Origin of the sequence: Campylobacter sp. B0100352/1 (genome assembly GCF_020135855.1) — a bacterium.
Taxonomy (GTDB): Bacteria; Campylobacterota; Campylobacteria; order Campylobacterales; family Campylobacteraceae; genus Campylobacter_D; species Campylobacter_D taeniopygiae.
The window spans coordinates 1-40943 of the sequence record NZ_JACHTP010000016.1; the positions used below are offsets into that span (position 1 = coordinate 1).

Annotated in this window: 53 protein-coding genes and 1 tRNA gene; 18 read left to right on the forward strand and 36 right to left on the reverse strand. The window is 29.5% G+C overall.

The features are described 5' to 3' along the window. Positions 1 to 24 precede the first annotated feature (24 nt). The 7 genes from fabD (at position 25) to H2279_RS05670 (ending at position 5516) form a co-directional block, all read left to right on the forward strand. Complete coding sequence (gene fabD, locus H2279_RS05640; RefSeq protein ID WP_337195904.1) at positions 25 to 948, forward strand: ACP S-malonyltransferase; 924 nt, start codon at positions 25 to 27, stop codon at positions 946 to 948. Further along, entirely contained in the window at positions 945 to 1631 is a 687-nt protein-coding gene (locus H2279_RS05645) for a 5'-methylthioadenosine/adenosylhomocysteine nucleosidase (RefSeq protein WP_137624049.1), read from the forward strand. The genes fabD and H2279_RS05645 overlap by 4 nt, the downstream gene beginning before the upstream one ends. Then, positions 1628 to 2383 carry an ATP-binding protein gene (locus tag H2279_RS05650; RefSeq protein ID WP_137624050.1) on the forward strand — a complete coding sequence of 252 codons (756 nt, stop codon included), beginning with the start codon at positions 1628 to 1630 and terminating at the stop codon, positions 2381 to 2383. Before H2279_RS05645 ends, H2279_RS05650 begins: the two co-directional genes overlap by 4 nt. Positions 2384 to 2390: 7 nt before the next feature. Beyond that, positions 2391 to 2912: an isochorismatase family cysteine hydrolase gene (locus H2279_RS05655; protein WP_337195870.1), complete on the forward strand. Its 522-nt coding sequence runs from the start codon at positions 2391 to 2393 to the stop codon at positions 2910 to 2912. Between the two features lie 24 nt (positions 2913 to 2936). Next, on the forward strand, positions 2937 to 3551 hold the full coding sequence (gene recO, locus H2279_RS05660) for a recombination protein RecO (protein WP_337195871.1): 615 nt from the start codon (positions 2937 to 2939) through the stop codon (positions 3549 to 3551). Further along, positions 3548 to 3952: an rRNA maturation RNase YbeY gene (gene ybeY / locus H2279_RS05665; protein ID WP_137624053.1), complete on the forward strand. Its 405-nt coding sequence runs from the start codon at positions 3548 to 3550 to the stop codon at positions 3950 to 3952. The genes recO and ybeY overlap by 4 nt, the downstream gene beginning before the upstream one ends. A 106-nt stretch (positions 3953 to 4058) precedes the next feature. Then, positions 4059 to 5516, forward strand: a complete 1458-nt coding sequence (locus H2279_RS05670) for a DASS family sodium-coupled anion symporter (protein WP_337195872.1) — start codon at positions 4059 to 4061, stop codon at positions 5514 to 5516. A gap of 152 nt (positions 5517 to 5668) precedes the next feature. Here H2279_RS05670 and H2279_RS05675 read toward each other — a convergent pair whose 3' ends face one another. The 23 genes from H2279_RS05675 to mqnP form a co-directional block, all read right to left on the reverse strand. Then, positions 5669 to 5851 carry a hypothetical protein gene (locus H2279_RS05675; RefSeq protein WP_337195873.1) on the reverse strand — a complete coding sequence of 61 codons (183 nt, stop codon included), beginning with the start codon at positions 5849 to 5851 and terminating at the stop codon, positions 5669 to 5671. 17 nt (positions 5852 to 5868) lie between these two features. After that, positions 5869 to 6291 (reverse strand): hypothetical protein, encoded by a 423-nt coding sequence (locus H2279_RS05680; RefSeq protein WP_337195874.1) that lies wholly within the window; start codon positions 6289 to 6291, stop codon positions 5869 to 5871. Positions 6292 to 6500: 209 nt separating this feature from the next. Beyond that, positions 6501 to 6824 carry an outer membrane protein assembly factor BamE domain-containing protein gene (bamE, locus tag H2279_RS05685; protein WP_337195875.1) on the reverse strand — a complete coding sequence of 108 codons (324 nt, stop codon included), beginning with the start codon at positions 6822 to 6824 and terminating at the stop codon, positions 6501 to 6503. Continuing rightward, the gene (locus H2279_RS05690; protein ID WP_337195876.1) at positions 6821 to 7027 is read right to left on the reverse strand and encodes a YqaE/Pmp3 family membrane protein; all 207 of its coding nucleotides are present in this window, start codon (positions 7025 to 7027) and stop codon (positions 6821 to 6823) included. Before H2279_RS05690 ends, bamE begins: the two co-directional genes overlap by 4 nt. Positions 7028 to 7349: 322 nt before the next feature. After that, positions 7350 to 8288 (reverse strand): thioredoxin-disulfide reductase, encoded by a 939-nt coding sequence (gene trxB, locus H2279_RS05695; protein ID WP_337195877.1) that lies wholly within the window; start codon positions 8286 to 8288, stop codon positions 7350 to 7352. Positions 8289 to 8418: 130 nt separating this feature from the next. After that, positions 8419 to 8733 carry a thioredoxin gene (trxA, locus tag H2279_RS05700; RefSeq protein WP_137624056.1) on the reverse strand — a complete coding sequence of 105 codons (315 nt, stop codon included), beginning with the start codon at positions 8731 to 8733 and terminating at the stop codon, positions 8419 to 8421. A 53-nt stretch (positions 8734 to 8786) separates the two neighbouring features. Continuing rightward, the gene (locus H2279_RS05705) at positions 8787 to 9125 is read right to left on the reverse strand and encodes a YraN family protein (protein WP_337195878.1); all 339 of its coding nucleotides are present in this window, start codon (positions 9123 to 9125) and stop codon (positions 8787 to 8789) included. After that, the gene (locus H2279_RS05710) at positions 9126 to 10373 is read right to left on the reverse strand and encodes a homoserine dehydrogenase (RefSeq protein ID WP_337195879.1); all 1248 of its coding nucleotides are present in this window, start codon (positions 10371 to 10373) and stop codon (positions 9126 to 9128) included. Positions 10374 to 10376: 3 nt separating this feature from the next. Further along, the gene (locus tag H2279_RS05715) at positions 10377 to 11579 is read right to left on the reverse strand and encodes an LL-diaminopimelate aminotransferase (RefSeq protein ID WP_337195880.1); all 1203 of its coding nucleotides are present in this window, start codon (positions 11577 to 11579) and stop codon (positions 10377 to 10379) included. Positions 11580 to 11588: 9 nt separating this feature from the next. Continuing rightward, entirely contained in the window at positions 11589 to 12395 is an 807-nt protein-coding gene (locus tag H2279_RS05720; protein ID WP_137624060.1) for a hypothetical protein, read from the reverse strand. Next, a complete protein-coding gene (locus H2279_RS05725; RefSeq protein ID WP_337195881.1) occupies positions 12389 to 13327 on the reverse strand; it encodes a hypothetical protein in 939 nt (312 codons plus the stop codon). The genes H2279_RS05720 and H2279_RS05725 overlap by 7 nt, the downstream gene beginning before the upstream one ends. Then, entirely contained in the window at positions 13320 to 14003 is a 684-nt protein-coding gene (gene rlmB, locus H2279_RS05730) for a 23S rRNA (guanosine(2251)-2'-O)-methyltransferase RlmB (protein WP_137624062.1), read from the reverse strand. Before rlmB ends, H2279_RS05725 begins: the two co-directional genes overlap by 8 nt. 14 nt (positions 14004 to 14017) lie before the next feature. Then, positions 14018 to 14842: a 16S rRNA (cytidine(1402)-2'-O)-methyltransferase gene (gene rsmI, locus H2279_RS05735; protein WP_337195882.1), complete on the reverse strand. Its 825-nt coding sequence runs from the start codon at positions 14840 to 14842 to the stop codon at positions 14018 to 14020. Positions 14843 to 14844: 2 nt separating this feature from the next. Further along, on the reverse strand, positions 14845 to 15045 hold the full coding sequence (rpmE, locus tag H2279_RS05740; RefSeq protein ID WP_137624064.1) for a 50S ribosomal protein L31: 201 nt from the start codon (positions 15043 to 15045) through the stop codon (positions 14845 to 14847). A 78-nt stretch (positions 15046 to 15123) separates the two neighbouring features. Further along, on the reverse strand, positions 15124 to 15780 hold the full coding sequence (locus H2279_RS05745) for a 16S rRNA (uracil(1498)-N(3))-methyltransferase (RefSeq protein ID WP_337195883.1): 657 nt from the start codon (positions 15778 to 15780) through the stop codon (positions 15124 to 15126). 1 nt (position 15781) lies between these two features. Beyond that, positions 15782 to 16189 carry a hypothetical protein gene (locus tag H2279_RS05750; protein WP_137624066.1) on the reverse strand — a complete coding sequence of 136 codons (408 nt, stop codon included), beginning with the start codon at positions 16187 to 16189 and terminating at the stop codon, positions 15782 to 15784. A 2-nt stretch (positions 16190 to 16191) separates the two neighbouring features. Beyond that, positions 16192 to 16617 carry a cytochrome c gene (locus tag H2279_RS05755; protein ID WP_337195884.1) on the reverse strand — a complete coding sequence of 142 codons (426 nt, stop codon included), beginning with the start codon at positions 16615 to 16617 and terminating at the stop codon, positions 16192 to 16194. Next, a complete protein-coding gene (locus tag H2279_RS05760; protein WP_337195885.1) occupies positions 16617 to 17198 on the reverse strand; it encodes a 6-pyruvoyl trahydropterin synthase family protein in 582 nt (193 codons plus the stop codon). Before H2279_RS05760 ends, H2279_RS05755 begins: the two co-directional genes overlap by 1 nt. Beyond that, a complete protein-coding gene (locus H2279_RS05765) occupies positions 17195 to 17938 on the reverse strand; it encodes a 7-carboxy-7-deazaguanine synthase QueE (protein ID WP_337195886.1) in 744 nt (247 codons plus the stop codon). The genes H2279_RS05760 and H2279_RS05765 overlap by 4 nt, the downstream gene beginning before the upstream one ends. A gap of 2 nt (positions 17939 to 17940) precedes the next feature. Beyond that, positions 17941 to 18903 (reverse strand): GTP 3',8-cyclase MoaA, encoded by a 963-nt coding sequence (gene moaA, locus H2279_RS05770; protein WP_337195887.1) that lies wholly within the window; start codon positions 18901 to 18903, stop codon positions 17941 to 17943. 14 nt (positions 18904 to 18917) lie between these two features. Further along, complete coding sequence (locus tag H2279_RS05775) at positions 18918 to 19436, reverse strand: DUF6115 domain-containing protein (RefSeq protein WP_137624071.1); 519 nt, start codon at positions 19434 to 19436, stop codon at positions 18918 to 18920. Further along, complete coding sequence (locus H2279_RS05780; protein ID WP_337195888.1) at positions 19429 to 19932, reverse strand: hypothetical protein; 504 nt, start codon at positions 19930 to 19932, stop codon at positions 19429 to 19431. The genes H2279_RS05775 and H2279_RS05780 overlap by 8 nt, the downstream gene beginning before the upstream one ends. After that, on the reverse strand, positions 19923 to 20807 hold the full coding sequence (gene mqnP, locus H2279_RS05785) for a menaquinone biosynthesis prenyltransferase MqnP (protein ID WP_137624073.1): 885 nt from the start codon (positions 20805 to 20807) through the stop codon (positions 19923 to 19925). The genes H2279_RS05780 and mqnP overlap by 10 nt, the downstream gene beginning before the upstream one ends. A gap of 69 nt (positions 20808 to 20876) precedes the next feature. Here mqnP and miaA point away from each other — a divergent pair, with 69 nt between their 5' ends. Beyond that, positions 20877 to 21740 (forward strand): tRNA (adenosine(37)-N6)-dimethylallyltransferase MiaA, encoded by an 864-nt coding sequence (gene miaA / locus H2279_RS05790; protein ID WP_137624074.1) that lies wholly within the window; start codon positions 20877 to 20879, stop codon positions 21738 to 21740. Here the strand turns inward: miaA and H2279_RS05795 are convergent. Beyond that, a complete protein-coding gene (locus H2279_RS05795) occupies positions 21730 to 22296 on the reverse strand; it encodes a manganese efflux pump MntP (protein WP_337195889.1) in 567 nt (188 codons plus the stop codon). The genes miaA and H2279_RS05795 overlap by 11 nt on opposite strands. A gap of 132 nt (positions 22297 to 22428) precedes the next feature. On the opposite strand from H2279_RS05795, the gene H2279_RS05800 reads away from it, so the two are divergent. Continuing rightward, positions 22429 to 22503, forward strand: a tRNA-Glu gene (locus H2279_RS05800). Positions 22504 to 22624: 121 nt separating this feature from the next. Next, a complete protein-coding gene (sodB, locus tag H2279_RS05805) occupies positions 22625 to 23263 on the forward strand; it encodes a superoxide dismutase [Fe] (RefSeq protein ID WP_337195890.1) in 639 nt (212 codons plus the stop codon). Between the two features lie 25 nt (positions 23264 to 23288). Here the strand turns inward: sodB and H2279_RS05810 are convergent, their stop codons facing one another. Further along, positions 23289 to 23549 carry a hypothetical protein gene (locus H2279_RS05810; protein ID WP_337195891.1) on the reverse strand — a complete coding sequence of 87 codons (261 nt, stop codon included), beginning with the start codon at positions 23547 to 23549 and terminating at the stop codon, positions 23289 to 23291. Between the two features lie 164 nt (positions 23550 to 23713). On the opposite strand from H2279_RS05810, the gene H2279_RS05815 reads away from it, so the two are divergent. The 3 genes from H2279_RS05815 to H2279_RS05825 all read left to right on the forward strand — a co-directional run bounded on the left by H2279_RS05815 (position 23714) and on the right by H2279_RS05825 (position 24660). Continuing rightward, complete coding sequence (locus H2279_RS05815) at positions 23714 to 23899, forward strand: helix-turn-helix domain-containing protein (protein WP_337195905.1); 186 nt, start codon at positions 23714 to 23716, stop codon at positions 23897 to 23899. Positions 23900 to 23969: 70 nt separating this feature from the next. Continuing rightward, positions 23970 to 24173, forward strand: coding sequence for a hypothetical protein (locus H2279_RS05820; RefSeq protein ID WP_337195892.1), 204 nt, complete (start codon positions 23970 to 23972; stop codon positions 24171 to 24173). Beyond that, the gene (locus H2279_RS05825) at positions 24124 to 24660 is read left to right on the forward strand and encodes a class I SAM-dependent methyltransferase (protein WP_337195893.1); all 537 of its coding nucleotides are present in this window, start codon (positions 24124 to 24126) and stop codon (positions 24658 to 24660) included. The genes H2279_RS05820 and H2279_RS05825 overlap by 50 nt, the downstream gene beginning before the upstream one ends. Positions 24661 to 24671: 11 nt before the next feature. On the opposite strand, the gene H2279_RS05830 is transcribed toward H2279_RS05825, so the two are convergent. Then, positions 24672 to 25877: a saccharopine dehydrogenase family protein gene (locus tag H2279_RS05830; protein WP_337195894.1), complete on the reverse strand. Its 1206-nt coding sequence runs from the start codon at positions 25875 to 25877 to the stop codon at positions 24672 to 24674. A 90-nt stretch (positions 25878 to 25967) separates the two neighbouring features. On the opposite strand from H2279_RS05830, the gene H2279_RS05835 reads away from it, so the two are divergent. Together H2279_RS05835 and H2279_RS05840 are read left to right on the forward strand one after the other, a co-directional pair. Then, the gene (locus tag H2279_RS05835; RefSeq protein WP_337195895.1) at positions 25968 to 27458 is read left to right on the forward strand and encodes a putative transporter; all 1491 of its coding nucleotides are present in this window, start codon (positions 25968 to 25970) and stop codon (positions 27456 to 27458) included. A 68-nt stretch (positions 27459 to 27526) separates the two neighbouring features. Beyond that, positions 27527 to 28894 carry a hemolysin family protein gene (locus tag H2279_RS05840; RefSeq protein ID WP_137624079.1) on the forward strand — a complete coding sequence of 456 codons (1368 nt, stop codon included), beginning with the start codon at positions 27527 to 27529 and terminating at the stop codon, positions 28892 to 28894. A gap of 2 nt (positions 28895 to 28896) precedes the next feature. Here H2279_RS05840 and H2279_RS05845 read toward each other — a convergent pair whose 3' ends face one another. The 10 genes from H2279_RS05845 to tig are packed head-to-tail and all read right to left on the reverse strand — an operon-like array spanning position 28897 to position 37591. After that, the gene (locus H2279_RS05845; protein ID WP_137624080.1) at positions 28897 to 30081 is read right to left on the reverse strand and encodes a metallophosphoesterase family protein; all 1185 of its coding nucleotides are present in this window, start codon (positions 30079 to 30081) and stop codon (positions 28897 to 28899) included. 8 nt (positions 30082 to 30089) lie between these two features. After that, complete coding sequence (locus H2279_RS05850) at positions 30090 to 30299, reverse strand: alkylphosphonate utilization protein (RefSeq protein ID WP_137624081.1); 210 nt, start codon at positions 30297 to 30299, stop codon at positions 30090 to 30092. After that, positions 30292 to 31011, reverse strand: a complete 720-nt coding sequence (locus H2279_RS05855; RefSeq protein WP_137624082.1) for a TerC family protein — start codon at positions 31009 to 31011, stop codon at positions 30292 to 30294. Before H2279_RS05855 ends, H2279_RS05850 begins: the two co-directional genes overlap by 8 nt. A gap of 9 nt (positions 31012 to 31020) precedes the next feature. Continuing rightward, positions 31021 to 31599 carry a phosphoribosylglycinamide formyltransferase gene (gene purN, locus H2279_RS05860; protein WP_337195896.1) on the reverse strand — a complete coding sequence of 193 codons (579 nt, stop codon included), beginning with the start codon at positions 31597 to 31599 and terminating at the stop codon, positions 31021 to 31023. Further along, on the reverse strand, positions 31590 to 32948 hold the full coding sequence (locus tag H2279_RS05865) for an NAD(P)H-hydrate dehydratase (RefSeq protein ID WP_337195897.1): 1359 nt from the start codon (positions 32946 to 32948) through the stop codon (positions 31590 to 31592). The genes purN and H2279_RS05865 overlap by 10 nt, the downstream gene beginning before the upstream one ends. Then, on the reverse strand, positions 32932 to 33630 hold the full coding sequence (locus H2279_RS05870) for an NYN domain-containing protein (RefSeq protein ID WP_337195898.1): 699 nt from the start codon (positions 33628 to 33630) through the stop codon (positions 32932 to 32934). The genes H2279_RS05865 and H2279_RS05870 overlap by 17 nt, the downstream gene beginning before the upstream one ends. 2 nt (positions 33631 to 33632) lie before the next feature. Next, positions 33633 to 35138 carry a YifB family Mg chelatase-like AAA ATPase gene (locus H2279_RS05875; protein ID WP_337195899.1) on the reverse strand — a complete coding sequence of 502 codons (1506 nt, stop codon included), beginning with the start codon at positions 35136 to 35138 and terminating at the stop codon, positions 33633 to 33635. Continuing rightward, positions 35135 to 35662, reverse strand: a complete 528-nt coding sequence (gene def, locus H2279_RS05880) for a peptide deformylase (protein ID WP_337195900.1) — start codon at positions 35660 to 35662, stop codon at positions 35135 to 35137. Before def ends, H2279_RS05875 begins: the two co-directional genes overlap by 4 nt. 19 nt (positions 35663 to 35681) lie before the next feature. Continuing rightward, positions 35682 to 36266 carry an ATP-dependent Clp endopeptidase proteolytic subunit ClpP gene (gene clpP, locus H2279_RS05885; protein ID WP_137624088.1) on the reverse strand — a complete coding sequence of 195 codons (585 nt, stop codon included), beginning with the start codon at positions 36264 to 36266 and terminating at the stop codon, positions 35682 to 35684. Further along, positions 36266 to 37591, reverse strand: coding sequence for a trigger factor (gene tig / locus H2279_RS05890; RefSeq protein WP_337195901.1), 1326 nt, complete (start codon positions 37589 to 37591; stop codon positions 36266 to 36268). Before tig ends, clpP begins: the two co-directional genes overlap by 1 nt. Before the next feature lie 126 nt (positions 37592 to 37717). Between tig and folE the strand changes: the two genes are divergently transcribed. The 3 genes from folE to H2279_RS05905 form a co-directional block, all read left to right on the forward strand. After that, positions 37718 to 38290: a GTP cyclohydrolase I FolE gene (gene folE / locus H2279_RS05895; protein ID WP_137624090.1), complete on the forward strand. Its 573-nt coding sequence runs from the start codon at positions 37718 to 37720 to the stop codon at positions 38288 to 38290. Next, a complete protein-coding gene (fliI, locus tag H2279_RS05900) occupies positions 38290 to 39660 on the forward strand; it encodes a flagellar protein export ATPase FliI (protein ID WP_337195902.1) in 1371 nt (456 codons plus the stop codon). The genes folE and fliI overlap by 1 nt, the downstream gene beginning before the upstream one ends. Positions 39661 to 40011: 351 nt before the next feature. Next, positions 40012 to 40943: cache domain-containing protein (locus H2279_RS05905; protein WP_337195903.1), on the forward strand; the 932-nt coding region annotated here is incomplete at its 3' end.

Here is a 40943-nt window from a genome sequence, read left to right on the forward strand (position 1 = left end):
TGGCGGAGGTTGTGGTTGTCACTAATGAATATTGCCTTTATATTTCCAGGACAAGGATCTCAAGTCGCTGGAATGGGAAAAAGCTTTTACGAAAATTCTAAAAATGCAAAAGAACTCCTTGAAAGTGCAAGTGATTTTTGTAAGATTGATTTTAAACATTTGCTTTTTGAAGAAAATGATCAGTTAAATAAGAGCGAATTTACCCAACCTGCTATTGTATTAAATTCTTTGATGGCTTATACAGCCTTAATCGAACAAAAACCAGACTTACAAGCTGTATTTTCTCTAGGTCATTCTTTAGGAGAATTTTCAGCTTTGGCCGTAAATGGAGCTTTAGAATTTTTGCAAACTCTTACTTTGGTTAATAAAAGAGGATTTTTCATGCAAGAAGATTGCTCTAAAATTGAAGCAGGAATGATGGTTGTTTTAGGATTGGATGATCAAATCGTAGAAGAAATTTGCAAAAAAGCCCAAGAAGAAAATAAAAAAATATTTGCAGCAAACTATAACTGCGATGGTCAAATTGTTGTAGCAGGTTTAAAACCTGATCTTATAAGTTACGAAAATGAATTTAAAAAAGCTGGGGCAAAAAGAGCAATGCTTTTAAACATGAGTGTTGCAAGTCATTGTCCTTTACTTGAAAATGCTTCATCAAAACTTTGCATTGAGCTTGAAAAAACACTCAAACCAAATTTTAAAGCTGTAGTTTCAAATGCAAATGCAAAAATTTATACCGATAAAGAACAAGCGTTAAAACTACTCAAATCTCAACTCATTTCTCCTGTTCTTTATAAGCAAAGTATTAAAAATTATGAAAATGAAATCGATTACTTTATAGAATTTGGTGCAGGCATTCTTAAAGGTTTAAACAAAAAAATAAGCTCTAAGGAAACTTATTCTTTGACTAATTTTAGCGATATTGATGAATTTTTAAAGGTTATAAAATGAAAATAGCAATTTTAGGCGCAATGCCAGAGGAAATAACCCCTTTACTTGAAATTTTAAAAGAATACAAAAGTATTGAATACGCAAACAATACTTATTATCTAGCAAATTATAAAAATCATGAACTTATTTTAGCTTATTCTAAAATAGGAAAAGTCAATTCAACTTTAAGTGCAAGCATAATGATTGAAAAATTTGGGGCTGAAATTTTACTTTTTACAGGTGTGGCAGGTGCTTTTAATCCAGAATTAGAAATAGGTGACTTACTCTACGCTACACAATTAGCTCAATATGATCTTGATATAACCGCTTTTGGACATCCACTTGGTTTTGTTCCTGGGAATGAAATTTTTATAAAAACAGATGAGAAGTTAAATAATCTTGCTTTAGAAGTTGCAAAAGAATTAAATATCAAACTAAAATCAGGAATCATTGCAACTGGAGATGAATTTATCTGCGATGAAGCAAAAAAAGCAAAAATAAGAGAAATTTTTAACGCGGATGCTTGTGAAATGGAAGGTGCTAGTGTTGCTTTAGTTTGTGATGCTTTAAAAATACCTTGTTTTATTTTAAGAGCTATGAGTGATAAAGCTGGAGAAAAAGCTGAATTCGATTTTGATGAATTTGTGATTAATTCTGCTAAGATTTCGGCTAATTTTGTTCTTAAAATGTGTGAGAAATTATGATAAACCTCAGCAAAAAGCTTATACGACAAGTTGCTCAAGCAAACGCTCAATTTGGGCTTATTAAGGATGGTGATCGCGTTCTTTTAGGCTTAAGTGGGGGCAAAGATTCTTTAGCTTTAGCACATCTTTTAAATCGTATGCAAGCTCACGCTCCTTTCAAATTTGATCTTGAAACTGTTACTTTAAGTTATGGTATGGGTGAAGATTATTCTCAATTACATGCACATTGTGAAGAACATGGTATTAAACATAGCATTCTTGACTCTAATATCTACGAGGTATCTGGCGATACTATAAGGGAAAATTCTAGTTTTTGTAGCTATTTTTCAAGAATGCGACGCGGAGCTTTATATACTTATGCTCTTGAAAAAGGTTTTAATAAACTTGCTATTGGCCATCATTTAGATGATGCAGCGGAGAGTTTTTTTATGAATTTCATCCACAATGGATCCTTAAGAACCCTAGCTCCAATCTATAAAAGCAAACGTGGTATAACAGTAATACGTCCTTTAATTTTTGTTAGAGAAAGACAACTTAGAGACAATGCAATACAAAATGAACTCCAGGTTATAGGAAATGAGTTTTGTCCTGGTATGAAACTCAGTGAAAAAAATGTTAAATTTCCACATGCAAGAGAAGAATCCAAACAGCTTTTAGCAAATTTAGAAAAAGAGCATCCTAAACTTTTTACGAGCTTAAAAACCGCCTTTTCTAACTTACATACAGAAACTTTTTGGATGAATCAAGTATAAAAACTCTATGGAAAAAGCTTTTGTCATAGTTGATTATCAAAATGATTTTATCAACGGAAGCTTAGGTTTTAAAAAAGCTTTAGAAATCAAAGAAAATATTCTTAATCACCTAAATCAAATCGATTTTAATACCACACATTTACTCATCACTTGTGATACACATGATCAAAATTATTTAAAAAGCAAAGAAGGGTTAAACCTCCCTATAAAACATTGTATTAAAGATACTTTTGGTTGGAAAATGCCTGATGAATTTGATCCATTTTTAAAAAAAGCTCATAAAATTTTTTATAAAAATGCTTTTGGTAGTTTAGAATTTGCTAATTTTATCAACCAAAATCCATATAAAGAAATTTATTTTTGCGGCCTTGTTTCACATATTTGTGTATTTTTTAACATTATTTTAGCTTTTAGTGCAAATCCTAATTCTAAGATTATCTTATATCAAAATTCTACAGCCAGCTTTGATAATGATTTAGAACATTCAGCCTTTTGCCTACTTAAGGCCTATGGGGTTAAAATAATATAAATTAATTTCTTATTTGGTTGATAAATGCAAGGTTTTATACTTCATACTCAAAAGGTAAAAGATGAGGATTTGATTGTTTCCATTTTAAGCCCAAAGAAATTCATAAAAACTTATCGTTTTTATGGACTCAGACATTCTAGCATTTTAAATGGATATAAAATTGATTTTTCCCTAGATGAGCATCCAAGTTTTTTGCCAAGACTTAAAGATGTATTGCATTTAAATTTTTCTTGGATTTTAGACAGAGAAAAAATGTTTATTTGGCAGGAATTTATTCGTCTTTTATTTAACCATTTAAAAGATACAGAAACGATTGAAGAGTTTTATTTTTTACTTTTGGAAGAATGTGTTAAGCGCTTTGAAAAGCAAAATCCTAAAAGAGTCATAGTGGATGCTTATCTTAAAATTTTAGAATTTGAAGGTCGGCTGCGCCAAGATTTTATTTGTTTTTCTTGTGAAGAAAAAATTCAAGATCAAATCACCCTTATAAGGGCTTTTTTGCCTTCGCATAATCATTGTGCCTTAGGATATGAATTTAAAGAAGAAAAAATTAAATATTTTTATGAAAACAAAAATTGTCGAATTTTTAACGATAGGGAAATACAAAATTTATACAATTTAATCAAGGAAGGTTTATGATACTCAGTGATGAAAAATATGAATTTTTAGAAAAAATAGCGAATTTTTTAAGCCCAAAAGATGTTGAACTTGTTTTTGTTGATAGTCAGGAAATGCAAGAAATCAATCTAAGTCAAAGAAATCAAAATAAAACAACTGATGTTTTATCTTTCCCTCTTGAAAATATAGATGAAAATATCCCTCTAGGTTCCATAGTCATCAATACAGAACTAGCTAAAGAAAAAGCAAAAGAATTTGGACACAGCTATGAAGAAGAAATAAGTTTGTTATTTATTCACGCCATGCTTCATTTATTAGGTTTTGATCATGAAAAAGATAATGGAGAAATGCGAAAAAAAGAAGAAGAACTTATAAAATATTTTAAATTGCCTAAGAGTTTGATTATTAGAACTATGGATTGAAAATTTATTTTTTAATTTAATTATTTATAAATATTCTATTAATTTAAAATTTAATTATAAGATTTTTAAGGTATAATTTAGCTTTTATATTCTAAAAAGGATAATTATGTTTTATGTAAAACTTTTGACACCTTTTATAGTTGGATTAATTATTTATTTTATTCCAATTCCAGAAGGTTTAAATTCTAATGCTTGGCTTTATTTTAGTATTTTTATAGGCCTTATTATTGGTTTGATTTTAGAACCGATTGCTCCAGCATTAATCGGAATTATAGCTGTTACTCTAGCTGTTTTATTTAAAGTTGGACCTGTTGGTTCTAATAACATAGAAACCATTATTAAAGATTCTGTTGCAATAAAATGGGGATTATCAGGATTTTCTGATTCTGTAGTTTGGCTTATTTTTGCTGCTTTTACCATAGGACTTGGTTTTTCAAAAACAGGGTTAGGCGAAAGATTAGCCCTTTATCTCGTTTCAAAACTTGGAAAATCTACCTTGGGTTTAGGTTATGCTATTGCTATAGTGGATTTGATTTTAGCTCCTTTCATTCCTAGTAATGCTGCAAGAAGCGGAGGAACGGTTTATCCTATAGTCAGCAATATCTCTCCTATGTTTGAAAGTTATGCGGATAAAAATCCTAGAAAAATCGGTGCTTATCTTGTATGGATGGGTCTAGCAAGTTCTTGTCTTACGAGTTCTATTTTTCTTACAGGTCAAGCTCCAAACCCACTTGCCCTCTCTTTGATCTCTAAAAATGGAGTTATGGTTGTAGATTGGCTTAGTTGGTTTTTAGCCTTTTTACCAGTAGGTTTAATACTTTTTGTTATTACTCCAATTTTGGGATATTTTATATACCCACCAGAAGTTAAAGGATCAAAAGAAATAGCTATTTGGGCAAATGAAAAATATCAAGCTCTAGGAAAGATGCCAACTTCTCAAATTTTTATGCTTCTTATTGCCCTTATTGGATTAGTGCTTTGGGTTGGATCAAGCTTTTTTAAAATCAATGCCACAACTACAGCTTTAATCATGATCATTTTAATGATAGCTTGTAAAATAATTACTTGGCAAGATTTTTTAGGCAATAAACCAGCTTGGAATACTCTTGTATGGTTCGCAACCCTTGTTACAATGGCAGGTGGGCTTAAAAATGTCGGATTTTTGGATTATTTAGCTAATTCTTTAGGACATAGACTTTCAGGTTTTGAACCGTTCATTGCCACTATTTTACTTTTGATGTTATTTTCTTGGCTTAGATATTTCTTCGCTTCAGGAACTGCTTATGTTACAGCTATCATCGCTGTTTTTGTATCTTTAGCTAGCTCTATTAAAGGTGCAAATCCGGCAGAAGTTATGCTAATACTTACATTACCGATGGGCTTTATGGGTATTATCACTCCTTATGGAACAGGCTCCTCTCCTTTATGGTTTGGAAGTAATTACATCAAAGGACCTCAATTTTTCTTACTGGGTGGAATATTTGCTGTAATTTACATGGCAATTTATTTTCTTGTAGGAATTCCTTGGATCGGATTTATAATGCCTCATCTTAACTTTCATTAAAAATTAATTTTTCTCCTTTGTTGGAGAAAATCACTTGTTTTATTATTTTATCTCTTTCATTATTTTATCTTGCCTGATTGAATTGTAATATTTAGAAGAATTTTTATAATAAAATATAGCTAATATATTTATCTATTTTTACTTATTAATTACTATAAAATTTTTGCGTTTATCTTAAAAGCCATATTACAATAGATTACAAAAATACTTGCTCCCATTCCACTAAACAAAGCGTTATGGACGCCTTGAAACATAGGCGATACTGTATTTTCTATTGTATAGCTTATGGTATCTATCCAATTTGAAGGCAATTCAGAAATAGCTAATTCATTCATTTTATTTCTTTATTGATTTATTTTTGTCTGATTAGCATTTCATTTATATTGCAACGTTCAGGATTGTTTATTACTAATCCAAAAGGATTTTTATATTTACTTGCTTTGGAACATTCCACTACTAAAATTCTATATCTTCCATTTTTTTCTAGCAAGATATAATTACTATAATGTGTTTCATCATTTTTGAAATATTCTTGTTTGCTTCCATAAACATAATTTTCAATTTTATTGTAAATTTGCTTTGCATTATCGATACTTGAAATATTTTCTAGCGATTTCCATGAGTAAAAATTAGAATCAGGATATTTTTCTTTAATAAGATTATTTGCCTTTTCAAATAATTCTTTATTTCCTTTTTCGTATTCAAATTTAACAAGTTTATCTCCACCACAAGCAATAAAAAACACTGCAACTATCGCAAATAAGATTTTTTTCATTTTTCTTCCTTTATCTAGTAATTTGGTATGTTTCAGTCTTGATGATTTCTTCTTCTCCATCTGGACTTATTGATGTTTGCGTCTTTACTCTAAATAATTTATTGTTTTTATTGACAATTTCTTCTTTTTCTATAAAAACCTTTTTACTTTTAGAGTAAAGATCACTTCTCTTTCTGACTTCTTCCTTTGTTGTGCATTTTTTATTTAAATTAACTACCTAATAAAGGATTTGAGTTTCCAGAACCTGTAGTTTTATATTTTTTAATCACTATACCTTTTTTATTAAATTCAAAAACTGTACTTTCGTCTTTATCAAATCCAGGAAGAGAAGAAATTCTAGTAAAATCGTAATACCATACCTCTTTATTACCCAAACTTGTTTTTCTTACAGGATAACCTATGATTTTTTCCACATCTTCTTGCGTACTCTTTCCTATAACAATAGAATTTAATTTATCTTGATTAACTTCCAAACCTTTTTGGTAACAAGCACTTAAAATAAAAGCTAAAACAATATATAATAAATACTTCATTGATTCCCCTTATCTTGTTCTTTTAAAATTTTTGCAATTTTTTTATCTGTTTTATATTGATTAAGAGCATATACAGCCCAAACCATAGCAGGTATCCAGCCAATAAGAGTGATTTGCAAAATAAAACATATAATTGCAGAAAAAGGTTTTCCTATGGTAAAAAAACCAAGCCAAGGTAACAAAATACAAATGATTAGTCTCATTCTTTCTCCTTAAATTAAATTCAAAAAAATTATATCCCCCCCCCCTATTAATTTATACTGAAATTAAAAAATATTACATATAAAATTATTCTCATATGAATTACTCAATAATAAATTAATTAGATTTCTCAGTGAATTTTTAGTATAAAATTTGATGAATTGATTTATTAAATAATGAAATTAAAATGATGTTAAATATTTAAAATAACACTTCTGTATTGATATAAAAATTTTAAATTATTTTTTTAAAATAAATTTTTATATTTGAAAGGAAATTTTTATAATTATCGAATTAGGTTAGAAATTTTCTAACCTAAAAAAATTAATGCAAGCTTTCTATATAAGCCATAGCACTAAGTGCAGCTATAGCACCATCTCCTGCAGCACAAATGACTTGCTTAGGAGCATCTTTTCTCAAATCTCCTGCAGCAAAAAGTCCTGAGATATTTGTTTGCATTTTAAGATCAACACTTACTTGACCGCCTTCCTCCATAGCACATAAAAATTGACCGTTGTCTTGCTTTAAAATTTCATTTCTTACATTTAAACCAACAAAAGTAAAAATTCCTGGAACTTTTAAATCTCTAATATTGCCATCTTTTAATTTTACTTTTACTCCACTCACTCCCATTTTATCGCCATAAACCTCATCAATACTTGCACTAGTAATCAATTCGATTTTCTCATTTTTCTTAACTTTTTCAACTGTTGAAGGAGCAGCTCTAAATTCATCTCTACGATGGATAAGATAGACTTTAGAGCAGATATTAGCAAGATATAAAGATTCTTCTAATGCCGTATCACCGCCACCTAAAACCGCAACTTCTTTATTTTTGTAGAAAAATCCATCACATGTTGCGCAAGTACTCACTCCTTTTCCAAAAAATTCGTCTTCTCCTTTAAAACCGGCTCTTTTAGGAGCTGATCCTGTGCAAACAATTACAGCTTTTGCTGTTTGTGTTTTTCCGCCTTCTAATTTAATCGTAAAAGTTTTATCATCGTTTTGCAAAATTTGTTCTACACCAACCATTTCATGTTTAAGTCCAAAACGCATACATTGTTCATTCCAAGGAGCCATAAAAGAAATCCCATCCATAACTTGTGCCACACCTGGATAATTTTCAATTTCGGAACTTGAAGTAATTTGCCCCCCTGGCATACCTTTTTCAAACATCACTACATTTTTTAAGCCGCCACGAGTCGCGTAAAGACCGGCACTAAGACCAGCAGGGCCTCCACCTATAATTGCTAAATCTAACATATAATTTCCTTTTATTTTTATTTTTTATCAGTAATAATATAAAAATTATTCTTAATAGTAGATAATAAAAATTATTATTTAGTATAAATTTGAAATTTGAAAAAAGCTAGCATATGCCAGCTTTTTAAGATTAAAGTAGAGAATTAAGTTTATCAGTAATAGCTTGTTTTGACTGTGCGCCTACAAGTTGATCTACAACCTCTCCATTTTTAAAAAATATCAAAGTAGGAATTGATCTTACTCCGTATTCTGCTGCTAAATCACCTTGTTCATCTGTATTGATTTTGCAAATTTTTGCCTTTCCATCAAAATCATTTGCAAGTTCATCAATCACAGGAGCAAGCATTCTGCAAGGCCCACACCAAGGAGCCCAAAAGTCAACTAAAGCAACACCTTCTTTTACTTGTGAAAAATTTTCAGAAGTTAATTCTATATACTTTCCCATTTTTTTCCTTTCGTAGTTTTATCTAATTTTAATTTATTTTTTTAAATATCAGCTTAAAAACTAATATTTTGAATAAATTCTATTATATTATCCTTAATGCAAATTAGATCAACTTGAAAATCATGATTTAATCTTTTTTTTAAAAGATAAACTTCAATAGTTTTGATGATTTTTTGATATTTATTATAATCAAAACGTTCATAAACATCATAATTATTTTGAGTGAATTTAACTTCTATAAAATGCAATACATCATCTTTTATAGCAATAATATCAATTTCGCCAAATTTGGAGTGAAAATTTCTTTCTAAAATAGTAAAATTATGCTTTTTTAAAAAAATACAAGCCTTATCTTCTCCTTTGATGCCATCAAGATAAGCTTTTAATCCCATTTATTCTTCTATACGCATCATAAAAGGTTTATCTTTAATGAAGTCTTGTTTTTCCAATATTTCAAGCAAAGCTTTGATACTTTTTTCATAAGTAAAATGCGTAGTAAAGAATAAAGTAGCATGATTTTCATTTTTTTTAGATTTTTGTAAAAAACTATCTATTGAAATTAAATTTTTAGACATAAGCTGTGTAATTTCAGACAATACACCTATTCTATCTTCAACTTTAATTCTTAAATAATATTTTGTATAAATTTCCTCTTGTTTTAAAAGTTTAAATTCGATATTTTTTCTAAAACCTAACATAGGTGATTTAAGATTTTCTTTTGCAATATCAATAAGATCTGAAATAACCGCACTTGCAGTTGCCATTCCTCCGGCACCAGCTCCATAATACAAGCTCTCTCCTAACAAATCTCCTTCAATGGAAATCGCATTCATCACTCCATCTACTTTTGAAAGGATTTTATCTTTGCTGATCATGGTAGGATGAATTCTTAATTCCACGCAAGAATTTTTTAACTTAGCAATGCCTAAAAGCTTAATTGTAAAATCAAACTCTTTAGCAAAATACATATCTTCAGATCCTATATTTTCAATACCCTCGATTAAAATATCTTCAGGTTTAGCATCAAGATGATAAGCGATACTGGCTAAGATTAAAAGTTTATGGGCTGCATCTTTACCTTGTATATCAAAACTTGGATCCGATTCAGCATAACCTAACTCTTGGGCTTTTTTTAAGGCATTGTTAAAATCCATTCCTTGCTGCATACAAGTTAAAATATAATTGCAAGTTCCATTTAAAATACCTTTTATGCCTATTATATTATTAGCGCTCAAGCCCTCTTTTAAAACTTTAATAATCGGAATACCGCCAGCCACACTAGCTTCATATCCAAAAGCTAAATTTTTAGCCAAATTTTCAAGCTCGTAACGATGATAAGCTAATAAAGCTTTATTAGCCGTTACAACGCTTTTTCCTTTTTTTAAAATTTCACTTATAAGTTCAAAAGGTTTATCAATTCCGCCCATGACTTCAACAAAAACATCGATATCATTTCGGTTTAAAATTTCATTAAAATCCGTTGTTACTGGAATTAAAGCATTATTTTTTGGAGTTTTTGCTAAAGCAATTACAGGAATAATATCCTGCCCACATCTTGCCTTAATGATTTTTTGATTTTCCAATAAAGTTTTAACAACTGCACTGCCTACAGTTCCATAACCTAAAATCGCTACTTTCATTAATTATTCTTTAAGATATTTTTTTATATTTCTCGCAGCTTGTCGTATGCGATTTTCATTTTCAATTAAAGCGATACGCACATAATCATCACCCGCTTCTCCAAAGCCAACCCCTGGACTAACAGCCACATTGGCTTCTTGTAAAAGTTGCTTTGAAAATTCTAAACTTTTTAAATGAGCTTTTTGAGGTGGAAGTTTAGCCCAAACAAACATACTTGCATTAGGTTTAGATAAATTCCAACCTATATTAGAAAAAGATTCGATTAAAACCTGCATTCTTTTTTCATAATTTAATCTGATATTTTCAACACAGCTTTGATCGGAATTTAATGCAACCGTTGCTGCTACTTGTATAGGAGTGTACATCCCATAATCAAACCAAGATTTAATTTTTTTCAAAGCACTGATTAAACGCTTATTTCCTACGACAAATCCAACTCTCCAACCGGCCATATTGTAAGATTTTGAAAGGGTATAAGTTTCCACAGCTATATCCTTAGCACCATCAATTTCTAAAATTGAAGGAGTTTTGTAGGAATTGTATGTTAAATCAGCATAGGCGATATCTGAAATAATATAAAATCTTTCTTTTTTTGCAATTTGAACTAATCTTTCATAAAAACTTTTTTCACAAGTGACTGTTGTAGGATTATGTGGAAAATTAACGACTAAATATTTAGGTCTTGGAACACTTTCTTGCAAGGTTGTGTTTAAAATTTGAAAGAATTTATCCTCATCTAATTCAAATTGATCATTATAAGCTAAAGGCATTTTAACCACATTGCCCCCAGCTATTATAAAAGCTTGAGTGTGTATAGGGTAAGCAGGAGTTGGGACTATAGCTACATCACCTGGATTAATCACCGCTCTAGCAAGATTAACAAATCCTTCTTTAGAACCCATAGTAGCAACAACTTCACTTTCAGGATCAAGACTAACATTATATTTTCTTTTATACCAATCACAAATTGCTAATCTTAATTTAAAAATTCCAATCGAAGCAGAATATCCTGAGGTTTTATCTTTGTTGGCACTTTCGCATAATTTATCAATAATATGCTGCGGAGTTTTTCCATCTGGGTTTCCCATAGAAAAATCAATGATATCTTTCCCTAAACGCCTTTCATTCATTTTTATCGCATTAACTTCAGCAAAAACATAATTAGGTAATCTTTCTATAGTGTTAAAACGAATTTCATCAAACATTTTTTTCCTTTATTTTTTCAAAAGCACTTTTAAACCTCTGCGGATATTATCCAAACTATACATATCGCTCACGATAACATAAACCGATCCACTTGGAATGAATTCTTCAAAATGGTTATTTTGTTCATTATTTTTTATGCTTTTAATCAAATTAAGATTTTTATCCAAAAATAATACTTTAGGGAACCAAAAATCAGCATCATTTGCATCTATAATTAGTTTAGAAGCATTTTTGGTCGTGAAAATATAATCCTTAAGAGGTCTTTCCAAAACAGTTAAAGAATTTAAAGCGATATTGACATTAGTGTCTAATTTTGCATTATCAAAATTTAAATCATATTGATAAAAATAAGGTCCTATTTGTTTGATATTATCTATATAAACTGAATTTTTTTTCAATAATCTGTACAAAGTTCCTGGATCTAATATATATTGAGAATCAACTTGCACTGTATAATCGATATTTCCCTCATGTAAAATTAATTCCGTAGGAATAAAATAAACATACCCACCTTCAATCAAAGCATCGGATAAAATTTTAAAAAAAACAACCGAATCAGCTTTAGCTCTAAAATTTAATTTTAAAGTTTGAGAATTGGATAAATTTAAATTAAGCAAAGAGTTAATTTTTAAAACTCTTGAAATTTTGGCAATATCCAAATTTCCCTTATTATCTAAATAAGAAGAATTTGCAAACAAAAGCTTGAGTTGAGAATTTTTACTGGCATCATTGACTAAATTTTGAGCCAATTCCAAACTTGAAACCGCAAAAGCTGTCTGTATAAAAAATAAAAAAAGAAAAACTATTCTTACCATTCTCTACCTTTGTTAAGCTTCATAAATTCACTCAAAGAAATACTTTTGATTTTACCATCTTTAATCAAAAAACGCTTAGGATTACCTATTGGGAATTGATGTTCTTTATTATTTTCATCAATAACACTTAAAGCAGAAGGACCTGTTAAAATCAACTGATCAGTATCCAAAGGAAGAGTAAAATCTTGACTTTTTACAAAACTTGTTTTTTTATATTTTTGTAACTCAATAACACCAATCCAAGTTTTAGTAGAAATTTTAAAATAAGCATTTTTATTAACACTTTCTATCGGGGTATTTTGTTCTTCAGGTTTGACATCCTCGACAGTTGTATTATTTTCTATCGTTGTATTTTCATCTGTTTCTTGAGTTATATTTTGTTCTTGCTCTTGAATATCTTGTTCATTAGATACAATTTCAGAACTTGTGTTTTCATCTGATTTTTCTTTAGCCTTGTTATCGATTACAACTACATTACTTTCTAAAGATTTTAAATTGTTTTGTGCTTGTCCTATGATATCTACAACTGCTGGGCTAGAATTATTTTGTTCATTTTTAAAAAAAACTTTAATCGCGTCAAAATAATAAATCCCTAAAGCTAGGATAATAGCCACAATACAAAGCACGATCAAAACACCAAAATTGGTTGATTTTTGATGATAAGCATCAAGCTTTGGGGTTGCAATTTTTATATTATTGTTTTTAATCGTATTTAAATTATTTTCATTTAAATAAGCTTCATACTCTTCATTAAAATCAGTAAAATCAAGATCATATTCTCGACTCAAAATTTTTATAAAACCTTTTACATTAAAACGATGTAAAGTTGAAAAATCTTTTTTAATTAAGGCATTTAAAAAATCAAGTTCAATTTGTGTTTTATCCACAACTTCTTTTAAATTCAAATCTTCATTTTTTTTCCAATTAAGCATTTATCATCCTATCACAAAGTATTGCAAAAGCTGCGCTGACATTAAGACTATCAAAATCATGTTTCATCTCTATACCCACGCATTCATCGCATTTATTTATTATTTTTTGACTCAATCCTAAACCCTCGCTTCCTAAAATGAGAGCTTTTTTGTTTTTTTCAAATTTAAAATCATGAATTTCTTTTCCCCCATTTGCACTGGCAAAAATTTTAAATCCCACCTGCTTTAACTCATTTATAACCGATAAAATATCACCATTTAAAGCGATATCAAGATCTAAAGCCGCACCGCTGCTTGTGCGTATCACTCCTTCCATATTCAATCTTTCTCCGATAAAAACAATTCCACCAACACCTAAAGCATATGCGGTTCTTGCTATGGATCCTATATTTCCAACATCACTAATACCACAGAGTATGGCTATAAAATCGCTTTTTTTCAAGGAATTTAATTCTTTAAATTGATATTCTTCGATATCAAGCAAAAAACCTTGATGATTTCCGCCTCTAGCATAAGCTTGAGCTGTTTTAAAATCAAGTTTTTTAATTTTAAATCCAAAATTTGCAATCTTTTTAAAAATTTCTTTATCACATTCTTTAGCCAAATAAAGTTCTTTAATCAAATCCTTATGATGCTCTAAAATGTAAAAAAATATTTGTTTTCCATAAACTATCATGAATTTGATTCTATCTAATTTTGACTTAAAAGCAGTTTTGCATAAATTTCTTTTGGATTTTTTCCGTTAATTTTTGCTAGAAGTTTGCTTTTGACTTTTAAAGGAATATCAAGTTCTAAAATATCACTTTCCAATAAAGAATTATGATTTAAATTTTGATGATTTTTTGAGATGACAAGCACCCATTCTCCATTTAAATTTGCTTGTTTTAATTTATCAAAAACTTCTTTAGCCTTGCCTTTAAATTTGGTTTCAAATTTTTTAGAAATTTCTTTTATTGCAAAAATTTCACGATTTTCATCTATAAGTGAAATTTGCTCCACTAAAGATAAAATTCGCTTAGGCGATTCATAAACGATGCTAGCATAAGGATGATTTAAAGCCCTTTGGATATCTTTTATACGCTCTTTGCCTTTATTAGACAAAAAACCCATAAAAACAAATTCTTTTTCACTTAAAGCTGAACTTACAAGGGCGACTAAAGCTGCATTTGCACCTGGCAAAACTTCAAATTCAATACCATTTTTTAAAGCAAAATCAACCAAAGTATATCCTGGATCACTAATACCTGGCATACCTGCATCACTTAAAAAAGCTACATTTTTGGAGAAAATTTCTGGATTTAGATTTTTTAAAATTTCCCTTTCATTGTGAGTATGAAAAGCGATCATTTTTTTAGTTTTAAAATCAATTTGAAATTTATGAGAAAGTGATAAAAGTAAAGACTTGCTTACTCTTGTATCTTCACAGAAAAAAATTTCACAAGTCTTTAAAAGCTCTAAAGCACGAAAAGATATATCGCCTAAATTTCCTATCGGGGTAGGAATAAAATAGAGCATAATTATTGCATTGCGTATTTTTTCTTAAATTTCTCTACACGACCCGCAGCATCAACTATTTTTTCACTTCCTGTAAAAAAAGGATGACAACTTGAACAAATATCCACTCTTAATTCATTTTTATTAGACTTAGTTACAAAAGTATTGCCACAAGCACAACTAACTTTACATTCTACATATTCTGGGTGAATTTCTTTTTTCATAACTTTTCCTTAAAAATAAAACAATAAACGGTGATTATAGTAAATATAATATAAAAAATAGATTAATTTAAGTAAATTTTAAAGAAGTATTTTTGAGGCAATTGATATAATGGCGGTTTGACTTTTAAGAATATTTGGAGCTTTTAATCCAATTTTTTCTTTAAAAATTTGTTTTTCACTTTGGCTAAATCCTCCTTCAGGACCTACAAAATAAATTTTATTCAAATCAAATTCCTTAACTTCTCCTTCAAAATCAACCAAAACCGCTTCTGGAAATCTTTCATAAAAATCTTTTATATGATTATAAATTTGTATTTTCATTTTACTTTCTCTTCCGCATTGCTCACAAGATGCAACGATGATTTTTTCAAAACGACTTAAATCTATTTTGAAATTTCTTTGAGAAAAATCAGTGAAAACAAGATGTAAAGTTTCAACCCCAAGTTCATTTAAAAAAGGAAGGGTTTTTTCTAAAATTTTAATATCTATCACAGCTAAGGCTAAATTTAAAGTGGATTTTTTGTGCGTTGTTTTATTTTCCTTATTTAAAAAATGCAACTCGCAAGAATGACGCTCTAGATTAGAAATTTTATAAACATATACAAATTCATCCTCCAAATTTCTTAAGGTTAATATTTCATTTTCTTTAACCCTTCTTGCTTTCAGATGAGAAAATTCTTCACCCTTTAATTTTAAAATTTCCTCACCAGCTTTTTGATGATATAAAAATTGCATTTTATAAATATTTCTTTAAAACAAAAGGTAAAAATAACAATAACATTTCACAAAATAAAATCAAAAAACTCACCCATCTAAAGGCAATATAACGCCTTATTTTACGAGCTTTTTTAAACTGCACAAAATGAAAAATTGCCAAAGCCAAAATTAAAATCCAAGATGCAATCATTAGCCAAAAATGTAAATTCATTTGAAATTTTTTCATAGCTAAAAGCAAAAGGCCTGTAAAAAGCATAAAAGCTAAAAAAGTATTATATATGGGTAAAAATAATCTAATTCTACGGATAAAAATGAATTCTGTTTTAAAATTGCCTTGAGTTAAAATCAAGTAAAAAAACATTAAAAAACCACTCGCATATAGACTATAAAGATGTAAGGCTAGAAAAAAATGATAACTTTGTTCCATGATTATTTTACCTTAATGATATATTTTGCTAAATTATCGCTTTGTTCTTTTGTTAAAAAAGCATGAGAATCATCTTTTAATTTTTGAATTTTCAAAGTCCAATTCTCAAAACTTAAATTTCTAATAGCTACACTTTTTTTAGGCCTTAATTCTCCTTTTTCTCCATGACAACTAGCGCATTTTTGTTTATATAAAGAACCTATAACACTAGAATTTGCATTATAGGATGTATTAAAATTATCTGATTCATCATCCACAGGCAAAGGTAAATTTGTATCACTTAATTGGGTTGATTCATCGCTTTTTTCTAACTCAACTTTATCTTCTGTAGAATTTTGTTTTTTAGAATTTAACTCATCATTATCACCGCAAGCACTGATCGATAAAACGATAAAAAAACTTATAAAAATAGTTAAAATTTTGCCCATTAGATCTCCTTAGGATTTGTAAAAATATGCAAATTTTTTAATTTATCATAAAAATCTATATCATTCCATTCTGCTTTAATGGCTGCTGAAAATTCAATATCATCAAGAGAAATTTTTGGCAAAATATCTGAATAAGCATCGTCTTTAAAAGCTTGAGCGTAACCTGTTCTTGTTTCATGAACTATAATACTTTGCAAATTCACACCTTGTTCTCCATTAACCATCTTTGTTTGCTTAAGCAAAGCATCAATGAGTATAAAAAACACGCGACAAAAATTTTCCGCACTCACATTAACAGGCAAAGTAATCCATCTTTGAGAATATTTTTTCATTTCTTGTAAATAAGATTGATCATCTTGATTAAAAAGCGTAATAGCATGATCAAAACTATCAATAATCTGGCGTATATAAGTTTTTAAAAGCCCAAAATCATAAACCATTCCTGCATTATCCAAATATCGACTTTCAAGCAAAACTTCAACCTTGTAAGAATGTCCATGTATGCTACTTTTACAACGTTTTGAAGAACAAAATCTAACAATATGGGCGTTTTCAAATTCAAATAATTTTCTAATAATCATACACTCTCTTTATCATTCCATAAACGAATATGAATTCTATCAGAATAATTATATCCATTCTTAATACAAAATTCAGCAATTTTTTTTGCATTTTTGTCTAAATTCATCTGATTTTCCCCCATAGGCATACAAAAAACTTCATTAGGAGCCTCTTTTAAAATTTCTAAAATTTCTTCCAAAGAGTTATTTAGCGTATTTACATCCAATACAAATTTATAAAAACTATCTTTAGCATTATCTTTAAATGATTTAAGAGCTTTAAAATTTAAACGCTTATTACGATCTACTCCGCTATTTTCCAATTTAACACTTAAGGCAAAAATACATTCTTTATAAAAAGGATATTTTGAAAAATCAATCTCTATACTACCATTGCTTTCAAAGTGAATTTCAAAATTCGCTTTTAATAAGGATTTGATCAAAATAATGAATTCAGAATTTTGATGATGGATCAAAGGCTCTCCGCCGGTAATTACAACTATAGGATTAAATTTATCTTTAAGTTTTATTATTTGATTAAAAATTTCATCCGCACTTAGATTTTTATATTTTTCTTTGAATTCTTGAGTAAAAACAGCCCTTATGGTATCGCAACCTTTAAGAATTTTTCCATCTTTTTTGATTTCAACCCCAAAACCGCTGCAATTAAAATTACAACCTGCAAAACGGACAAAAATAGCTAACTTTCCGCTATATTTACCCTCTCCTTGGACGCTTAAAAAAGTCTCAACGATTTGCAAACTTAACCTCCGGTTTGGTAAAAAGCACGCAATGAAGTTTCATTATCTACAACACTCCATTTATTTTTTTCAGGCTTATTACGTAATACTTCTTGTAAAATTTCCACAGCAGCTTTTACATCACCTTTTCTAATTGCCTCTTTAATACTCAAAGCTTCATCAAAATAAAGACAAGGTATTAAGTGCCCTTCAGCACTAAGACGGATGCGATTGCAAGAATCGCAAAATTCATGACTATGTGGATCAATGATCCCAAATTCATAATCATTAGCACTATAAAGACTCACTGGAGCTTTTTCCGCCTTTTTAATGAGTTTTACATCATATTTTTGGCTTAAAATTTGGATAATCTCATCTCTTTTTAAACCTTGCAATTTTCCATAAGCGTGAGTATTTTCCATAAATTCTATAAAACGAATTTGTATATTTTTAGCTTTAGCAAATTCTAAAAGAGCTATAAGCTCATCATCATTTAAATTTTTAAGCGCAACGGTATTTAACTTAACTTTTAATCCAACATTTAAAGCTTCTTCAATTCCAGCTAAAACACTTGATAAAACATCTTTTTGTGCTAATTGTTTTGCCTTTTTTTCATCTAAGGTATCCAGTGAAACATTTAAACGTTTTAAGCCTGCATTTTTAAGATCTTTAGCAAAGTCTTTTAATAAAAATCCATTCGTTGTGATCGCTAAATCAAGCTCTTTTTTATAATCATGAATCATTTTAATAAAGATACTTAAATCTTTACGCAATAAAGGCTCACCTCCGGTAATGCGAATTTTTTCAATTCCTTCATCAATGGCTGCTTTTACAAATAAAAAAAGTTCTTCAAAACTCAATAAATTTTCTTTAGGTTGGTGATTAAATGGAATTTTTGGCATACAATAAAGACAACGAAAATTACAACGCTGAGTTACCGAAATTCTAAGATAATCAATTTTTCTACCAAATTGGTCAATTAGCATTAAAACCCCTAATGTTATTTTATAAGCTGTTTAAATTTTAAAACAAGCTCAACATTTCCAATTCCTATCCTTAAGTCTTTGGCGATTTGCTCTATGGTTTTTCCTTCTTTAAACAGATCAATAATTTTTTGTTCTTCTGTATCATAATTTGGAGTAAGCTTAGTCATACTTTGTGCTTTTTGCTCTAAATTTAAAAGACGATTTTGCTGTTCATTTTGAAAATCCTCTATGATATGCTCCATCGTTTTAAGAGTTCTTAAAACAGGAGTAATTTTAGCACTGATTTGTTTTTCAAGTTCAATTTGCATTTCTTCTTTCAAAAGTGTGATTTTATAGTCTTCTTCATCATTTTCATCTTCTTCTTTTATCCCAAGTTCTTTGCGAAAATAATGCATTTCTTTAGTTATATCCTCAATCACTCCTTGAAGCTTTGTAAGTTTTGTATTGTTTTCTCTTTCTTTGATATTAATATAAGCTAACATTGCAACTAAAAGCACAAATACAAAAACCAAATAAATCACATCATTACTCATGTTCTAGCTCCTTTTTATTTCTAATCATATCTCTTTGTATCTCAACAACAAAGGCATCAAATGCTGTTTTATCTTCTGGCTTAATCTTAATGATTTGTGCTAAGGTTTGACTTTTAGCTTTTGCAAAAAGCGCCATTTTTTGATTATTAAGACTAAACCTTATGTAGTATTCTTGATCAATTTCTAAAATATTTTCTAAAAAATTAAGATGTTCAAAATTTAAAGATTCTACGATGGATTTTTGTTTTAAAGGCATAAGTTCTTCATCTTTATGTATAGCGCTTTCTACCCTTAAAATATCTTCTTTTAAACTTAAAATTAAATCAAAAATTATCTTTTCTCCGTCGCTAAAATCAATACGAGTGGCCATTTTTTTCCATTTTGAAAGCTGTGAAATGGCTCCGAGTTTAAGATATTCTTGTAAAAAATGATTATCCTCTATCTTGCAACTTTCCAAATCAGCTTCAAATCCAGCTTTAAATAATTTTAATTCCATAATAAATCAACCAAAATAAAAATAAAAAATATCATACTCAAATAGCCATTTAAAGTAAAAAATGCTCTATCAATACGATCAAAATTATTATGAACAATTTTATGTTCAAAAAGCAAAATCACGCCACAAATACATACACCAAATAATGAAATATATCCCAAAGCTATACCCCAAACTTGCCAAACAAAAAGCAACCAAAATAATACAGCTAAAACATGAAAAAAGGCAGAAATCAGTAAAGTTGCTTTAGCACCAAATTGAGCAGGGATTGAAAAAAGTCCCGTTTTTTTATCATAATCCATATCTTGTAAAGAATAAAGCAAATCAAATCCGGCAGTCCAAAAAGTAACCCCTAAACATAAAACAACACTATAAATATGAATTTCACCCATCACGATAACACTTCCAGCTATAGGAGCTAAACCCAAACAAAAGCCTAAAACCAAATGTACCAAAGAGCTAAAACGCTTAAAAGCAGAATAAATTGCCAAAACAAAAAGTACCGGAAAAGAAAGATAAAAAGCCAAAGGATTAATAAAATAAGAACAAAGCACAAAAATCAAAGCGTTTAAAATAATAAATATCCAAATACTTTTCTTACCAATTTTTCCGCTTATATTGGGACGATTAGCACAACGTGGATTATCTTTATCTATATCTTCATCCATTAAACGATTACTTGCCATCGCAAAATTTCTAGCACTCACAGCACAAATAATACCCAAAATCAAAGCCTTAAAACCAAACCAAGCTGTACCATTTGCAAGCTTTGAGCCCACAATCATCGATGAAAACAAAAAAGGTAAGGCAAAAATAGAATGCTTAAATACAATAAGTTCTAAAATATCTTTAAATTTTGTCCAAAATAAATTCATTTTTCCGCTTTAAAAATTTTTGCTATGATTTTACTCAAATTTTAATAAATTTTAGGATAAATTCATTTTATGTTTTTTGAAATAGCTATTATCGGAACAACTGCGAGTGGAAAAACTCATCTGGCTAATTTATTAGCCAAAAATTTTAATGCAGTTATTTTAAGCCTTGATAGTCTTTGTGTGTATAAAGAAATCAATATTGCAAGTGCTAAACCTTCTAAAGAAGAACTTGAAAATTTTCATTATTTTGGCATAGATTTAATCAGTGTTGATGAGCATTTTAATGTGGAGTTATTTATCAAAGAATACCAAAAGGCTAAAGAATTTGCCAAATTAAGAAATTTACCTTTAATTATAACAGGCGGAACTGGATTTTATTTAAAAACCATGATGGATGGCTTAAGCCAAAAAATAGAAGAAATAAAAACTGATCTAAGCAATGATGAAATTTACTCTTTAATGTGCAAAATCGATCCTAGTTTTAAAGTGGAAAAAAATGACACTTATCGTTTGAAAAAATGGTTGAGTATTTATGAGATCACAAAAGAAATTCCTAGTATTTTTTTAAAGCAAACGCAAAAAGAAGGAGTTTTGAAAAATATAGAAATTTATGAAATCGTTTGGGAGCGTAATTTGCTAAGAGATCGCATAAAAATGAGAACTAAAAAAATGCTTGAAGAAGGTCTTTTAGAAGAAGCTAAAAAGCTTTTTTCTCAATTTCATCGCGACACTAAAGCTTTAAATTGCATAGGTTTAAAAGAATGTAAAGAATATTTAGATGGAAAAATTTCTTTTGATGAACTTGAAAATTTAATCACAACGCACACTGCACAACTTGCCAAACGACAAAGAACATTTAATAGAAAATTTCAAAGCATAGCTTTAAATTTTAATGAAGCTTTTGAAATTTTAAAACAAAAATTCACGCATTAAAAAACAAATGCTCGATTAAAATTTTTACACCCAAAATAATCAAAACAGCCCCTCCTAAAAATTCGGCTTTATTTTTTAAGAAAACTCCAAATTTATTACCTATTTTCAAAGCTAAAACGCAAAATACAAAAGTGATAAAACCGATAAATAAAACTGCTATAAACAAAGGAGTTTCTAAAAATGCAAAACTAACTCCAACCGCTAAAGCATCAATGCTAGTCGCAATAGCCAAAGAAAACATAATCTTAAAATCAAACTGATTAGCATGAATATCACATTCTTCATTTTCAAGTGCTTCTTTGATCATTTTTACCCCAATAAAACCGAGTAAAATAAATGCTATCCAATGATCAATACTTGCCACAAAAGACGCAAAACTTAAGCCAATAATATATCCAAAAACAGGCATTAAGGCTTGAAAACCACCAAAATAAGCACCCACAATACAATAATGTTTCAAATTTAATCTCTTAACACTAAAACCCTTACACAAAGAAACTGCAAAGGCATCCATTGCTAAAGCACAAGAAAGAAAAATAAGACTTAAATAATCCATAAAAACTCCAAAAATAAAATGAAATTATAATCAAAAAAATATTAATTTTTTCATAGATAAAATAATTTTAATGGATATTTAAGAATTAAAAATATATAATTTCGCTTTATTAATTTTCAAAAATGTATAAAAGGCCCATTCGTCTAGCGGTTAGGACATCGCCCTTTCACGGCGGTAACACGAGTTCGAGTCTCGTATGGGTCACCACTCATAAATCTACCAAAAAATTAAAAATCTAAAAAAATATTTTTCATAAAGCTTATTTTAAATTACTTTTTTATAACTTTTTATGTTACAATATTTTATCAAAAATAAAAAAGGAGAAAATATGTTTGAATTAAGAAAACTACCTTATGATATCAATGCTTTTGGCGATTTTTTAAGTGCTGAAACATTTAATTATCATTATGGAAAACATCATAATACTTATGTAACTAATTTAAATAATCTTATTAAAGATACGGAATTTGCAAATAAAGATCTTGTAAGCATTATCAAATCATCAAATGGTGGAATTTTTAATAATGCAGCTCAAGTTTATAATCATGATTTTTATTTTGATTGTATCACTCCAAATGCCTGTGAAATAAAAGGGGATTTAAAGGCAGCTTTAGAAAAAGAATTCGGTTCTTTAGAGAATTTTAAAGCTGAATTTATTAAAGGAGCTACAGGTCTTTTTGGATCTGGATGGTTTTGGCTTGTTTATAACAGCAAAAATCAAAAATTAGAATTAATTGCAACTTCAAATGCTGCTACTCCTATCACTGAAGATAAAATTCCTTTACTTGTAGTCGATGTTTGGGAACATGCTTATTATGTAGATCATCGTAATGCTCGTCCTGCTTATTTGGAAAAATTCTATGCTCATATCAATTGGGATTTTGTATCAAAAGCTTATGAGTGGGCTTTAAAAGAAGGTATAAATTCAATCAGCTTCTATGCTAACGAACTTCATCCAGTAAAATGATTCTATTCCGCTTTATGCGGAATAGTTAAAATTTAAAATTCCATTCTCCTTTATCCGTTTTTACTTGAACTTCTAACAATTTACCACATCCAGTTATAGGGATATAGTCCCAGACTTGTCCGTATTTCAATATTTTATTAATTTTAACTTTGCCTTGATCTAAAATGCCCCCAACTTTGCATTTTCCACGATTAGGGACTATATCGGTAATTTTCACAGAATCCACCAAAGAAGTAATTTTTAAAAATTTTGATTTTGAATGAAATAAATGGATTATATTGTTCAAAAGTTTCAATTTGAATAGGAGGTTCTCCACTTCCACAACCTCAAATAAATAATACTAAAACTAACATTTCTAGTTTTTTCATAAAAACTTCCTTTCTAATTTAATCTATTATAATAGCAAGAATCGAACAATTTCATAGAAATGTAGATAAGAATGTTGCGAGAATTAGAAAAGAAAAAGGTTTGTCTCAATTAGAACTTAGCTTAGAAATAGGTTATAAATCTTGTTCTTTGGTGGGTGGAGCTGAATCTGGATATAATAATATCCATTTTAATTTAGAACATTTATACAAAATATCAAAAGTATTACAAGTTGAAATTTCTGATTTTTTTCAAAATATTGAAATCTAAATATTAAATTTTTATTTTTTAATTTTTTATATAATATTATACTTTACATCTAAACACAAAGGAGAAATTTATGGATAATTCTTTATCTGCTTACACTCAAAAATACGAAAAAGAAGGCTATGGATTACAATATCCTGATGGTCATGTTATAAGGTTTTATGAAAGAATTTTAAAATATAAACTCAATAAAACAAGCGGAAATTTGCTAGATTTTGGTTGTGGTAATGGTGTGCATTCTAAATATCTTCAAGACACTACGGGGGGGGGGGTATAAAGCTTACGGCTTAGATATAGTTCCTAGTTTAAAAGAAATTTGGCAAAGAGATCCTAAATTAAATTCTAACAATTTTCATGTTATTGCTCCAAATTCAAGTATAAAAAATCTTTTTAATGTAAAAATGGATTTGATTTTAGCCAATCAAAGTCTTTATTATCTTCCTTTTGAAAGTTTTAAACAAACCGTTCAAGAATTATATGATATTTGCAATAAAGGTGCTATTATCTTCGCAACTATGATGAGTGATAAAGGTTACAGCATGTGTGAAAGAGGAGAGGTTATGGAAAATGGCTTACGCGAAGTCAAAGGATGTCCAAGCGGTAGATTAAGCGGTTCTTCTTTTATTCGCTTTACCAAAGATATTGAAGAACTAAAAGAAGATTTTAAACCTTTCAAGCCTTTATTTTGGGGTGATTACGAGCTTATTAATCTTTATAATTTTGAAGGTAGTGTGCAACATTTTATCTACATAGGGCAAAAGTAAGTGTTTTACACTTACTCCCCTAAATTTGGCGTCATTTCGATGATTTTCCAAGGAAGCCCACTAGAATTAAGTTCATCCATGAAAGGTTTAGCGTCAAATTCCTCCATATTAAACACGCCTTGACCTTGCCAAATTCCTTTAGCAATTAGCTTAGTGCCTATCATCGCAGGAACTCCTGTAGTGTAACTTACTGCTTGTGCGCCAGTTTCTTTATAGCATTCTTCATGATTGCAAACATTATAAATATAAATTTGCTTATCCTTGCCATCTTTAATCCCGCGTATCACACAACCTATATTAGTATAACCTTTAGTTCTAGGACCTAAACTTGCAGGATCTGGCAATAAAGTCTTTAAAAATTCAATCGGAATAATTTCTCTTCCTTGATGCATTACAGGTTTAATTCCAAGCATTCCAACATTTTCAAGGCATTTCATGTGGGTAAGATAACTTTGACCAAAAGTCATAAAGAATCGAATTCTTTTAAGTCCTTTGATATTTTTAACTAAACTTTCAAGCTCTTCATGATAAAGCAAATAGCTATCTTTGACTCCAACTTCTGGATAATCCCATTCCATTTTTATTTGCATCGGTTCTGTTTCTATCCATTGCCCATTTTCCCAGTAACGCCCTTTAGCTGAAACTTCGCGTAAGTTAATTTCTGGATTAAAATTAGTTGCAAAAGCATAACCATGATCACCCGCATTGCAATCTAAAATATCAATATAATGAATTTCATCAAATAAATTTTGTTGAGCATAAGCGCAAAAAACATTAGTCACCCCTGGATCAAATCCACTTCCTAAAAGTCCTAAAATTCCATTTTCTTTGAATTTTTCATTTCTGGCCCATTGTTCTTTGTATTCAAATTTAGCTAAATCAGGGTGTTCATAATTTGCTGTATCTATATAATGAATTCCTGCCTTTATACAAGCATCCATTAAGCTTAAATCTTGATAAGGTAAAGCAACATTAAGCAAAATTTGCGCCCCTGTTTTTTTGATAAGCTCTACAACCGCATCACTATCATCAGCATCAATTTGTGCGGTTTGAATTTGCACCCCCAAACGTTCTTTAATAAAAGCGGCAATTTCATCACATTTGCTTTTAGTTCTACTGGCTAAAGTGATTTTAGAAAAAGTATCAGAATTCATTGCGCATTTTACAGTAGCTACGCGACTAACACCTCCTGCGCCTATGATTAAAAGATTTTTCATTCTTCATTCCTTTAATAAACTAAAGTTATATTATATCATTTTTTACCTTGCTAAAGTAGAATATCAAAATATAAATAAATAAGGAGATTGATGTTTCATTCTTTTTTTGCTTCTAAAAAGTGGGCTTTGTGGGCTTATTTAGGGCTTTTTTTGCTTTTGCTTTTTTTATATTTGCAAACAAGTTTTAATGTGGCACTTAATTCTTGGTATAATGACTTTTATAACACCATCCAAAAACCAAAAATTAATGCCATTGTTTTAAATTTTGACGAAGCAAAATTCAAGCAAGATTTTAAAATCACTCCTTCTTTACTTAGAGAACTTGACATTGACTCTAAAGACTATAATCAAAGTTTTGTGTATGAAAAAGCCAAAGCTAAAAAAATTCAAGAAATTCAAAATGAAAACAAACAAAGACTAAATATAGAAACCACGCAAAATTCATCCTATATTGACAAAGATATTTTTAGGCAAATTATCCAAATTTTAGAAGAACAAAAAGATTATAAAGAACAAAACTTAACGCAAATTTCTCAAAAAATTAAAGATAAAAATTTATCTCTAGATCAAATTAATTCAGTAGTGCAAAGCATTATAAAGGCGAAAGAACAAGCTAAAAATTCTTTTGAAAATGCTAATTTTATTAATAAATTTGCAATTTATTATTATCAAAATTTATTAAAATATTTTCTTCAAACACCCGCGATACTTGAAAAACCTTTTTATGATTTGCAAGATTTTTATTCACTCATTTTTGTTTTTTTAGGCATTGCCATCCCTTATGTTCTCATTGCAACAATTAATATTTATTTTGCAAGCGTTTATGCTTTTAAATGGCGAGAAGCCATGACTTTTTCTTATTTAAAATTTTGGAAAAATAAAAATGACAATATCGAAGGAAGTTCTCAAAGAATTCAAGAAGATGTTTATAATTTTTCTAAAATTGTAGAAAGTCTTGGACTTTCGTTTGTAAAAGCTTTAATGACTCTTATAGCTTTTATTCCTATTTTGTGGAATTTAAGTGATTTAGCTACTAAGGCATTGTTTTTAAATTTGGATGAAAATTCAAGCTTTTATTTTTTAAAAAATACAGATGGGTTACTTGTTTATGTTGCCCTTTTTATTTCTTTGGGTGGTTTGATAGCTTCTTGGTTTGTAGGGATTAAACTTCCAGGACTTGAATATAACAATCAAAAAGTAGAAGCGGCCTTTAGGAAGGAATTAGTCTATGCCGAAGATAACCGAGAAAAATTTGCGAAAAATGAAACCATAATAGAACTTTTTACTGGACTTAAATTTAGCTACAAAAGACTTTTCTTACATTATGGTTATTTTAATATTTGGCTTATTTTATTTGAGCAAATTATTGTTATTATTCCGTTTTTAATCATGGCTCCAAGTCTTTTTGGAGGTATTATTACGCTTGGAATTGTAATGCAAATCAATAATGCATTTGATCAAGTCAGAAGTTCTTTTAGCGTTTTTATCACAAATTGGACAACTATTACCCAACTTAGAAGTATTTATAAGCGTTTAAAAGAATTTGAAATCAATATAGATTATAAAAAATCTTTAAAATAAAAAATTAAGCAAAAAATTTACTTTTAATTGTATAATTAAGTATTTTATTTTAATTATAAGGAGTTTCATTGGACCCCAGTCAGGTTTTTGATCTAAATCAAACTTTACCTTCATCATCTTTTGATATAGGATATTCTATATTTATGGTTTTTGTTGCACTGCTTTTGGTGCTTTTAAATGGATTTTTCGTTTTATCTGAATTTAGTATTGTTAAAGTAAGACGAACAAAAATCGAAGAAATGGTTAAAGAAAAAAAATCAGGTGCTAAAAAGGCATTGGAAGTTACTTCTAGACTTGATACTTACTTGAGTGCTTGTCAATTAGGTATAACTTTAAGCTCTCTTGCTTTAGGTTGGATCGGTGAACCAGCCGTTGCAAAAATGCTTGAATCTGCTTTATTAAAATTAGGTTTTAATGCTGTTCTTATTCATACTATTTCTTTTATTATCGCCTTTAGCATTATCACTCTTTTACATGTGGTTTTAGGAGAACTTGTGCCAAAATCAATAGCTATAGCTATAGCTGATAAAGCTGTACTTTGGATAGCTAGACCTTTAAATTGGTTTTGGATACTCTTTTTGCCTTTTATTAAAATTTTTGATTTTCTAGCAGCAATAAATTTAAAAATTTTTGGAATCAAACCCGCTAAAGAAAGTGAATTAACCCACAGCGAAGAAGAGATTAAAATCATTGCAAGTGAAAGTCAAAAAGGCGGAGTTTTAGATGAATTTGAAACTGAAATTATCCGCAATGCAGTTGATTTTTCAGATACAGTTGCAAAAGAGGTTATGACACCGCGTAAGGATATGATTTGCTTAAATAAACAAAAAACTTATGAGGAAAATATGCAAATTATTTGTGAGCACAAACACACACGTTTTCCTTATATAGACGGTTCTAAAGATAGCATTTTGGGTATGATTCATATACGCGATATCGTCCAAAATGAACTCAATTCTAAAAGTAAAAATTTAGATTCTTTTGTTAAACCTCTTATTTTAGTTCCTGAAAATATCAGCATTTCAAAAGTTTTAGTAAGAATGAATAAAGAAAGATCTCATACTGCACTTGTTATTGATGAGTATGGCGGTACTGCTGGAATTTTAACCATGGAAGATATCATGGAAGAAATTATCGGCGAGATTAAAAATGAAAATGAAGAAGATAGTTACAAAAAACTTGCTGATAATATTTATGAATTTCAAGGACGTTGCGATATAGAAACCGTCGAAGAAATGCTTTTAATCAGCTATAATGAAGATCTTGAACAAGTTACTATAGGAGGCTATGTTTTTAATCTATTGGGTCGTTTGCCAGTGGTTGGCGATCGCATAGAAGATGAGCTTTGTTATTATGAAGTTAAAAAAATGGATGGAAATTCCATAGAGCGAGTTAAGGTTGTAAAAAAAACCGGCAATGAAGAAGAAGTAAGCTAATCTTACTTCTTTCTATAAATATTATTTTTTATTTCTATACACTTAAAACCTTCTTTATTTAAAGTCACTACGCGTAAATAACCCCCAGCATCGATTTTCCCTTCACATAAAAAAACACGCTTTGCAATTTGAGTTGGTAGCTTTTCTCTATTTCTATGCCCAAAAATTTGATAAATATTTTCTTTGTTTAAATTGCAAAACTGATTAGCAATGCTTTGGCTATTTTCACAATGCCCAACTCCATAAATAAAATCATAACTTGGCATAAAGCTAATCTGCCAAGGTTCAGAAGGCAAGACATTTACACCTCCATGAGAACAAAAAATCAATTTATCTTCAAATTTATAATACAAACACTCTTTTAAATAAGGATAAAATTTTTGCGCGTCATTTGGGGTGAGTTTTTCTTTTTTAAAATCTTTTAATGTATTTTCATTAAATTCCTTAGAATTAGCAAATTCTCCATTTGCCCAATTTATAAGATATTTTTCATGATTTCCTTCCAACAAGCACACATTTTCTTTTTCGCAAATTTTTAATAAAAATTTCAAAACCTTACCATTTTCTATGCCTCTATTAATATAATCTCCTAAAAAAATATAATACTCATCTTCTTTGATTTTTTTAATATATTCTCTTAAAACACTATAGCACCCTTGTATATCTCCTATATGGTGAATCTTTTTATAAGCACTTAAATCAGGGATTTTATAAAGACATTCTCTCCAATTTTGAGGAGTTAAAATCGGATATTTTTTAGGAGTTTTTTCCAGTAAAAAATGCATTCTTTCTAAAAGGGCGTAAGGGATTAAAAAACCTTTTTCTTTGGCTTTTTGTATATTTTTTGTAAAACATTGCTCTAAAGAGCTTTTAAATTCTACAATATAAACTGTATAGCGATATTTATTCGCTAATTCTTTATAATTTTTCAAAACTTGATCATAAGCATTAATAATACAAAATTCACCCTTTTGCATACGCAATTCTAAAAGGGTAAATAAAATTTTATAAAGCTGAGTATCGTTTTTAGTGTTTAAATTTCTATATTCACTTGCAACTTCTTTCACACTTCCAGAAAGCAAACGAAAAAAATTTAAATCAAGCGTATAATCTTGTAATTGATTTTGAGCAATAAATTCTTCTTGTCCTGCGTAATAATTTCCTCGCAATATGAGTAAAATTCGCAACTTTTTACCTAAATTTTCTTTAAAAATTCTGTTTTAAGAACAATAGTGCCAAATTTATCCACTCTAGCTTCAATTTCATTATCTTTTGAACTTAATTTAATATTTTTTATGGTTGTCCCTCTTTTTAAAGTAGCACTAGCTCCTTTTACTTTAAGATCCTTGATCACGCTTACATTATCTCCTGAATTTAACTCGACTCCATTAACATCTTTAGGCATCTTTTTCCTTTCTTTGATCTAAAATATTTAACATTTGAACGATTAAAGCAAAAACCATAGCTACATAAACATAAGCTTTATCTATATGCAAATCAAAACCTTCGGCCACCAAAACGCCACCGATTAACACTAAAAAAGTCAGTGCTAAAATTTTTATACAAGCATATTTTTCAACAAAACTAGCAATCGGCTTAGAAGCAAAAAGCATCACTGCTACGGCAAGAATTACTGCTATAATCATAATTGTAACGTCTTTAGCAATTCCCACAGCAGTAATCACGCTATCTAAAGAAAAGACTATATCTATGATCGCTATTTCAGCTACAACTACCCAAAGTTTATTACTCGCCTTAAATTGACTTTCATTTTCTTCTTTGTGTAAAATTTGATCCTTAATTTCTTTCATGGATTTTATAATCAAAAAAAGTCCTCCAAGCAAAAGCACCAAATCCCTACCTGAAATTTCATTACCCAAGATATCAAACAAAGGCTTTGTGAGCTTCATAACCCAAAAAAGTGATAAAAGAAGTAAAATTCGTGTGATCATCGCAAAAGCAAGACCTAAAATACGCCCTTTATCTCGAGATTTTGGAGGTAACTTAGCCACTAAAATAGCTAAAAAAATAATATTATCAATCCCAAGCACAATTTCAAGTGCAGTTAAAGTGATCAAAACGATCCAAGAATCAAAGCTAAAAACCCATTCAAACATTATTTTTCCTTAATTACATTGCTTTTCAAATATTTTTACTACACTATTAGGTAAAATCTCATATTCTAGATTGTGAATCTTTTCTTCAAATTCATCAAAATTCATTTCTTCTTTTTCAAAAGCTTTTTGAGCAATGATTTTCCCGCCATCGAGTTCTTCATTGACCCAATGCACACTCACTCCAGCCACCTTCATATCGCTTTTAAAACTCTCTTCTATCGCATGAGCTCCTTTAAAAAGTGGAAGTAAAGAAGGATGAAGATTGATCGCTTTAATATTTTTTGTAAAAACCGGACTTAAAATTCTCATAAATCCAGCCAATATGGTTAAATCCGCGCCGCTTTGCTGAATTTTTTCTACTAAAACTTGATCAAATTCTTCCCTAGAAGAAAAATTTTCATGCTCCACAATCACACTTTCAAGTCCATATTTTTTAGCCCTTTGTATGCCAAAAGCATTTTTTTTATTACAAAGACAAAGCACTACTTCATAAGTATTGCCTCTTATAGTTTTTTGGTGGAGTTTTTCTAAAATATTTTCTAAATTACTCCCATTTCCACTAAAAAGAATTGCTAATTTTATAAGCATTTTAATCCTTTTACAAGTTTTATAGCATCAAAGCTATTTTTATTAAATTTATATTTTTTAGCAACCAAAGCATGTGCCAAACAAGCATTTTTGGCTGCTTTTAAAGCTTTAAATTTAGCTCCCAAAAGTGCGGCTATCATTCCGCTTAAAACATCTCCACTTCCACCTTTTGCCAAAGCTTCATTGCCTAGATTAATCACAAATATTTTCTCTTTTTGTATCACAATAGGATTTGCTCCTTTAAGAACCAAAACACAATTATAATTTTTGGCAAATTTTTTCGCATAAAAGAAGCGATTTTTCTGTAAATTCTCCACGCTTAATTCTTCATCAAAACACATTTTCCAAAGTCTTACAAATTCCTTTGGATGCGGAGTAATCACAACATCTTCTCTGTTTAAATACCACAAAATCGCTTCACTTAAAAAACAATTTGCATCCAAAACTAAAGGAATATTTTGCAAAGTCTCATCTTTTAAAAAATCCAAATTTTCAAGCCCCATACCTAAAGCTATAGCTGTGGCTTCATTAGAAATTTTTTGCTTTAACATTAAAAGCGGAGAAAAAGTTTTTTTAGCAACCAAAGATACAAGCCCACTTCCAAAATTAAACGCTCCAAGTCCTGCTAAAGTTCCCGCACTTGAATTTCCAACTATATAAACATGGCCAAATTTGCCTTTATTGGAATTTGCATTTCTTTTGATCGTTTTTAAATCTTTCTTTTCTAAAAGCTTACTTTGTGGTTTAGGGGCAAATTTTTTCATTTTTATACCTAAATTTAAAAGCTTTATTTTTCCTACAAATTCCTTAGCAAAATCTTCAAGCAAAATTTCTTTTAAAGCACCCATACAAGCTGTGATATCGGCTTTAAAACAAGGATTAAAGCCTAAATTTGTAGGTATATCACAAGCTATTTTTAAAGCTTTGCTTTTATTGATTTTTTCTAACAATGCACAATACTTTTCATCCAAAGCCCTATTAGATCCTGTGCCTAAAATACAATCAACAATGATTTTAAATTTATGAATTTTAGGCTCTTTTTTCATCATTTTAAAACCAAAATTAATTAAAATTTGCTCTTGCTGTTTAAAAATATCATTTTCTTTAAAACCTAATTTATAAGCTTTAGCTTTTTTAAGATGTCTTATAGCGACAAGCCCATCCGCTGCGTTATTACCACCACCTAATAAAAATAAAATTTCAGAATTTTTAACTCCTAATTTTTTAGCTTTTTGCGAAATAAGTCTTGCTAAGGCTGTGCCAGCATTTTCCATTAAAATAATTTCACTTAAGCCTTTATTTATGGCATTTTTCTCTAAAAATTGGATATTATCAGTAATAGCTTTCATCGTCTTTAGCCACTAAAAAATAAATATTTTTTTCTCTTTTTTCTTTAAATTTTTTCATTTTAGATAAAAATTTTTGTATCAAAGCACGAAAATTTTTAAATCCATAATTTTGCGGATTAAAATCAGAATACTTTCTATTCATATTTGTGCGAATTTGAGCATATTCTGCACGACCCTTTTCATCGATAAGTTGCTCTGTGATATTGATCAAGGTTTTTAAATAATCATTGCTTAAAACAGTTTTTTTCTTTCTTTCATCTTGATCTAGATAAAAAAATTCACTAAAAGCATTGACATAAGATTGTATCGATTTTTCAAGTCCCATACCAATGACTTGTTTTTTATTTTCTCTAAGTTTTTGTATAAGCGAAGTATAATCACTATCACTTGAAACAATGACAAAAATATCGATATTTTTCTCATAAAATACACTCATAATTTCTGTAATCAAATACATATCGCTAGAATTTTTATTAGCTGCAAAATTAAATTGCTGCATAGCAATGAGTGAGTATTGCGCGATTTGCTCTTTCCAATTTTGGATATTTTTTTGAGTCCAATCCCCATAAATTCGCTTGATAATAATTTCTCCATAATCTGAAGCAATATCAAAAATACTTTTAGCGTATTTTGCGGGAATATTTTCAGCATCGATAAAAATAGCTATGCTTTTATTTTCCATCATTAACCTCTTATCCTAAAACTTAAAGTTTCTAAAATATGACTTTTATTTATGATTTCTTTCTCTTGTAAATCCGCTATACTTCTTGAAACTTTTAAAACCTTATTAACAGATCTTAAAGAAAGATTATAACGAGAAATTGCTAAATCAAGGGTATCTTTAGCATCTTTTTCTAAGGGGCAAAAATTTTGTAAATCCTCATCTTTTAATTTTCCATTAAATTCTTTCTGTCCTCGCTTTTTTCCAAAAATAAAGCCTTGCAAAATTTTTTCACTCATTTCTTTAGAAGTCACACTTGCTTTATCATCCTTACTGATTTCATCCATGGCAACATACAAATCAATACGATCCATCACAGCAGATGAAATATGATTTTTGTATTTTTTAATTTCATTATCTGTGCAAGTACAAGATAAATTTTTAGAAAATAAATTAGCACAAGGGCAAGGATTTTGTGCTGCAACAAAGCTAAATTTTGTTTCATAGGTGGTTTTAGAATTTACCCTTGAAATATGAATTTTATAATCCTCCAAAGGCTCTCTTAAACTTTCTATGATTTGTTTATTAAAATGTGGAAATTCATCAAAAAACAAAACTCCTCCATTTGCGAGTGCCACCTCTCCAATTTTAGCATTCTTAGCGCCACCTCCAAAAATACTGGCTCTAGTAGAGGTGTGATGCGGATGACGAAAAGCTCTTGTTTTAGCAAATTCGCATTCTTTAGAATTTAAAGACATGTAAGCATTTTGCATTAAAACCTCACTCAAACTTTGAGGAGGCATAATATAAACTAGGCGTTTTGCACACATACTTTTGCCACTTCCTGGACTTCCTTCAAAAAGTATATTATGCATTCCAAGCGCAGCAATCATACAAGCTTTTTTAGCTTTTTCCTGCCCTTTTACATCTTTAAAATCTAAATCAAATTGATTATTAGGGATAAAAATTTCATCATTGATTTTTAAAGGATTACTAAATAAAGGATGATTTTGCAAGAATTTAAATTTTTCATAATTTTTTTCTTTGAAAAATTCAATCGCCTCATTTAAATTTTCAAGTCCATAAATTTCTAAGTTAGGGATCATAGAAGCTTTTAAAGCTATGCTTTTTGGCACAACAACTTTAGCATGATTTATTTTAGCGGATAAAAACAAAAGAAGGGAAAAGAGTTCATTTGTGCTTTTTATACTTCCATCAAGCCCCAATTCTCCCACTACAAAAAAATCGTCCAATTCTTCATTTTGGAGTAAAATAAGCACAGCGATAGCTAAATCAAAATGCGATCCTCTTTTGGGAATTCCCGATGGACTTAGATTGATAGTAATTTTTTTAGCTGGAAATGTAAAATCGCAACTTAAAAGCGTCGCTTTTATACGCTCAATACTTTCTTTGATCGCTGTATTTGCAAGTCCTACTATGCTTAAATTAGGCAAACCTCTTGTAAAAGTTGATTCTACATCAATAATGTCTAAATTTTCACCATAACTGATGCATTTTAATTTTTTCATTTAGCTTTTTTTTGATTTTTCAATTTCTTTTTAAAATCCTTATCAAATTTTTGCCTTTTTAAAAAAGAAATTTTTTCTATAAACAAATGCCCATTTAAATGGTCATTTTCATGCTGAATAGCTACAGCTAAAAAATCTTTAGCCTCTAATTCTTTATGTTCTCCAAAACGATCTTGATACTTTAACAAAATATGATTATAGCGTCGCACCTCTTCAAAAAAATCAGGAATACTCAAACAACCTTCAGTATAAATGATCGTTTCTTCACTTAAAGGGATAATTTCAGGGTTGATAATTTCAAGTAAATCTTCTTTTTTTTGCTCCCCATTTTCATCTACAATATTAACCAATAAGGCTCTTAAAGGGATATCAACCTGTATAGCGGCCAAACCCACTCCTTGACTTGCGATCATCGTTTCATACATATCATCAAGCAAATCATGTAAATTTGAGTCAAATTCCACAACAGGTTCTGATTCTAAAAATAATCTAGGATTAGGATAAGTAATAATCTTTCTAATCATAAAATTTCATCACCTTAAATTATTTAAAACTTTTTTCTAAAACCTTATCGATTAAACCATACTCTTTAGCTTCTTGTGCTGACATGAAAAAATCTCTTTCTGTGTCTTTGGCGATTTTAGCAACTTTTTGCTTAGTATTTTTAGCCAAAATATCATTAAGTATAGTCTTAAGTCTTAAAATTTCTTTAGCTTGAATTTCTATATCTGTTGCTTGTCCTCTAGCACCACCTAAAGGTTGATGGATCATAATCCTTGAATTTGGCAACGCAAAACGTTTGCCTTCTGCTCCACAACTTAATAAAAACGCCCCCATGGAAGCTGCTTGACCTATGCAAATAGTACAAACATCTGGCTTAATATAATTCATAGTATCATAAATACTAAAACCGCTTGTGATCACTCCGCCTGGAGAATTAATATAAAGATAAATATCTTTTTGTGGATCTTCAGCCTCTAAAAAAAGAAGTTGAGCCACAATTGAAGCAGCAAGATCATCGTGAATCTCGCCACTAAGCATAACAATTCTATCCTTTAAAAGCCTAGAATAAATATCATAACTTCTTTCCCCGCGACTTGATTTTTCAATAACATAAGGAATAACCATTATTTATCCTCTTTTTGTTTTTTGCTTGATTTTTCTGTTTTTGGCATAAAAATATCATTGAAAAGTTTTTCTTCAATCAAAGCCATTTTTACAGCTGGTAAAGCTCCTTGTTTTTTATAATTATCCAAATGTTCTTTTGGATTCATTCCATAGCGATACGCTTCAAAATAAATCGCTTGAACAAGCTCTTGATCATTCACTTCTATTTTACGAATTTTTGCAAGTTCATCAATAATAAAAGTTAATTTTACGCTTTTTTGTGCTTCTTCTTTGAAAGAATCACGTTTTTGTTGATATTTTTCTTTATCAGCTTTAATCTCTTCAATTTCTTTTTCACTAAAAGTATTAAATGCTGCACGGAATTGCATATCCGTTTCTTGCTCTACTATACCGCGTGGTAAATCAAAATTATATTCTGCGATTAAAGCGTCTGCGAATTTAGCCTTTAACTCATCATTTACAAGTTTAAATAATTTTTCATTTTTAATTTGCTCTTTTAATTTCTCTTCCAAAAGCTCTACGCTTGGTTTTTCTTCATTTGGTAAAAGTTTTTTAACCATTTCTTCATCAAGTTCTGGCATTTTAAGTTCTTGAATTTCGTGAAGTTTTACTTTAAATACCGCATCTTTTCCTGCCAAATGAGGAGCTCCATATTCTTTAGGAAAAGTAACATTGATATCTTTTTCTTCTCCTATTTTCATACCCACCATGCCTTCTTCAAAACCTGGTATAAATTGCTTAGAACCTATTTCTAAAATATAATTTTCAGCTTTTCCGCCATCAAAAGGTTTTTCATCCACAAAACCTTCAAAATCAAATTTAGCAAAATCTCCCTCTTTTAAAGCTCTTTTTGTTTTAATAGCTTCAGGAGTTGCAAATCTTTTTAATAATTCTTCTTTTTTTTCATCAATTTCTTTTTTTGTAACTTTAGGAGTTTGATACTCTGGAATAAGTTTTTCATAACCATCTAACTTAAGTTCTGGTTTGAAAGAAAGTGCCAATTCTGCAATTATTTCTCCATTTTGGCGATCAAATTTTTCAAAATAAGGCTCACCAACAAGCTCTTTTGCCTCTTTTTTTAATTCTTTCAAAGCATTATCTACAGCAGATTTAAAAAGATTTTGTTCTGCATCTTGAGTTAGTTCTTTTTCATATCTTTTAAGCACAGCTGCGACTGGAACTTTTCCAGGTCTAAAACCATCCATTTTTATATTTTTAGAAGCTTTTTTTGCCAAATTTTCCACTTCATTTTTAATCATTCCCGAAGGAATTTTTACGCTAGCAGTCGCATTTACAGAATCTAATTGCTTTGCTTTTACTTCCATGATTATTTTTCCTTATAAAATAAAATTTAGCTTTAATAATAGCAAATTTTTCCTTATTACTTGCATAAAATTTTAAAGCAATTTATGATAAAATGACAAAAATCAAAAACTACTATGGAGATAATTTTGCAAAAAGAGTTTGAAAAATGTATAACAACCATACTTGAATCCGTAGGAGAAAATCCAAATAGAGAAGGATTATTAAAAACTCCTAATCGCGTTTTCAAGGCTTTTCAATTTTTAACTAAAGGCTATCATGAAAATATTAAAGATGTTTTAAATGACGCCTTATTTCAAAGCTCTAACAATGAAATGGTTTTAGTCCGCGATATAGAATTTTATAGTCTTTGCGAACATCATCTTTTGCCATTTTTTGGACGCGTCCATGTAGCTTATATTCCCGATCAAAAAGTCGTGGGCTTGAGTAAAATTCCTCGTCTTGTAGAAGTTTTTGCGAGGCGTTTGCAAATTCAAGAACAACTCACAGAGCAAATTGCTGATGCACTCATGGAAAATGTTAATGCAAAAGGAGTAGGCGTTGTCATAGAAGCACGCCATATGTGTGTGGAAATGCGTGGGGTGCAAAAGGTTAATTCCACTACTTCCACTTCAGCCCTTAGAGGGTTGTTTTTAAAAAATGAAAAAACACGCAAAGAATTTTTTGAACTTATCAATTCCCCTAAACAGGTTCGTTTTTAATGAATTTAGAAAAACTTCGCTCCAAACTCGGCAAAGAAAATTTAAGTGCTGTTTTTGGAGAGATTACAAAAATATCAGCCACAAGTATTGAAATTCGCGGACTTAAAACAGGAGTTGGAGATATCGTTAAGCTTGTTTCCAATGAAAATCCAAATTTAAATACTTTAGCTATGGTTGTAGAAATCAAAGAACAATTTAGCTATCTAAGCCCTTTTAGCTTTATAGAAGGTTTTAAAATCGGGGATCGTGCTTTTATCAGCGATGCTGGGATGCAAATAGGAGTGAGTGATGAACTTTTGGGACGAGTGGTTGATCCTTTTATGCGTCCTAAAGATGGAAAAGCTCCTATTGAAGTAAGTAAATACATGCCTATCATGCGTGCTCCTATTGATGCGATGAAAAGGGGATTGATTGAAGAAGTTTTTCCTGTAGGAGTTAAAACCATTGATGCTTTATTAACTTGTGGAGTAGGACAAAAATTAGGTATTTTTGCAGGAAGTGGGGTAGGAAAATCTACCCTTATGGGAATGATAGTTAAAAATTCAAAAGCACCTATAAAAGTAGTAGCCTTAATCGGCGAAAGAGGACGTGAAATCCCCGAATTTATACAAAAAAATTTAGGTGGAAAACTTGACGATACAGTCATCATTGTAGCAACAAGCGATGATAGTGCTTTAATGCGTAAATATGGTGCATTTTGTGCTATGAGTGTAGCAGAATATTTCAAAGAACAGGGCAAAGATGTTCTTTTTATCATGGATAGTGTAACGCGTTTTGCTATGGCTCAAAGAGAAATAGGACTTGCTCTTGGCGAACCTCCTACAACCAAAGGATACCCACCTAGCGTTTTAAGTCTTTTGCCTCAACTCATGGAAAGAACTGGAAAAGAAGAAGGAAAAGGAACTATCACAGCATTTTTTACCGTGCTTGTTGATGGAGATGATATGAGTGATCCAATCGCTGATCAAAGTAGATCTATTTTAGACGGACACATAGTTTTAAGCAGAGAACTTACTGATTTTGGAATTTATCCACCTATTAATATACAAAATTCAGCTTCAAGGGTTATGGGGGATATCATTACACCCGAACACAAACTCTTAGCAAGAAAATTTAAAAGACTTAATTCTTTATTAAAAGAAAATGAGGTTTTACTCCGCATCGGTGCTTACCAAAAAGGAAGTGATAGAGAGCTTGATGAAGCTATTGCTAAAAAAGATTTTATGCAAAAATTTTTAGGGCAAAATCCTGAAGAAAGTTTTGAATTTGATGAAACCATAAAACTTTTAGAACAAATCAATTCCACTCCTCAACCCACAAATACAGGTAGCATGAATGCTGTTTTACCAAATCCAAACCAATCTCAATAATAAAATCTTTTTTAAATCTTTTATCTCAAACTATTCTTGAAAGCTAAGAAAAAACTGATACTAAAGAATTAATTTTTAAAAACTAAATAATAAATTTTTATTTTTTTGCACATTTATTACTACAAAGATTTTTTTGTGACATAAAAAAATAAATAATTTAGTTTAAATTTTAATATAAATTTAATATGATAAATTTAATTTTAATAAATATTTTTTATGAGTATTTTTGTAACATTTTTTAATACAAAATGCAAATTTTTACGGGTTTTTATTTTTGTTTTTTTTTTTTTTGATAGAATCAAGAGTTATTTTATCTTAAATTTGATTTTTTAAAAAGGAGAAAAATTCGTAATGAAAAGTTTAAAATTTAAACTTTCGCTTGTAACAAATGTGATAGCAATTATTGCTTTGGTTATTTTAGGAGTTGTGGGTTTTTTATTTACAAAAAACGCATTGTTTAAAACTATAGAAAATACTGAAATCAATGCTATTAAAGTTGCAAAAACAGATATGGAAGATTTTAGAGCCAAAAATCTTTCATCATTGCAGAAATTAAGCAAAGATGTTTTATCTTTACCTTTAGAAAAAATTAATTCCCAAGAAGCTTTAATGGCAAATATAGGAAATTTGTTTAAATCCTATAAGCACTCATCCAATCTTTTAGCTGTTTATATAGGTCTAGCAAATGGCAGTAACGTTGTAAGCGATACTGAAAGCGAAAAAAATGGCAAAAGTTTAAGAATAAATGGCAAAAATAATGGATACGATGCCACTACAAGAGAATGGTATCAAGGAGCTAGAAATACAAATTCAGTCTATGTTCAACCTTACTATGTTGATCCTGTAAGCAATGAAACTATATTTACTTATTCTAAAGCCCTTTATAAAGATGGTCAATTTATAGGAGTTTTGGCAATTGATGTAAGTTTAAAAATGCTTCAAAAAACTTTTGAGAGCAAACCAGGAAACGCTTTTTTAATTGATAAAAATAACAATATATTTGTTGCCTCCAATCCCTCTGAAATGAATAGTGGTTTTCAAAATACTTCTTTATTGTTGGAAAACTTAAAACAATATGGAAAATTTCAACCTTTTCTTATTGAAGCAGGTGGAGTTGAAAATTTAGGTATGTGCTCTCCGGTTTTAAACTATACAGCCTGTATAACCGAACCTACAGATAAAATTTATCAATCTATTAATAAAATTGCACTGATTCAAATCATTTTAGTATTAACTATAGTGATATTAAGTACAATTTTAATGTATTTCATTGTATCGCGTTA

What these genes read in the sequence shown, in the direction of transcription:
- fabD (WP_337195904.1), top strand. Translation starts at nt 25, where the DNA reads ATGAATATTGCCTTTATATTTCCAGGACAAGGATCTCAAGTCGCTGGA.
- H2279_RS05645 (WP_137624049.1), top strand. Translation starts at nt 945, where the DNA reads ATGAAAATAGCAATTTTAGGCGCAATGCCAGAGGAAATAACCCCTTTA.
- H2279_RS05650 (WP_137624050.1), top strand. Translation starts at nt 1,628, where the DNA reads ATGATAAACCTCAGCAAAAAGCTTATACGACAAGTTGCTCAAGCAAAC.
- H2279_RS05655 (WP_337195870.1), top strand. Translation starts at nt 2,391, where the DNA reads ATGGAAAAAGCTTTTGTCATAGTTGATTATCAAAATGATTTTATCAAC.
- recO (WP_337195871.1), top strand. Translation starts at nt 2,937, where the DNA reads ATGCAAGGTTTTATACTTCATACTCAAAAGGTAAAAGATGAGGATTTG.
- ybeY (WP_137624053.1), top strand. Translation starts at nt 3,548, where the DNA reads ATGATACTCAGTGATGAAAAATATGAATTTTTAGAAAAAATAGCGAAT.
- H2279_RS05670 (WP_337195872.1), top strand. Translation starts at nt 4,059, where the DNA reads ATGTTTTATGTAAAACTTTTGACACCTTTTATAGTTGGATTAATTATT.
- H2279_RS05675 (WP_337195873.1), bottom strand. Translation starts at nt 5,851, where the DNA reads ATGAATGAATTAGCTATTTCTGAATTGCCTTCAAATTGGATAGATACC.
- H2279_RS05680 (WP_337195874.1), bottom strand. Translation starts at nt 6,291, where the DNA reads ATGAAAAAAATCTTATTTGCGATAGTTGCAGTGTTTTTTATTGCTTGT.
- bamE (WP_337195875.1), bottom strand. Translation starts at nt 6,824, where the DNA reads ATGAAGTATTTATTATATATTGTTTTAGCTTTTATTTTAAGTGCTTGT.
- H2279_RS05690 (WP_337195876.1), bottom strand. Translation starts at nt 7,027, where the DNA reads ATGAGACTAATCATTTGTATTTTGTTACCTTGGCTTGGTTTTTTTACC.
- trxB (WP_337195877.1), bottom strand. Translation starts at nt 8,288, where the DNA reads ATGTTAGATTTAGCAATTATAGGTGGAGGCCCTGCTGGTCTTAGTGCC.
- trxA (WP_137624056.1), bottom strand. Translation starts at nt 8,733, where the DNA reads ATGGGAAAGTATATAGAATTAACTTCTGAAAATTTTTCACAAGTAAAA.
- H2279_RS05705 (WP_337195878.1), bottom strand. Translation starts at nt 9,125, where the DNA reads ATGGGATTAAAAGCTTATCTTGATGGCATCAAAGGAGAAGATAAGGCT.
- H2279_RS05710 (WP_337195879.1), bottom strand. Translation starts at nt 10,373, where the DNA reads ATGAAAGTAGCGATTTTAGGTTATGGAACTGTAGGCAGTGCAGTTGTT.
- H2279_RS05715 (WP_337195880.1), bottom strand. Translation starts at nt 11,579, where the DNA reads ATGTTTGATGAAATTCGTTTTAACACTATAGAAAGATTACCTAATTAT.
- H2279_RS05720 (WP_137624060.1), bottom strand. Translation starts at nt 12,395, where the DNA reads ATGGTAAGAATAGTTTTTCTTTTTTTATTTTTTATACAGACAGCTTTT.
- H2279_RS05725 (WP_337195881.1), bottom strand. Translation starts at nt 13,327, where the DNA reads ATGCTTAATTGGAAAAAAAATGAAGATTTGAATTTAAAAGAAGTTGTG.
- rlmB (WP_137624062.1), bottom strand. Translation starts at nt 14,003, where the DNA reads ATGATAGTTTATGGAAAACAAATATTTTTTTACATTTTAGAGCATCAT.
- rsmI (WP_337195882.1), bottom strand. Translation starts at nt 14,842, where the DNA reads ATGCTCTATTTTATTCCTACCCCGATAGGAAATTTAGGCGATATATCT.
- rpmE (WP_137624064.1), bottom strand. Translation starts at nt 15,045, where the DNA reads ATGAAAAAAGAAATTCACCCAGAATATGTAGAATGTAAAGTTAGTTGT.
- H2279_RS05745 (WP_337195883.1), bottom strand. Translation starts at nt 15,780, where the DNA reads ATGCAATTTTTATATCATCAAAAAGCTGGTGAGGAAATTTTAAAATTA.
- H2279_RS05750 (WP_137624066.1), bottom strand. Translation starts at nt 16,189, where the DNA reads ATGGAACAAAGTTATCATTTTTTTCTAGCCTTACATCTTTATAGTCTA.
- H2279_RS05755 (WP_337195884.1), bottom strand. Translation starts at nt 16,617, where the DNA reads ATGGGCAAAATTTTAACTATTTTTATAAGTTTTTTTATCGTTTTATCG.
- H2279_RS05760 (WP_337195885.1), bottom strand. Translation starts at nt 17,198, where the DNA reads ATGATTATTAGAAAATTATTTGAATTTGAAAACGCCCATATTGTTAGA.
- moaA (WP_337195887.1), bottom strand. Translation starts at nt 18,903, where the DNA reads ATGCTAATTGACCAATTTGGTAGAAAAATTGATTATCTTAGAATTTCG.
- H2279_RS05775 (WP_137624071.1), bottom strand. Translation starts at nt 19,436, where the DNA reads ATGAGTAATGATGTGATTTATTTGGTTTTTGTATTTGTGCTTTTAGTT.
- H2279_RS05780 (WP_337195888.1), bottom strand. Translation starts at nt 19,932, where the DNA reads ATGGAATTAAAATTATTTAAAGCTGGATTTGAAGCTGATTTGGAAAGT.
- mqnP (WP_137624073.1), bottom strand. Translation starts at nt 20,807, where the DNA reads ATGAATTTATTTTGGACAAAATTTAAAGATATTTTAGAACTTATTGTA.
- miaA (WP_137624074.1), top strand. Translation starts at nt 20,877, where the DNA reads ATGTTTTTTGAAATAGCTATTATCGGAACAACTGCGAGTGGAAAAACT.
- H2279_RS05795 (WP_337195889.1), bottom strand. Translation starts at nt 22,296, where the DNA reads ATGGATTATTTAAGTCTTATTTTTCTTTCTTGTGCTTTAGCAATGGAT.
- sodB (WP_337195890.1), top strand. Translation starts at nt 22,625, where the DNA reads ATGTTTGAATTAAGAAAACTACCTTATGATATCAATGCTTTTGGCGAT.
- H2279_RS05820 (WP_337195892.1), top strand. Translation starts at nt 23,970, where the DNA reads ATGGATAATTCTTTATCTGCTTACACTCAAAAATACGAAAAAGAAGGC.
- H2279_RS05825 (WP_337195893.1), top strand. Translation starts at nt 24,124, where the DNA reads ATGGTGTGCATTCTAAATATCTTCAAGACACTACGGGGGGGGGGGTAT.
- H2279_RS05830 (WP_337195894.1), bottom strand. Translation starts at nt 25,877, where the DNA reads ATGAAAAATCTTTTAATCATAGGCGCAGGAGGTGTTAGTCGCGTAGCT.
- H2279_RS05835 (WP_337195895.1), top strand. Translation starts at nt 25,968, where the DNA reads ATGTTTCATTCTTTTTTTGCTTCTAAAAAGTGGGCTTTGTGGGCTTAT.
- H2279_RS05850 (WP_137624081.1), bottom strand. Translation starts at nt 30,299, where the DNA reads ATGCCTAAAGATGTTAATGGAGTCGAGTTAAATTCAGGAGATAATGTA.
- H2279_RS05855 (WP_137624082.1), bottom strand. Translation starts at nt 31,011, where the DNA reads ATGTTTGAATGGGTTTTTAGCTTTGATTCTTGGATCGTTTTGATCACT.
- purN (WP_337195896.1), bottom strand. Translation starts at nt 31,599, where the DNA reads ATGCTTATAAAATTAGCAATTCTTTTTAGTGGAAATGGGAGTAATTTA.
- H2279_RS05865 (WP_337195897.1), bottom strand. Translation starts at nt 32,948, where the DNA reads ATGAAAGCTATTACTGATAATATCCAATTTTTAGAGAAAAATGCCATA.
- H2279_RS05870 (WP_337195898.1), bottom strand. Translation starts at nt 33,630, where the DNA reads ATGGAAAATAAAAGCATAGCTATTTTTATCGATGCTGAAAATATTCCC.
- H2279_RS05875 (WP_337195899.1), bottom strand. Translation starts at nt 35,138, where the DNA reads ATGAAAAAATTAAAATGCATCAGTTATGGTGAAAATTTAGACATTATT.
- def (WP_337195900.1), bottom strand. Translation starts at nt 35,662, where the DNA reads ATGATTAGAAAGATTATTACTTATCCTAATCCTAGATTATTTTTAGAA.
- clpP (WP_137624088.1), bottom strand. Translation starts at nt 36,266, where the DNA reads ATGGTTATTCCTTATGTTATTGAAAAATCAAGTCGCGGGGAAAGAAGT.
- tig (WP_337195901.1), bottom strand. Translation starts at nt 37,591, where the DNA reads ATGGAAGTAAAAGCAAAGCAATTAGATTCTGTAAATGCGACTGCTAGC.
- fliI (WP_337195902.1), top strand. Translation starts at nt 38,290, where the DNA reads ATGAATTTAGAAAAACTTCGCTCCAAACTCGGCAAAGAAAATTTAAGT.